This is a genomic window from Shimwellia pseudoproteus (genome assembly GCF_016415625.1).
In the GTDB taxonomy this organism is placed as follows: domain Bacteria; phylum Pseudomonadota; class Gammaproteobacteria; order Enterobacterales; family Enterobacteriaceae; genus Shimwellia; species Shimwellia pseudoproteus.
Genome location: NZ_WBXP01000010.1, coordinates 57,672 through 103,850 on the forward strand (window position 1 = coordinate 57,672; position 46,179 = coordinate 103,850).

The window sequence follows — 46,179 nt, forward strand, 5'->3', positions numbered from 1 at the left end:
CGATGAAGCCACTAACCCCTGGGGGGTCAAAGTCACCCGCGTGGAGATTCGCGATGTTCGCCCTCCGGCGGAGCTTATCGCCTCCATGAACGCCCAGATGAAAGCCGAACGTACCAAGCGCGCCTATATTCTGGAAGCCGAAGGGATCCGCCAGGCGGAAATCCTGAAAGCCGAAGGGGAAAAGCAGTCACAAATCCTCAAGGCCGAGGGGGAACGCCAGTCGGCATTTTTACAGGCAGAGGCCCGGGAGCGGTCTGCCCAGGCAGAAGCCCGGGCGACGCAAATGGTTTCCGAAGCCATTGCCAGCGGGGATATTCAGGCCGTGAACTACTTCGTGGCGCAAAAATATACCGATGCCCTGCAAACTATCGGCGCGGCGGAAAACAGCAAAGTTATCATGATGCCGCTGGAGGCCAGCAGCCTGCTGGGCGCCATTGGCGGGATCAGCGAGCTGGTTAAACAGAGCGCTGACCAGCGGAAACCTTCATGATTGCGCTGATCCTTGCCCACCCCCACGCCTTCTGGCTCAGCCTCGGCGGCCTGCTGCTGGCGGCAGAAATGATGGGCACCAGCGGCTATTTGTTGTGGAGTGGGGTCGCGGCGGTGATCACCGGGCTGCTGGTGTGGCTACTCCCGTTAGGCTGGGAGTGGCAAGGGGTCTGCTTTGCGGTACTGACCGTGGTGTCAGCCTGGCTGTGGTGGCGCTGGCTCTCCCGGCGGCACCGCGACAGCACCGGCGCCCCGAACCTGAACCAGCGCGGTAACCAGTTGATTGGCCAAGTCCTGGTGCTGGAAACGGCGCTGGTCAACGGACACGGAAATATCCGGGTGGGGGACAGTAGCTGGCCGGTGAGCGCCGCGCAAGATTTGCCCGCTGGCTGCCGGGTGCGCGTTATTGCCATCGAGGGGATTACCTTGCGGATACAGGCATTACCGGCTCAGCAATGATGATGCGGGCAGCCGCCGGACAGGGTATCAATTATCGGGCATTCGGCGCTGTCATCACCGGGGCAATCCGCCGCCAGGGACATCAGCCTGTCGCGCATGGCTTGCAGGGCGGTGATATGGGCTTCGATCTCCGCCACTTTTTGCAGGGTATAGGCTTTCACATCCGCGCTATGGCGATCCGGGTTATTGAACAACCCCACCAGTTCCCGGCACTCTTCGAGGGTAAACCCCACCTGGCGCGCCTGGCTGAGCAGTGTTAGTTCTTCAAGGTGTTTTCTGGCGTAGGAACGGTAGCCGTTTTCGCTACGTGCCGGTGGTGTCACCAGCCCTTTTTGTTCATAAAACCGGATAGCTTTACTGGTGAGGCCGGTTTTTTTCGCCACATCGCTGATGTTCATCGTCTCAATGCTCCCGGGGAAATGCGCTGGATAGATAGCTAAGAATAGCTACCGGGAAGGCTATTGTAGCGCCAGCGCCGTACTTGCCAACCCCCGGGGCCCGTTAGCGAATCAATTGCACCACGGTTTTGAGCATCGACGGCTTAACCACCATATTAAAGGTCATGACTGCCAGCCCTTTCGCCACGTTGCGGGTCAACTGGCGCACCGTGGTATCAATGTAGGCCTGATCCTTCTGTACGCTCAGCCAGTTTTGGGATTCAATTTTAGCCAGCAGCGTGGCGCTACTGATTTTATGTTCATCAAAGCGCACCGCAACAGAACCAGCATAACGGCGGTGTACCACTTCCAGCACCCCCGGCATCCTTTCCATCGCCGCAACTTCTCTGGCAACCCGCTCCGGGTTACGCAGGATAAAATCAGAACGTACGCGAATGCGGTTTTGTGTTTGATGCAGATAGGGGCTCATGCATGATTCTCGCGTGATAACAGGAATGAGAATAATTTACGTTATGTTTAGCATAAATGCTATGTTTCTTTGCTCACTTTTTGTGTCAGCTAATACCTACCTGCCGCCCCCCGGCATTATTTGACCTGTCGCAACATTCCGGCAAATAACCCTATTGATGATCAGTCTTTAGTGGGGTTCTGGGTTACAGTAACAACGCTATATAGCGCGCTATATAGTAATGATTATCACGAACATTACGGACAGGTACACGCATGCAGTTAGACGATTTAGACAGTCTGATGACACTTCGCCGCTATGTAGAAATTGCCCACCATATTCCCGGGCGCATTCGTCTGCGGTTTACCAGCAGACTGGTCTCCAGCCTGAGCAAACGCCGGCTTAGCGACCTGGAAAATCTCTGCGCGCCGGATGGTTATCTGCGTGGCTATTCCCTGAACACTGCCACCGGTAGTCTGTTACTGGAATACAACGCCGGGGCGCTTCCTCCTGCCCTGCTGTCACAACTGTTTGGCCCCGACGAGCCCCTGGCCCGCCAGGCGCTGGCCGATATCCACGCCATTCTGTCTCACTGATCGACCAATTCTTAAAGGGAAAACCATGAGCAACGATACTCAGAATCAACTGCCTCCTTACTGGCCACCTTACGGCTATCCGTTGTACCCACAGCCGGGCATGGCAGCCCCGCAAATGCCGCAGCCTAAAGATCAGGCCGCACAGCCTCAGATGCCGCCTCAGGGCTGGCCCCAGCAGCCGGTCTGGCCAGGCATGATGATGCCGGGATATATGCCGATGGGTTACCCCATGCCGCCGCAGATGCCACCACAAATGCCGCCCCAGCCAATGATGCCGCCTCAGGGCTTTGCACACCCCCACCACCATCATCACCACCAGCCGTTACCGGCCGGTTTTGACTGGAGCCATCAGGCCCAGGGGATGGTAGAAGATATGATGGGTGAACAGGCGGGCATGCTGAAAAACATCATCAGCATGATCGGTGCCGACGATAAAGAGTTCTGGAAAGGCGCCATGATTGGCGCGGCGGCAACCTTACTGCTCACCAATGAAAGCGTGCGCAACATGCTGATGCAGACCCTGTCCGGCACCGGCGAGATGCTGAAATCCGGCGGCAACAAAGTGAAAGAGGCGGTGATGAGCGGTGCCGAAAATATCCGCGATACCGCCACCACCAGCAGCACCATTTTCCGGGACACGGTAAGCGCCGGTAAAGAAGGCTTCCAGGAGTCAGTAGCCCGTAACCGTAAAGCCGCGCAGCCTCAGCAACCGGACTTCGGGGACACTGACGATGAGCAACAGCCGTGATGCATTAAGCCCGGTCAACCGCGCCATGATTGCCGGTGCCCTGGTCGGTGCCACCAGCTCCTGCCTGGCGCAGTGGAAAACTTACCAGACCGGCGAGCAGTCCCTGAACCAGACGGCGGCAAATGTTGCCCGTGATGCCACGAAAGCCGGGTTAATTAGCGGCGGCGTAATGGCCGTGGCTAACGCCAGTGCCGGTCGTCCCCTGCTCACCATGCTGGCCATTGTCAGCGCCGGTGTAGCCGGTATGTATCTCCTGGATGAAGTACAGAATAAGAGACAGAACCATGACACAACAGAATAATACCCCGTATCTATACCCTTATATGCTGCCCAACGGCCAGGTGGCCTACAGTCCGTATCCGGTACAGCCCCAGCAGCCGATGATGGCACCCACAGCACCGGCAGCGAATTATCGCCAGTCCAATACCCGTACCCACCTGCTGACCGGGATGGTCGCCGGGGCCGCCATCACCTATCTGCTGACCAATCGTCAGGTACAGAAAGGGATCTCCAATACCGCCGGCAAAGTCTGGGGAACGGTACGCGGCGAAATGGAAGAAATGAAAGAGCGCCTGGCCGATTTGCAGGCGGAACTGGAGTACTACCGCAGCCAGGAGCAGGATAACCAGTGAGCCATACTGCAACGGAAGTGATAAGCGTCGTACACAGCCTGCCCGGCCGTTTGCGGTTGAGGGTTCCTCAACTGGCGCATTATCCGGACGGTGCAATGTGGTTTCGCCAGCAGCTGCTCGCGTTACCGGGGGTAAACGGCGTGCGCCTGCGCCCGGAAGCCCGATCTGCGGTGATCGAGTACAACCCGCGCCAGACCGACCACGCCAGCCTGTATCAGCGTGTGATGCGCATTGACTGGCAACACCACACTGACGGCGACTATGAACCAGAATACTGCATGGCAGATAACCTGGTGAATGTCGGCGGCCTGGCGCTGGCCCAGTTTTTACCTAAAAAATGGGCTGGCCTCTCCACCCTGCTTCTGACGGCCCCCACCCTGCAAGAGGGGCTGCATACGCTCTCCCGGCGCCAGCTGAAAGTGGAAGTCCTCGACGCGCTGGCCCTTGGGGTATCAATGGCCCGGGGCGATCACCGTACCGCGATGATAACCCAGTCCCTGCTCACCCTCGGGGAGTATATGGAGCAGGAAACCAGCCGCCATTCCGATGCGCTGCTGGCCAGCCTGATGCAGCCCCATGAGCACCCGGTATGGGTCGAGCGCGACGGCCACAGCATCGAGATCCCTTCCAGCACGCTGGTAGAAGGGGATGTCATGCTACTGGGCCCCGGCGATAATATTCCTGCGGATGGCAAAGTGTTGCGCGGCGTCGGGCTTATCAATCAGGCCTCCATGACCGGCGAAAGCGTACCGGTGCGCCGCGAACGCGGGGCCTGGCTGTATGCCGGAACCCAGGTGCAGGAAGGCAATATTGCCGTGGTGGCCGAGCGGGTAGGTGATGAATCCTCAACGGCCAATATTCGGCGCTTTATTACCGACTCCCTGAGCCAGCGTAGCGAAACCCAGCAGGTCACCCAACAGATGGCGGATCGCCGGGTCGCTATCACCCTCGGGGTGGGCGCGGCGGTATTTGCCATGACCCGGGATGTGCGCCGCCTGGCGTCGGTGTTCCTGGTGGACTACTCCTGTGCCCTGAAGCTCAGCACCCCGATTGCCTTTAAATCGATCATGTATCGCGCTGCCCGCAGCGGCCTGTTACTGAAAGGTGGCCGGGCCATCGAGCAACTGGCGGCGGTGGACACTGTGGTATTCGATAAAACCGGCACCCTGACCATGGGGGATATGGCGGTCACCGATGTGGTGAGTTTCGATCCGCAAAATACCTGGGCTGAACGCCTGCTGGCGATTGCCGCCTCGGTAGAGGAGCACAGTAATCACCCGCTGGCCCACACGGTTGTTGCCGCAGCGCAACACCACGAGCTGCCGCATATCAACCACGGCGAAGTCGAGTACGTGATTGCTCACGGGCTGATTTGTGAGCTGGACGGGCACCAGATGCAGATCGGTAGCCGCCATTTCCTGAGCGAGCACTACGCCATTGATTTCACGCCTTACCAGGATGACATCAGTGCGCTGGAGCATCAGGGGCGCCATCTGCTGTTTATCGGTCTGGACAACAAGCTGGTCGGCATGATTGGCCTGCAAGATAACGTTCGTCCGGAAGCGGCAGAAATTATCGCGGCGCTGCGCGCTGGCGGTATTCAGCAGGTTATCCTGCTGACTGGCGACAGTGAACACAAGGCACAACAGCTGGCCTGTGAACTGGGGATTGACCACTACTACGCCCAGTCCACGCCGGACAGCAAAGTTGAGGTGGTGCGTCAGCTACAGGAACAGGGCCATCGGGTGCTATTTGTGGGGGACGGCATCAACGATGCCCCGGTACTCACCCAGGCCAATGTCGGCCTGGCCATGAACCAGAGTACCGAGCTGGCCCAGCAGGCGGCGGATGCCGTGCTCTTGCAGGATAATCTGCATGGTGTGACGACCGCCCGCGAGCTGGCGCTTGAGGCGATGAAGCTAGTTAACAGCAACATTAAGATAACCGAGTGGGTAAACAGCTCAATTATGCTGGCCGCCGCGCTGGGATGGTTATCCCCGGGTGCCAGTGCGCTGTTGCATAACGGCACAACCCTCGGGGTATTGTTGCGTTCACTCTCCGCCCGTAAGAAGGCGTAATTCTCTGGCCGGTCAGGGCGTCCCTGCCGGCCTTATTTCTTCTGCTGTATACCTTCTGCTACCGCTACCGTTGCGCGCTACCTCAGATGTTAACCGGTAACATAGATAGCCGTCAGGGTGCTGGCGCTGCGGCAACCATCCCCCCGTCACTGTCATATTTCTTATTAGTTCTCGCGGGTAAATTCCCCGCCGTTATTATTGTTAATTTATTGTAATCAACCTGAGAATTCCCGGATTTCAGGCCAGGCCACGACGCTATTGACGGCAAATAATGACGCCCATCGCAAAATATTACCAAATATTTCATTTTTTATTTACAGCCGGACAGCTCAGCGTTCAGCATGATGTTACGGGTATCACTGAAAAGCGTTATTCGGTTTTCACGCAGGTGATGCCGCACGTAAATACAAGGAGTGGTAAATGAACGAACTGACATATGCCTATGGTGCAGGAACATTATTAGGAATTGCGGCGGGGTCCGTTGCCCTGCTGCTCGTGCTGATAATGCGCTTCAAAATTCATGCATTTTTATCCCTGACGCTGGTCAGTATCGTTGTGGCCCTGCTGACCGGGATTGCCTTTGATAAAATTGTCCCCACCCTGCTCAACGGATTCGGTAGCACCCTCGCGGGGGTGGCCCTGCTGGTCGGACTGGGGGCGATGATCGGCCGTCTGCTGGAAATTTCTGGCGGTGCCAAAGTGCTGGCCGATACCCTGATTAATAAATTTGGTTCCCACCGCGCGCCGTTCGCGCTGGGGGTCGCCTCACTGCTGTTTGGCTTCCCTATCTTCTTCGACGCCGGTCTGGTGGTTATGCTGCCGATTATTTTCAGCGTCGCGAAGCGGTTTGGTGGCTCGACCCTGAAATACGCGCTGCCCGCCGCCGGTGCATTTGCGGTTATGCATGCGCTGGTTCCGCCGCATCCGGGCCCGGTTGCCGCCAGTGAACTGCTGGGTGCCAATATCGGCCTGCTGGTGATTGTCGGGCTGATCATTGCCATCCCGACCTGGTATTTCGGGGCCTATCTGTTTGGCCTGTATGCCGGTAAAAAGTTTGATATCAAACTGCCGTCTTCTTTCCTCGGCGATATTCAGCCAGATGCCAACCATCAGCCGCCATCCTTCGGCATCGTGATGTCGATTTTGCTGCTGCCGCTGGTGCTTATCTTTATGGATACCGGCCTGAACACCGCCGCCGTCATGGGCTGGGTGGACCCGAATAATATGGTGGTCAACTTCCTGCGTATGCTGGGTAAAACCCCGGTAGCCCTGCTGATTACCGTGTTCTTCAGCCTGGCCGTATTCAGCGGCAGACACAGCCGCCAGCACCTGGAAAAAGTCTGTGACGGCGCCCTCGGCCCTATCTGCGGCATTATCCTGGTTACCGGTGCCGGTGGGATGTTTGGTGGGGTACTGCGTGCCAGCGGTATTGGCGATGCGCTGGCCGGTGTACTGGCCGATACCGGCATGCCGCTGATTCTGGCTGCCTTTGTTATCTCCACCGCCCTGCGTGTGGCGCAAGGCTCTGCGACTGTGGCGCTGACCACTACCGCGGCATTGATCTCACCGATGGTGGCCGCTACCCCGGGCCTGAGCCAGTTCGATCTCTGCTTCCTGGTGGTGGCCATTGCCGGTGGCGCAACGGTACTGTCCCACGTTAACGACTCCGGGTTCTGGCTGGTGGGCCGTTTTCTGGAAATGGACGAGAAAACCACGCTGCGTACCTGGACTGTGATGGAAACGCTGCTGGGTACCATTGCCTTCCTGCTGGCCGCAGTGGGCAGCATTATCCTGTAATTCACGCCTGCCAGGGATGTAGGCCGCGCCATCTGTGTCCGCAGGTGGCGTTTTTTTTAGTGCGATGGTGGAGGAACAGAGGTTGCAGGTTATCAGGCGGGAGGAGAGTATCAGCGGGGCCACCGGAAAGGGGGAAGTGGCCCGCTATCAGCTTAGCGCAGCGCTAACTGGAAGATAACCGTTTCAACCTGGTAGGCGAAAGCAAAACTCATATCCAGTTTGTAACCGCCATCGCAGGGCGCAAGTGTGGTTTCGATCTTGCAAGGTTCAGACGCCGTTTCCTGGGCTTTTTTCTCCAGGGCATCACGCTTAGCCGTTGCTTCAGCTTCGCTGGCAAATACCGCGCTGAAAGTGGCTACATTATCGGTGTTATCCAGAATAGTCCCCACGTCCATGCAGCCGCACCCTTCTTTCTCACGGGTGTTAGTGGTATCACAAGAGTTGCTCATCGTTAAATCCTTGTTCTGCAGTGCTACAAGATCTCATGTACTACATGAGCCATTCATGCCCGCCCAGTACGCTATCTGGATTGGCACTTATCTACTGCAGTTATTCTACATCACACAATACCAATATTGATTATTATTTGTGGTAATAAAACAAATAGACTGCGGTGATAATCACGGCAGCCTGAATAATAAACCCATACTTTTCAGTAAATTAAAAATAAGCGCTTTAGTAAACCTGAGGCTTATACAGAAAATTTAAACCTGACGGTGAAATTATTTAGCGTTAAAACAAACATCGCGTTAAATAGATAAAAACACTCAGGCAACATTAGCTGCATTTTATTTACCGCCGGCGCCCCGGCGGAAAGCCATCAGGCGGCGTTAATCATCGCCAGCGGTGTACCGGCGGCCAGCGGGCTCCCGGCGGTTGCCTGCTGGCGGAGGACGCCGCCCTGTTCGGCCAGCACCGGCACTTCCATTTTCATGGCTTCCATCACCGCCAGCACATCGCCTGCCTGTACCACCGCATTCTCCTCCACCAGCCAGCAATGCAGTACGCCGGTCACCGGGGCCAGCACCGCCCCGGGAACATCGGTAATCTCTCCGGTCACCGCCTGTGTCGCGACCGTGCCGCTGGCCAATAACCCCGCCGGAAAGCCAAGGGTGACCCGGCGGCCGTCCAGCTCTATCCAGCTACGGGTCACGGCTGGTGTCGGCGCAGGCAATTGCCGGGGCGCCAGGGTAACCCGCCCGGCAAAGCATGTCTCAATCCAGCGGGTATGGACCTGAAAATCCACCGTGAAGTCAGCTTCGGCCATGACCGCCCGATGGAACGGCAATACCGATGCCACCCCGTCGATAGTAAATTCCGCCAGCGCCCGCCGCGCCCGCTCAATGGCCTGCTCCCGGGTTGCGCCGGTGACAATCAGTTTCGCCATCAGCGAATCAAACTGGCCTATCACCGCATCCCCTTCGGCGACCCCGCTGTCCAGCCGGACGCCCGGGCCGGACGGGGCAACAAAGCGGGTTATCTGCCCTGGGGTGGGTAAAAATCCACGCCCGGCGTCCTCGGCGTTGATGCGAAATTCAAAGGCATGACCCCTGACCGGCGGCGTTGCCGTAAAAGAGAGCGGTAGCCCCTGGGCCACCCGCAATTGCTCCGCCACCAGGTCAACCCCGCTGGTCTCCTCGGTGACCGGATGCTCTACCTGCAAACGCGTATTCACTTCAAGGAATGACAAGCGGCCATCATTGCTGAGCAGGAACTCAACGGTCCCGGCCCCCAGATAATCCGCCTGGCGGCAAATATTGACCGCCGCCTCATGGATGGCCTCACGCTGCTGAGGGCTGATAAACGGGGCCGGGGCTTCCTCCACCAGTTTCTGATTGCGGCGCTGCAGCGAGCAGTCCCGGGTCCCCACCACCACCACATGGCCGTGGCTGTCGGCCATGATCTGCGCTTCAATATGCCGCGGGCTGTCGAGGAACTGCTCAACATAGCACTCACCCCGGCCAAACGCCGCTTCCGCTTCCCGCACTGCCGAGTGATACAGCCCGGGGATCGCGTCCAGGGTGCGGGCAACTTTCAGCCCGCGCCCGCCGCCGCCAAAGGCGGCCTTAATGGCCACCGGCAGGCCGAATTGCCGGGCAAAATCCAGCACCTCAGCCGCTGATGCCACCGGATCGGCGGTTCCCTGAACCAGCGGCGCACCGGCCGCCAGCGCAATCTTGCGCGCCTGGACTTTATCCCCCAGTTGTTCAATGGTGTGCGGGTGCGGACCAATCCAGATAAGCCCCGCCTGCTGTACCGCGCGGGCAAAATCCGCCCGTTCGGATAAAAAACCATATCCCGGGTGGACCATGGTGGCCCCACAGCGCCGGGCCACCGCCAGCAACGCATCACTGTTCAGGTAGGTTTCCCGGGGGGTTACCCCCGGCAGGGCCCAGGCTTCATCAGCCATGCGCACGTGCAGCGCATTACTGTCGGCATCGGCATATACCGCAACAGTCGCAATATCCGCATCGCGACAGGCCCGCACAATACGGACGGCAATCTCACCCCGGTTAGCGATCAACACTTTATGGCGGTTATGGTGGCTATTCATGGTGGTTCTCACTCTCCGGTAACGGGAAAAAAGGGCGAATAAGCGTGAAACGGATCCGGCATCCGGGGGGAATTTGCCCGGCCAGATCCCGGTGATGGGGCGCCACCGCAGCAATGACCGGGTAGCCGCCGGTAAGCGGGTGATCGCGCAGGAACAGCACTGGCTGGCCGCTGGCGGGCACCTGAATCGCCCCCATGCAGGTCCCCTCGCTGGGCAATTCCTGATGCTGGCAGCGGGCCAGAGGCTGCTCGCCGTTTAGCCGCAGACCAATGCGGTTTGACTGTTCCGTCACCGGCCAGAGCTGGCTGGTGAGCAGGTGAAGGGCCTGGTCAGTGAACCAGTCGGTGCGTGGCCCGGCCACAATATCCAGGCTGACAATATCCGTGGGCCCGGGCAGCGTCGCCGCAGGCGCCAGAAAGACCGCCACGGACTGGCAGCCCAGCGCCGGGTCAATATACAGCGCCTCTCCGGCGGCGAGCGGCTGTGGCCCTACCCCGGCAAGAATGTCCCGGGACGCACTCCCCAGCACCGGTTCAGGCTGGCGTACCCCGCGCAGCGCCAGGTAACTGCACACCCCCTGCTGTGCCGGGCCAATATGCAACTCATCCCCGGCCTGCAGCGCAAATGCCTGCTCCATGGCCAGCGGGAAACGCCCCTCCGCCGCCACCAGGGTCAGGGGACAGGGTGCCCCGGTAACCGCCAGCACCACATCTTGCCGGGCCCTGGCCCGAAAACCACCCGCGGTTATCTCCAGCGCCGCCACGTCAGGGTTCCCCACCAGCATATTGGCCCGCCGCCAGGCAGCATTATCCCGGGCACCGGAAATGCCTACCCCCATGGCACCCCGGCCCGGACGTCCGCCGTCCTGCCAACTGGTCAGCAGCCCGGGGGTCATAATGGTCAGCGCGGGTTCCCCGTCAGCCGCCGTGTCTGGTGGTTCTGCCCGGGCAGCAGGCCCGGGCAGTGAAATCGTATTTTTGCGGTCAGCCGCCACAAAACGCACCCCGTCCCCGGGCTGTAGCCGCGCGGGCTGCGGGCGCGCCATGTCCCACATCGCCTCGCCAGTATGGCCAATCAGTTGCCAGCCTCCGGGGCTGGCCTGGGGATAGATCCCACAAAACTCACCGGCCAGCGCCAGTGATCCTGCCGGTATCCGGGTGCGCGGAGTGGCGCGACGGGGGATCGTCCACTGCCAGTCAGGGCTGGCCAGATAGGCAAAACCCGGCGCAAAACCGGTAAATGCCACTTTCCAGCACACCGACTGGTGGTGCGTTATCAGTTGGGTAACCGTCAGGCCGAGACGTTCCGCCAGCGCGGGCAGATCGTCACCGTCGTAACACACCGGCAGCGTGATACTGGCACGCTGGCGCTGGCCATCCCCACCGGGGGGCAGTTGGCGGATGCGATAACACAGGGTCGCCGCATCGGTTAGCCCGGGGGTGAAGCGCACCAGCAAGGTCCTGGCCGCCGGGATCAGTTCTTCAATGCCCACCAGCAGGCCCTGGTGCCTGGCGGCAGTGACGGCGTCATAAAGCGCGAGGGTGTCATCCAGTGACCCGGGCTCAATCAGGAAACTGTCGAGGTTGACGGGCAGAAAGTGCATATCAGCCTCCCAGCCAGGCATTATCCGGGATATCGGTAATCAACATATGCCCGGGGGCATGGCTGACGGCAAACGGCACCCGGGAGCGCATCACCGCCGCCTGGGGGGTGACACCACAGGCCCAGAACACCGGGACTTCGCCGGGTTCAATACGTACCGGGTCGCCAAAATCCGGCCGCGAAATATCCGCGATCCCCAGCAGGGCCGGATCACCAATATGGACCGGCGCCCCGTGCACCGCAGGCAAACGCCCGGTAATCATCACCGCGTCGCTGATCCGGTCAGCGGCTATCGGCCGCATCGATACCACCAGCTCACCGGACAGCCGCCCGGCAGGCCGGCACTGGCGGCTGGTTTTGTACATGGGTACGTTACTGCCGTCCGTAATATGGCGCACCTCAATGCCCGCCGCCATCAGCGGGGCTTCAAAGGTGAAGCTGCAACCAATCAGAAAGGTGACTAAATCAGGCTGTTGTTGCCACAGCCCACGGGCATCGGTGAGTTCATCCACCAGTTCCCCCTGCCGCCAGACGCGATAACGCGGGATATCGCAGCGAATATCCGCCCCTTCGGCCAGCACGGTTTGATAGCCACCGGCCTCAATCACATCCAGCACCGGGCAACTCTGCGGATTACGCTGGGCATACAGCAGAAAATCAAACGCCCAGTCTGCCGGCAGGCTTATCATATTGGCCTGCGTCATCCCGGGGGCGATACCGGCGGTGGGGCCATCAAAACCGGCGCGGATTTTTGCCCTCGCCTGGCGCGCCGCATCAATGGCGGCCGGTGTTGCGTGGTTCAGTCTCATTGCCCCTCCGTAAACGGGGCAATGGTAATGCCGTGCGCGGTTAACAGCTCGCGGGTCTGGCGCGCCATCTCAATGGCGGCCGGGCTGTCACCGTGGACGCAGATAGAGTCCGCCGTTATTGGGGTGAACGCCCCCTCAACGGAGATAACCCCCCCTTCGCGGATCATCTGCAACATACGCTGGGCCACCTGGTGAGGATCGTGCAGTACCGCCCCGGCCTGCCGCCGGGAAACCAGCGTGCCGTCACTGTGGTAGGCCCGGTCGGCAAACGCCTCCGCCACGGTATTGAGCCCCTGCTCCGCCGCGAGGGACAAAATGCGCGACCCGGCCAGCCCCATCAGCGGTAACGCAGGATCAATCGCGCGGATCGCGGCGATCACCGCCAGCCCCTGGGCCTCATTATGGGCAATGGTGTTATACAGCGCCCCGTGGGGCTTAACATAGCTAACCCGGGTGCCTGCTGCCTTCGCCAGCCCCTGGAGGGCGCCAATCTGATAAATCACATCTGCCAGCAGCTCATCATGGGAGAGATCCATATTGCGCCGCCCAAAGCCGACCAGATCCGGGTAAGCGACATGGGCGCCGATAGCCACCCCCCGGGCCGCGGCGGCCTGCACCGTCGCCAGGATAACGTCCGGCGATCCGGCATGAAAACCGCAGGCAACATTGGCGCTGCTGACCAGGGCAAGAATGGCGTTATCATCCCCCAGGGTCCACTGGCCATAGCTTTCCCCTAAATCACTATTCAAATCAATGTGTGGTAGTTCAGACATGTTAAACAATCTCCAGGAAGCTAAAGATAGTGCCCACGGATAACGCCCCCATATACCAGGTGAGCAGGCAGACAGCCAGCCCGCTCCACAGCAGCCAGCGCGGATAGCGGTAGCCCGCCATCAGGTCCGGGCGTTTCCAGCCGACATAGACAAACAGGGTTAACCCCACCGGCAGTACCAGGCCATTAAAGCCCCCGGCGAATACCAGCAGGGCCGCCGGGGCAGTGCCCAGCAGCAGATAAACCGCCAGTGACAGGGTAATAAAAATCAGAGTGGCAATGTTGCGCTGCCGGTCCGTCAGGTGCTTTTTAAACACCGTGATAAAAGAAACCGAGGTGTAGGCCGCACCGATCACGCTGGTCAACGCTGCGGCCCAGAAGATAAAACCAAACAGCCGCACACCGATATCCCCAAGGGCATAATAAAAAGCCTGGGATGCCGGGTTGGCGGCCTGGCCGGACAGGTCGATGGTTACCCCGCTGGCCACCACGCCGAGAATGGCCAGGAACAGCACATAGCGCATGATCCCCACCACCAGAATGCCTTTATTGGCCGCGGAAGAGACCGCATCAATATGTTCCGGGCCGCTCAGCCCTTTATCCAGCAAGCGATGGGCCCCGGCATAACAGATATAACCGCCGACAGTCCCCCCAACAATGGTGGTGATGGTGGCGAAATTAATATGGTCCGGCAACACCGTCTGGTAGAGCGCGTCACCCACCGGGGGCTGGGTAATAAACATCACTCCCACCACCAGCAAGATCATCAATAAACCCAGGATGATCATCAGCCGGTCAATTACGGTGCTGGCCCGGCGGGACGAAAAAATCCACATGGCGAACAGCGCGCTGATAAGCCCGCCTATCTTCGGGTTAAGGCCGAACATGGCATTCATCCCCAGACCGGCCCCGGCGATATTGCCGATATTAAAAATCAACCCGCCGAACAGCACCAGCACCGCCAGCAGATAACCACTGCCCGGCAGGGCGGCGTTCGCGACATCGGCCGCGCGCATCCGGGTCAGGGTGACCACCCGCCAGATATTTTGCTGGACCACAAAATCAATCACGATAGACGCCAGGATGCCGAAGGCAAACGCCGCCCCCATGGTGGCGGTAAATACCGTGGTTTGGGTAATAAATCCGGGGCCAATGGCAGAGGTTGCCATCAGAAATATAGCCGCCACCAGCGATGAGCGACGGTGGCTGATAAACGCCTTTTTATTGGTATCCAGAGCAGACATGCAGGCTCTCCTTCCGGGATAGTGGTTGTGAGCATAACAAGCAATATCCGGACCATTGTTGAGTTGTGTTTGTGTTTTGTTAATCAATCTTATTTGGATTGTTGAACAATACACTAGATAGTGAAGAGAAATTAAACAATCCCCAGAGGTAGCCCGGCTAAAAAAATCAGAGCCAGATCACTGAATAACCGACGCAACACCACAACATGCACGTTGATAGTGCAGCGACTGCGGATCACTGCCCCGCAAGCGTGCAGCACAACGCGCGGCCGGGGTCACCCCTTGTGGGGCTGTAGCAAATATGTGAGTATTATCCGTTCCCAGCCGCACCGGTGGTGATGTAATGACAACTCAGGCGCCCCCCCAGACGCTTATTGACCGTACCGCAGAGAATATTCGGGCGAGAATTATTGCCGGCGATCTCACCCCAGGCACCCGCCTGTCCGAAGCCGCCCTCAGCGAACAATTGTCTATTTCCCGCAATACCCTGCGCGAAGTGTTCCGTTTACTGACCCAGGAAGGATTGCTGCACCATGAGCCAAACCGCGGGGTGAAAGTTGCCCTGCCCGATATGGCATCCATTATTGATATTTACCGGATCCGCCGTCTGCTGGAGTGTGAAGCGCTGCGCCAGGCCTATGCCATGCACCCGGCGATGGCCAGAATGGCTGCCGCCGTGGAGGCCGCCCGCCAGTGGCGGGAGCGTGGCGACTGGCGCCGTGTGGGCACCGAAAATATGGCGTTCCACAGCGCGCTGGTTGAGCTGGCCGACAGCGAGCGCATGAACCGCCTGTATCGCCACATCTCCGCCGAGTTACGGCTGGCCTTTGGCCACCTGAACGATAACCAGATGCTGCACGCGCCGTATATAGAAAAGAATGCCCATATCCTGAGCCTGTTGCAGGCGGGCAATAACAGCGAGGCCGCCAGCACCATGGCGTGCTATTTGCAGTTGTCCGAACGCACCGTGATTGCGGCCCTTGCCCGCCATCAGCAGCAGGCTTCCCCGGCAGCGCGTTAACCCGCGCGCCGCATCGTGCGTTTGAACTGTTTAACACGCGCTTTTAAGGTATTCATCAGCGAAAACGCCGGTACCCAGGGAAGTGCGGTATGCCAGGGGCGCGGCGAGCCGTGGAAGCAGACAATTTTTGCCTCCCCCGGTAGCGAGCCGTCCGCTACGCCATCATGTAATTTAACACTGAACCCCGGCATGCCGGGGGTGGCAATATTCGCCTTATAACTGATGATATGACCGGGGAAAATATCCTGCCAGCGATCGGCATCCGGATAGATCTGGCCGATAAATCCCTGATCGCCGTGGAATGGCGGTGCCTTGTTCTCAGCCATGATAGCCTCGGCATTCTCCGTGAAGGCGTGCCAGGCGCGGTATTTGTCTTTAGCGGGAATAAACATAATACCGGACGCCGCCGGGGCATTAGCCTGCCCCTGCCAGGCAAAATCCGTCAACATGGTCATCCGGCTCAGGCCGTTCAGCCCGCCGAGATCGCCGGTTATCACCGTATCAATATCAATGTAGAGCAGGTCCTGGGCGCCGATGACCGGATGCTGGGGGTTAAACAGCTCCAGTTTTGCCCACCATCCCGGCCAGTTATACAGCAGCGGTGCCGTTTCCACCCCCGGAATATCCCCTGCGTCCGTCAGGCATACTGAACGGGTAGCGCCAAACTGGCGGTGCAGCCACTGGGCGTGCCTGGGGGTGAAGTCTTTACCGCAGCGCAGCACGGAAACAATCAGCATTATTAGGCTCCCTGCCCCTGGTCTGGCTCCAGCGGCATCAACAGGGGGAAACAGTCATTTTGGCGCACAGTTTACGTTAAATGCGCCAGCGAACCCTGCGCAGAATCAAGCCCATTACGCGTCGGTTAAACAAATTTTCCCCGTCGGCGATGTAAATGCTTGACCTTACCCTTGCTGGAAGGTTTACCCTCTATCATTAGTGAATACATTCTCCCCGGAAGGAGGATGCCCAGCCCAATACAGAGGAAGCGAATCATGTCTCAAGTTATTGATCTCAAGCTAGACGGACTCTCCTGCGGACACTGCGTAAAACGCGTCAAAGAGAGCCTTGAACAACGTGCGGATGTCGACAGCGCCGACGTAACAGTCACCAGCGCCCGGGTCACCGGCAGTGCCTCTGCCAGCGACCTGATTGACACCGTAAAACAGGCCGGCTATGACGCCGAACTCGCTGCGGGGTCAAGCCACCCAAAATCTGATCCGCTGGCAGAGTCAACAACTCCGTCGGAAGTGCTGACAGCGGAGCCGCAACCCCTTCCGACAGCCGCAAGCGACAGCAGCACCGGCGATAACAGCCTGCAGTTGCTGATCAACGGGATGAGCTGTGCCAGCTGCGTGGGCCGGGTACAGACTGCATTGCAGAAGGTCCCCGGTGTCAGCCAGGCGCGGGTTAACCTGGCGGAACGCAGTGCCCTGGTGATGGGCACTGCAACCCCTCAAGCCCTGGTCGAGGCGGTGCAAGCCGCCGGATACGGGGCTGAGGCCATCGAAGATGAACAATTGCGCCGCCAGCGCCAGCAGGAAACCGCTCTCGCGGCGGTTAAGCGCTTCCGCTGGCAGGCGATCCTCGCCCTGGCCGTCGGTATCCCGGTGATGGTCTGGGGGATGATCGGTGACAATATGATGCTCACCGACCATAACCGCAGCATATGGCTGGCCATCGGTATTGTTACCCTGGCAGTGATGATAATTGCCGGTGGGCATTTTTACCGCAGCGCCCTGAAAAGCCTGCGTAACGGTACCGCGACCATGGACACCCTGGTGGCGCTGGGTACCGCCGCCGCCTGGCTCTACTCCATCGTGGTAAACCTCTGGCCCCAGCACTTTCCCGCGGAGGCCCGCCACCTGTATTACGAAGCCAGCACCATGATTATTGGTCTGATCAACCTGGGCCATATGCTGGAGCAACGGGCGCGGGCGCGCTCCTCTAAGGCGCTGGAACGCTTGCTGGATCTGGCCCCGGCCACTGCCCGGCTGGTTACCGACGCCGGGGAAAAAACCATCCCCCTGGCAGAGGTTGAACCCGGCATGATCCTGCGCCTGACCACCGGTGATCGCGTGCCGGTGGACGGTAGCATTACTCAGGGTGAAGCGTGGTTTGATGAAGCAATGCTTACCGGTGAGCCGGTACCACAGCAAAAAACCGCCGGGGATACAGTGCACGCCGGGACCGTGGTCCAGGACGGCAGCGTACAGTTTACGGCCCAGGCCGTGGGCCAGCACACCACCCTGTCGCGGATTATCCGCATGGTGCGTGAGGCCCAGAGCAGTAAACCCGAAATTGGCCAGATGGCGGATAAAATCGCCGCGGTATTTGTTCCTGTGGTGGTGGCTATCGCGCTGATCAGCGCCGGGATCTGGTATTTCTTCGGCCCGGCACCACAAATCGTCTACACCATGGTGATTGCCACCACGGTGCTGATTATCGCCTGCCCTTGCGCCCTTGGCCTGGCAACGCCCATGTCGATTATTTCCGGGGTCGGCCGGGCCGCAGAATTTGGCGTGCTGGTGCGGGATGCCGATGCCCTCGAACGCGCCAGCAGCGTCGATACCGTGGTCTTCGATAAAACTGGCACCCTGACCGAAGGCAAACCTGCGGTGGTCGCCATTGACACCGTCGGGGATATCGACAGCGCCGAGGCGCTGCGCCTTGCGGCCGCGCTGGAACAAGGCTCCAGCCACCCGCTGGCCAAAGCCATTGTCGATAACGCCGGGCAGACACAATTGCCCCAGGTGGAGGCATTCCGCACCCTGCGGGGCCTGGGGGTTAGCGGTGTGGCCCAGGGCCGCCCGTTGTTACTGGGCAACCTGGCACTGATGCAGGAACAGCATATCGATACCGCTCCTCTGGATGCCCTGGTAGCGCGCTGGGCCAGTGAAGGGGCCACTCCGGTGCTACTGGCGGTAGACGGGAAACTGGCGGCGCTGTTTGCCATCCGCGACAGCCTGCGTGAAGACAGCGTACCGGCCCTGCAACGCCTGCACCAGGCGGGTTACCGGCTGGCGATGCTGACCGGGGATAATACGGTCACCGCCCAGGCTATTGCCCGGGAAGCGGGTATCGATCAGGTGATTGCCGGTGTCCTGCCAGACGGTAAGGCCGAGGCAATTAAAGCATTGCAACAGCAGGGCCATAAGGTGGCGATGGTGGGTGACGGTATCAACGACGCCCCGGCACTGGCCCAGGCGGAAGTGGGGATTGCCATGGGGGGCGGCAGCGATGTTGCCATCGAAACCGCCGCCATGACCCTGATGCGCCACAGCCTGCACGGTGTTGCCGATGGGCTGGCTATTTCACGGGCCACGCTGCGCAACATGAAGCAGAATCTGGCCGGGGCCTTTGTGTATAACTCGCTGGGTATCCCGATTGCGGCAGGTATCCTGTGGCCCCTGACCGGCACCCTGCTCAACCCGGTGGTGGCCGGGGCGGCAATGGCGCTGTCGTCCATTACTGTGGTCAGTAACGCTAACCGGTTATTGCGCTTTAAACCAAAGGACTAATCCCTCCCCGACGAAAAGGCGCACCTGGGGTGCGCTTTTTTGTTAATCCACACTTTTTTTGTTAGCTCACAAGGATTTGCAGCACCTTCGCGGACGCGCTAGCATGATGTTTTGCTCTCAGGGAACTGCGCGAAATGGGCTTGCTCCGCACAATGACGATGTACCTGAACCACTTACTGGCCGGAGGCTACACCTGGCCGGCACTGGATATCTCGCTGCCCCATAAGCGTCATTTTCATCTGGTCGGCAGCATCCATATGGGTACCCGGGACATGGCCCCCCTTCCTGCCCGGCTGCGGGAAAAACTGCGCCATTGCGATGCGCTGATTGTTGAGGCGGACATCACTCAGGGGGATTCCCCGTTTGGCCCCGAAGCCGCCCGGCCACCGCTGCATGAGCGGCTCAGTGACGATCAGTGGCAGCACCTTAGCCGCCTCACCGACGAGCTAGAGATACCGCTTTACACCATTGATACCCTGCCCGCCTGGCGGGTGGCCTTGATCCTGCAAATCTGGCAAGCCAGACAGCTTGGCCTGCACCCGGAGTACGGGATTGACCATCAGTTGATCACCGCCGCCCATGAGCTGGGGGTGCCGGTACAAGAGCTGGAAGGCGCCGACAGCCAGGTCACACTGCTGACGACCCTGGAGGATGACGGGATGGATCTGCTGGCCGATACCCTGACCCACTGGCATACCAATGCCAGACTGATGCAGCTCATGGTCAGCTGGTGGCTGGAGAGCCCGCCAAAAGAAAACCATGTCGCGCTGCCGAACACCTTCGGCGAAACGCTGTACGACGTGCTGATGCTGCAGCGTAATCAGGCATGGCGGCAGTACCTCACGGCCCTGCCCGCCGGGCGTTATATGGTGGCGGTCGGTGCACTGCATTTGTATGGCGAAGGCAATTTGCCGGGCCTGCTGGCGCGCTAAAAAAAAGAGGCCAATATCGCTATTGGCCCGTCAAAGAGGAATTTCATTATTTTAGTTATCCCGGCAGCATACGCGCCGGTGCCGGGATTGTCGCTCAAGTTATCCATTTCTGCCAGGCAGATATTGCGCAATTTGGTACTATTTTTCTGCGCCCGGCCAGCGGTATGATGCACAGAACGTATAAGTATGATGAAAGAAGGGCTCCATGACTCCCGCGGTAAAATTACTCGAAAAAAACAACATCGCTTTCACGCTCCACAGTTATGACCATGATCCCAGTGAAACCAATTTCGGCGACGAAGTGGTGCGCAAGCTGGGGATTGATCCGCAGCAGACCTATAAAACCCTGCTGGTGGCGCTCAACGGGGATATGAAAACCCTCGCGGTGGCGGTAACCCCGGTTGCCACACAGCTGGATCTGAAAAAGGTGGCTAAAGCACTGGGGGTGAAGAAAGTCGACATGGCCGATCCGCAGGTCGCCCAGCGCAGCACCGGTTACCTGGTGGGGGGGCATTAGCCCGCTGGGCCAGAAAAAGCGCCTGCCAACGGTGATTGATTCCCTGGCCGAAACCTTTAGTACCGTGTATGTGTCCGGCGGCCGGCGGGGCCTGGATATTGAACTGGCCGCCGCCGACCTTGCCGGATTGCTTAATGCCCGCTTTGCGGACATTAAGCGTCGGGACTGATTACTGCCAGATAATCTCCCCTTTGGGGGCAAAGGTTGCCGCGTCCAGAGGGGTGTTCTGCTCGATATACTGCTTTAACACTTCCGCATCAATAAAACCGGTATTCACATAGCCGCTGCGCGTCTCAAGCACCGGATACCCGTCACCGCCGCTGGCATTAAAGCTGGGTACCGCCAGGCGATAGGTACGGTGGGAATTAACCAACTGGCCATTAATTTTCACCATATGCAGCGTGGCGCCGCGCACAATAAAGCTCACCCCGGCAAATTGCGGGTAGGCCCCGGAATCCGGTTTTTTCTGCGCCACCGCGGTTAAATAGTCCACCAGCTCACTACCGTTGAGGTCGATATAAGCCAGCTGGTTAGCGAAGGGCTGCACCTGCAATACATCTTTATAGGTAATGTCCCCGGCGGCGATAGAGTCCCGGATACCGCCGCCGCTCATCACCGCGAGGTCTGCGCCGCTGCGGGCCATTCCGGCGCGTAAAATCAGCTGGGCCAGATTGGTTTGTCCAAATCGCACCTGGTTGCGATCGCCATCCAGGCGCCCATTCACCGTACCGAGCTTGACGTTCAACTGGGCCTGCCCCTTGCGCTGGTAAGGCGAGAGCAAGTTCAGCATCCGCGGATCTTCGGCAATTTTCGGGGTATAGAGCACCCGCTGGGTTTTGCCGTCCGCCCAGGTAATGGTGCGTTTCAGGTTAATCGGGATCAACTGGTAGCGCACCAGTTTCATGTCGCCGTTACGGAACTCGAAGTCTGCCCGCCCGACATATTTTCCCCACTCGTGGGCCTGGACAATCCAGGTTCCGTTCTGGCGATCCGGGGCACAGGGCGTGCCGGGGATATAGTCGCGCTGCATCTCGTTTTCCGCCGCCATACATACCGGTTCCTGAGAGTGCCCGCCAACAATCATGGTCAGCGCCCCGGCAGGTAAACTGCGGGCCAGCGTCACATCCCCCGGGGCGTTAGAGCCGTGCTGCCCATCATCGTAATGGCCCATATGGGTGGCGGCGATAATCACATCGGGTTTTTCCGTTTGCTGCAACTCGTCAATCACCAGTTTGGCTTCCGCGACCGGTGAGCGAAATTCGATATCATTCAGGAAGGCAGGATTACCGATCCGGGCCGTGTCGTCCGTGGTCAGGCCGATGACGGCAATTTTCAGCCCCTGCGGTTTAAACAGCGCCCAGGGTTTAAACAGCCGCTGGCCGCTGCTTTTCTGGTAGATATTGGCGGACAAGAAAGGAAATTTCGCCAGTTTCTCTTGCTGGCGCAGCACGGTCAGCGGGTTATCAAACTCATGGTTGCCGACCGCCATCGCATCGTAGCCAATCAGGTTCATACCGCGGAAATCAGGCTCGGCATCCTGCAAATCAGACGCGGGCACCCCGGTGTTAATATCCCCGCCGGACAGCAACAACACACTGCCCCCTTCAGCGGCGACCTGTTCCCGGATCTGGTCCACCATGGTTTTTTGCGCGGCCAGGCCGTACTCGCCATATTCATTGCGCCAGAAATGACCGTGATGATCGTTGGTGTGCAAAATAGTAATACGGTAGGTTTTATCCTTTTCCCACGCCAGCGCCTGGCCATTAATTACTAAGCTGGCCAGCAACACTAACGCAACTTTTTTCCCCGTGAAAAACATCGAAAATCTCCATGTTGAACATAGATAACAACGAATCATCGCAATAAATAGCAAGGTAATGTTATTTTCCTGAAGGCACTTTCATCATAGCTTACAGACAGGTATGTTAGCCAAGTAACGACCACCTGCAGATCCTTTGCATCCCTTCACAATAATAAAGACAGACACTATGGCTATCAGTGAATCGGGCTCTTCCCTGGCCGGTAATCAGGGTAATCGCAAAAAGGCTGGCACTGCGTTTGGCATTTTAGGCGCCATCAGCGTGTCGCATTTATTGAATGACATGATCCAATCGTTATTGTTGGCTATCTATCCGCTACTGCAATCGGAATTCTCTCTCAGTTTTATGCAGATCGGGGCAATAACGCTGACCTTCCAGCTGGCGTCATCGCTACTCCAGCCGCTGGTCGGGTACTATACCGACAAATACCCAATGCCCTGGTCACTGCCTGTCGGGATGTGTTTTACCCTGTCCGGGCTGGTATTACTGTCACTGGCGGGCAGCTTTGAAATGGTGCTGCTGGCGGCCGCTCTGGTGGGGACCGGCTCCTCAGTCTTTCACCCGGAGTCCTCCCGGGTGGCGCGGATGGCCTCCGGTGGCCGCCACGGCCTGGCCCAATCGCTGTTCCAGGTGGGGGGTAACTTCGGCAGCTCCCTCGGCCCCCTGCTGGCGGCGGTTATCATTGCCCCTTACGGCCAGAAAAATGTCGCCTGGTTTGTCCTGGCGGCGCTGCTGGCCATTATCGTGCTGCTCCAGGTGAGCCGCTGGTATGCCGCCCAACACCGGATAGCGAAATCCCAGCCGAAAAAACCGGTGGTGCAAACTTTACCGCGTAATAAAGTTATTCTGGCGGTGTGTATTTTGCTGGTGCTGATTTTCTCTAAATACTTTTATATGGCGAGCCTTAGCAGCTATTACACCTTTTATCTGATGCACAAATTTGGGCTGACGATACAAAATGCACAATTCCATTTATTCGCCTTTCTCTTTGCTGTCGCGGCCGGGACGATGATCGGCGGTCCCCTGGGGGATAAGATTGGTCGCAAATATGTCATCTGGGGGTCAATTCTCGGCGTAGCCCCCTTTACCCTGCTTCTTCCCCATGCCTCATTGTGGTGGACCGGGGTGTTAACCGTTATCATCGGGTTTATTCTCGCCTCGGCGTTTTCCGCCATTCTGGTTTATGCCCAGGAATTGCTGCCGGGCCGTATCGGCATGGTTTCCGGGCTATTTTTCGGGTTCGCCTTCGGGATGGGCGGCCTGGGTGCGGCGGTGCTGGGCGTGATTGCTGACCATACCAGCATCGAAACGGTGTATCAGATCTGTGCCTTCCTGCCGCTGCTGGGAATAATCACAATATTTCTTCCTGACAACCGGGCCAATCACGGCTAACTCTCTGGAAACCCCGATAATTCGGGGTTTTCTCTTTCTGGCCTGCCCGGCAGGCATCGCTATTTTATAAAAACCCGCCGCTTTGTGATTTTTCACTCCAAAACTAATATTTTTGTAAAAAACCACCCATATGCTCAACCACGAGTGATAAATTTGTCATAAACTGTTAACCAGGATGCCCCATTGTATTGACCACCCCTCTACCTAAGGAGAGCGAATGCACCACGCCACACCGTTAATTACCACCATTGTCGGCGGTCTTGTCCTGGCATTTCTGTTAGGGATGCTGGCCAACAAGTTACGGATCTCGCCACTGGTCGGTTATTTACTGGCGGGTGTGCTGGTTGGGCCTTTTACTCCGGGTTTTGTGGCGGACACCAAACTGGCGCCGGAACTGGCTGAGCTGGGGGTGATTCTGCTGATGTTCGGGGTGGGGCTGCATTTCTCCCTGAAAGATTTGATGGCGGTGAAAACCATTGCTATCCCCGGTGCCATTGCCCAGATAGCCGTGGCCACGCTGCTGGGGATGGGGCTGTCTTCGATGATGGGCTGGTCGCTGATGACCGGGATTGTCTTCGGGCTCTGTTTATCCACCGCCAGTACCGTGGTGTTGCTGCGCTCGCTGGAGGAGCGCCAGCTCATCGACAGCCAGCGCGGGCAAATTGCCATTGGCTGGCTGATTGTGGAAGACCTGGTGATGGTGCTGACCCTGGTTCTGCTGCCGGCAGTTGCCAATATGCTGGATAAAGGCGATGTCGGCCTGGCCACCCTGGCGGTCGATATGGGGATCACCATCGGTAAAGTGGTCGCCTTTATTGCCCTGATGCTGCTGGTAGGCCGCCGCCTGGTGCCGTGGATCCTGGCCCGCAGCGCCGCCACCGGTTCCCGGGAGCTGTTTACCCTCTCGGTACTGGCCATGGCCCTCGGGATTGCCATGGGCGCGGTGGAACTGTTCGATGTCTCTTTTGCCCTCGGGGCGTTCTTTGCCGGGATGGTACTCAACGAATCAGAGCTCAGCCACCGGGCCGCCCACGATACGCTGCCGCTGCGCGATGCTTTCGCCGTACTGTTTTTTGTCTCCGTCGGTATGCTGTTTGACCCGTCCATCCTGGTGGAGCAGCCGCTGGCGGTACTCGGTACTCTGGTGATTATCGTGATTGGTAAATCCGCGGCGGCATTCCTGCTGGTGCGGCTGTTCGGCCACTCCCTGCGCACCTCGCTGACTATCTCAGTAAGCCTGGCGCAGATCGGTGAGTTCGCGTTTATTCTCGCCGGGCTAGGGATAACCATGGGGCTACTGCCCGCTAGCGGGCAAAGCCTGGTGCTGGCCGGCGCTATTTTGTCGATTATGCTCAACCCGATCCTGTTTGCCATTCTGGAACGCTATCTGGCGAAAAACGAAACCCTTGATGAGCAGACCCTGGAAGAGGCCATCGAAGAAGAAGAACAGAACCCGGTGGATATCTGCAATCACGCGCTGCTGGTGGGTTACGGGCGGGTTGGCCGCCTGCTGATTGATAAGCTCACCGAACAAGGTGTGCCGCTGGTGGTGGTCGACACCAACCGCAACCGTATTGAAGAGTTACGCCAGCGCGGGATCCGCACCATTCTGGGGAATGCCGCCCGGGCAGAAATCCTCGACCTCGCCCATCTGGACTGCGCCCGCTGGCTGATCCTGACCATCCCTAACGGTTATGAAGCCGGTGAGATAGTTGCCACCGCCCGGGATAAATGCCCGAATATCGAGATTATCGCCCGGGCCCATTATGATGATGAGGTAGCCTACATTAGCGAGCGTGGCGCTAGCGAAGTGGTGATGGGGGAACGGGAAATTGCCAAGTGCATGTATTCCCTGATGAACCCCCCGGTGGCCGCGCCGGACGATGCGGCCCCCGCCGATATTCCCGCTGCCGACCCGCTAACCACCGGGCCTGCCAGTAGCCGCTAATCCTGACGGCGGGGCAAGCCCCCGCCCGGTATTACCGTTCCCAGTAAGCCTCTTCGAGGCTGTCTTCCCGCTCCGGCAGGCCGCGGCTTAAACGCGGCGCATGCTGGTTCAGTACCTGATAACTCACCCGGTTAGCGTATTTGCACAACTGGGCCAGGGATGAGTACGACAGCCAGTGGTACTGGTGTTTGCTGGAGTTCGGCACGTTGCTGCGGTGAAAGTTATTTGCTGAGATATCATGCAGCAATGCCGCCAGTGCCGCATCACCGGCGCCGTTGGTGTTCATTATCTTATCCGGCCCGCCCATATAGGGGGCGATATGTGAGTATATCCGCAGCGGCTGCTGGCAATCTTTACGGCGCATGGCGCGGCTAAATTCGTACTGATTAAACTCGGCAATGGCCCCGGGTAACAGCGGGTGCTGGGTCTGGCGTTTTGCTGCCGTTTCCGTATAACCGGCCATAAATAGCCCTTCAGATCCGGCGGTGCACAGCACCAGATCAACCCAGTCGAGGGCGTTATTCGCCGCCAGCAGGGGGTCACTCTCGCCGGTAAGGGCGCAGGCCTCTTCTTCGTTCATCGCCAGAATCGAGATATGTTGCTTCAGGAAGTCCTGCCACCACTGGGGATTATCGGCAATCACGTATTTGGTGCCGAGGGTCAGCACAATCGGCACATCGTGCTTTTTGGCATACTGGATCGCGCACATGGCGGCGTCCAGCATCGGCTCCCCGGGTTTACAGCGCACCAGATACGCACTCAGCACCAGCGCCGCCGCACCGGCAATAATCGATTCCGGGATACTGTCCGGCGACAGGTGATTCATCATCCCGGGGCTAATGGCAAAGGTGCGCTCCCCCTGGGCGTTAATCAGGGTGAAGCAGCGGCCAATGGGGCCGTCCACCCCTTGTAGGTAGTTGAGGTCGGTGCGGCTGGAGGTATTACACAAATAGCGGTAGGCATAACTACCAATGGGGATATTGCGACACATGACCCCCAGCAATACCGAGCGATCATCCGCCAGCACCGAATAGTTATGCATGGTATTGCCGATGGTGCCGCCAGCAAACTGATGGGTGATCAGATCCCGCGCCACCAGTTCCTGGTAGAGCGCTTCCGCAACCTCATCCTCAATCACCAGAGAGTGGCCAAGGCTCAGCCCATAGCGCCGGACAAACGCATCATCTACTTGCGCTTCAATATCGACCAGGGTCTGGTCAATCCCCACCACCCAGGCGGTACTGACATCGCTTTCAGGTTGGGCGCGCTGGAGTAGCGGATCGCGCAAGTTAACGGGGAAGTAGTGTTTGGATTTTCGTTTGCCGGGAAATTTCATGGTCATGCTTTGGGGATGGTTACTGGGCTGCTGATAGTAGCATAATCCAGCACCGGCGGGGTATCTGCCCGATGACCGGGCCCCGCCCCTCGGTGCCCCCAGGGGCAAACCTGTGCCCCGGGGGGCACTGACCGCGTGAGATAACCCCAGCGGCGGCTTATGGCCGATCGCCGCTGATCAAGCGGTGCATCATGGCAATATGATCCGGATGATCGTTCAGGGCCGGAATATATTCATAGCGTTCGCCGCCTGCTTCAATGAACACCTCCCGGTTCTGGATAGCTATCTCCTCCAGGGTCTCCAGACAATCGGCGGAAAAGCCCGGACACATCACCTGCACATGTTTGACGCCTTTCTCACCCAGCATTTTCAGGGTCTCATCGGTATAAGGCATCAGCCAGGGTTCACGGCCAAAGCGCGACTGGTAGGTCATCATCACTTTCTCTGGCGGCAGCCCCAGCAGGTTCACCAGTTCCCGGGTGGTGGTGCGGCAACGCTCGGGGTAGTCGTCCCCTTCCCGGGCGTAACGCTGGGGAATGCCGTGATAAGACAGCAGCAGCAGATCCGGTTCCCCGTGTTCGCTGAACGATCGTTTGGCACTGGCGGCCAGCGCGGTAATGTAGGCCGGGTGGTCCGCATAATCGCGAATAAAGGTGATCCCCGGGATAGCCCGTTTGTCCGCCAGACAGCGGGCCAGCTCATCCCATACCGCCGCCACAGTGGAGCATGAGTATTGCGGGTAGAGCGGCAGCACCACCAGGCGATCAACCCCCTGGTCGAGCAGCGAATCCACCGCACTTTGCAGAGACGGCGAACCGTAGCTCATGCCCAGGGCGACAGGGACATGGGGCCCGATGGATGCCGCCAGCGCCTGCTGCTGGCGCAGGCTGTATGCCATCAGCGGTGAACCTTCCTCCATCCAGATAGAGCGGTAGAGCCGCGCTACCCGCCGGGAGCGTAACGGCAGGATCACACCATTCAGTAATGGCCACCAGATTGCCTTTGGGGTATCCACTACCCGCGGATCGCTTAAGAACTGGCGCAGATAGCGCTTGACCGCTGACGGGGTTGGCGCATCGGGTGTGCCAAGGTTTACCAGTAATATACCCAGTTTTTCCGGACGCAAAATTCGCTCCTTTCCACGCTAAGAGGCTGAATAGTGTAGCTGAAAATCCAGGCTGCCGAACCTGTCAGTGAAAGAGGTAATGATGATGGCACAGAGTGACAACATTCTTTTATTATTGGTAATAAAAAACCAGGCATTTGCCTGGTTTTTTGCTGTCCGCCGCTGACGAAAATCAGCCGAGGATTTTTTCCAGCTCAACGCGCACATCAGCCACGGCTTTGGTGCCGTCAACTTTGGCGTATTTGGTGTTGCCGGATTGCGCTTCTTTGCTGTAGTAGCCAATCAGCGGCGCGGTCATCTGATGATATTCCACCAGACGTTTACGCACGGTCTCTTCCTGGTCGTCTTTACGGGTGGTCAGTTCTTCACCGGTGACATCATCTTTACCTTCCACTTTCGGCGGATTGTATTTGATGTGATATACCCGGCCAGAGGCGGCGTGGACCCGACGGCCGATAATACGATCGACAATCAGATCGTCAGGCACATCAAATTCCAGTACGTAATCAACGCTGATACCGGCTTCTTTCATGGCGTCCGCCTGGGGAATGGTGCGCGGGAAGCCGTCCAGCAGGAAACCATTACGGCAGTCTTCCTGAGCAATGCGTTCTTTTACCAGTGCAATAACCAGTTCATCGGTCACCAGTTTGCCGGCGTCCATGATGTCTTTTGCTTTCTTGCCCAGTTCAGAACCGGATTTTACTGCGGCACGCAGCATGTCGCCGGTGGAGATCTGCGGGATACCGTATTTCTCCATGATGAACTGAGCCTGAGTGCCTTTACCCGCGCCCGGAGCGCCAAGCAGAATAATACGCATTGCGAAAATCCCCTTCAATTTTGTTTAATTTTTCAAAATGCGCTAAACCATACCACTACACCGGGTATGGCTCAACAATGAGACGCGGGCTGAAACGGTTAACAGACAATATATTGTTCAGGGTGGGTCTCTGGCGGCCAAATGGGGCAAAAAAAAGGCGGCCCGCAGGCCGCCCGCTTCGCGTTCCGGTTAGCAAATAACCCGGCCGCGATTAGATAAGCAGATCATTTACCCGTTTGATAAACAGGTTCGGATCTTCCAGCGTACCGCGTTCGGCAAACAGTGCCTGATCCAGCAGTACCTCAATCCACTCCCCAAACCGGGCATCGTCCTGGGTATCGGCAGCGCGTTTTACCAGCGGGTGATCCGGGTTCAGTTCGAACAGGTATTTCACCTCAGGAACCTCCTGGCCTGCCGCGGCGAACAGTTTCGCCATCTGGGTGCTCATTTCATCGCTGTCGGTCACCACGATAGCCGGGGTATCCGTCAGGCGGTGGGTCAGGCGCACCTCTTTCACCCGATCGCCAAGCAGGGTTTTGACACGCTCAACAAACGGCTCCAGCGCTTTTTCAGCTTCTTTGGTGCTGTCGTCTACGTCATCCGCCAGTTTATCCAGTGAGGCATCGGCTTTCGCCACGGACTGGAAGGATTTACCGTCGAACTCGGTCAGGTAGCTCATCATCCATTCGTCGATACGATCGGACAACAGCAGCACTTCAATCCCTTTCTTACGCAGCAGTTCCAGATGCGGGCTGCTCTTCGCCGCCGCATAGCTGTCCGCGGTGATGTAGTAGATTTTTTCCTGGCCGTCTTTCATGCGGGCGATATAGTCATCCAGCGAAACGGTCTGGGCAGCACTGTCGTTATGGGTAGAGGCAAAACGCAGCAGTTTGGCAATCGCCTGCTGGTTAGGCTGATCTTCGGCCGGGCCCTCTTTCAGCACCATACCGAACTGTTTCCAGAAGGTCTGGTATTTTTCGCTGTCGTCTTTGGCCAGCCGTTCCAGCATCTGCAACACGCGTTTGGTCAGCGCGCTGCGCAGGCTACGGGTGACACTGCTGTCCTGGAGGATCTCACGGGAGACGTTGAGCGGCAGATCGTTAGAGTCTATCAGCCCGCGCACGAAGCGCAGGTAGTTCGGCATAAACTGTTCGGCGTCGTCCATGATAAACACGCGCTGCACGTACAGTTTCAGGCCGTGTTTATGGTCGCGGTTCCACATATCCCAGGGAGCCTGGGAAGGGATATACAGCAGGCTGGTATATTCCTGTTTCCCCTCTACCCGGTTGTGGCTCCAGGCCAGCGGATCGCTGTAGTCATGGGAAACGTGTTTATAAAACTCGTTGTATTCTTCATCGCTGATGTCCGCTTTGTTGCGGGTCCACAGCGCCTGGGCTTTGTTGATCTTTTCCCAGCCGATGACGGTTTCGCCGTCTTTCTCTTCCCGGGTTTCGATTTCAACCGGCAGGGCGATATGGTCAGAATATTTGCTGATGATCGAACGCACACGCCAGTCGTCGAGGAATTCATCTTCGCCTTCACGCAGGTGCAGGGTGATTTCGGTGCCGCGATCCTGTTTGGTGATATCGGCAACGGTGTATTCCCCTTCCCCGGCGGATTCCCAGAATACCCCCTGGTCAGCCGGAACACCGGCGGCGCGGGTGCGTACCGTCACCTTGTCAGCCACGATAAAGGCAGAATAGAACCCCACCCCGAACTGGCCAATCAGTTGGCTGTCTTTTGCCTGATCGGAACCCATTGATTCCAGGAATGCTTTGGTGCCGGATTTGGCGATGGTCCCGAGGTGATCAATTACCTCATCGCGGGTCATCCCGATGCCGTTATCGGCAATGGTCAGGGTGCGTTTGTCTTTATCAAAAGAGACGCGAACCCGCAGCTCGCCGTCCCCCTCGTAGAGGTCCGCCTGAGACAGTGCGCGAAACCGCAGTTTGTCTGCCGCATCGGAGGCGTTAGAGATCAGTTCACGCAGGAAGATTTCTTTATTTGAATAAAGCGAGTGGATCATCAGGTGCAGAAGCTGTTTTACTTCTGACTGGAAGCCACGCGTCTCTTGTCCTTTCATAGTGTTATACCTCAATAAACTGTCTTAAACAGAAAGTTATCCGCCAGAGTGTGCTTTTCCGGCAACGATAAAAACGATGAGGCAGAGATGGGGATGTTGGCGGGGGAATTCAAGCGGAGCGCATCATGTCACGCTCCGATTGATTAATATTTAACCTTCTGGCGCCCCAACAGCGAATGGGACAAGGTGGTACCATCCACCATTTCCAGTTCGCCGCCTACCGGTACACCGTGGGCAATACGGCTGGCTTCAACGCCATATTCCGCACACAGTCCGGCAATGTAGTTGGCGGTGGCTTCGCCCTCTACCGTGGGGTTGGTGGCGAGGATCACTTCCTGGATCTTTTCACTGCCCAGCCGCTGCTCCAGCCGATCAAGGCCGATATCTTCCGGGCCAATGCCATCCAGCGGCGACAGATGCCCCATCAGGACAAAATAGCGCCCGGAAAACTGGCCGGTCTGCTCAATGGCGTAGATATCTGCCGGGCTCTCCACCACGCAAATCTGGCCGTTTTCCTGGCGGCGGGGATTGGCGCAAATGTGGCAGACTTCCTGTTCCGTGAAGGTGCGGCAATCGGCACAGTGGCCGATTTCCGACATGGCCCGGGTCAGTGCCTGGGCCAGGCGCATTCCCCCGCTACGATCGCGCTGTAGCAGGGCAAACGCCATGCGCTGCGCTGACTTGGGGCCGACCCCAGGCAGGCAGCGCAGTGCTTCCATTAACTGCGTTAACAGTGGGCTGGTTTGCATCAGAACGGCATCTTGAAGCCCGGCGGCAGCTGCATACCAGAAGAGACAGAGGCCATCTTCTCTTTCTGGGTTTCTTCAATACGGCGCGCCGCATCGTTGAAGGCCGCAGCAACCAGATCTTCCAGCATGTCTTTGTCATCTTCCAGCAGGCTCGGGTCAATTTCAACGCGGCGGCAGTTGTGGGCCCCGTTAATGGTCACTTTTACCAGGCCTGCGCCAGACTCACCGGTCACTTCCAGTTTGGCGACTTCTTCCTGCATCTGCTGCATTTTTTCCTGCATCTGCTGGGCTTGCTTCATCAGATTACCCAGACCGCCTTTACCAAACATACGCTTCTCTCTTTTGCTCGGGCCGCCTCATCGCAACAACGCATAGCGGCAGTTAAAGATACCAATGTGCAGCAATGCAACACATCACAGTGGTCGAATACTGTCTTCATCCAGATCCGCATCGAAGAAACGGCGCAGGGTCTGGATATTATTATCCGACAAGATAGACTCGCGCGCCTGCGCCAGCTTCTCTTCATAAATCGCCTGGCGCCACTCCAGTGGCGTCAGAATGGCACGATTATCATCTTCAATGATAGTCAGTTCAATGGGCCGGCCATAATGGGCCGCCATTGCCTCCGCCAGCGTCTTCTGGGCCGACGGGGAGTTAAGATGGCGCTGGGCAGGCCGCAGATGCAAACACACCTGCTGTTCGCCCTGCTGCTCTTTCCAGGCATTCAGCGCCAGCTGCTGGACCAGTTTCGGTACCACCAGTTGCTGGATCTCCGCCGCCCACGGGTCACGCGCCAGGGACTCGTCGGCCAGTTTTGCCGCCAGTTCCGGCGTTTTCTCGTGTTCCAGGGCCTTTTTCAGCGCTTTTGGCGTGGCGACCACTTCCGGGACCTCTTCCACTTTGGCCGTGGAGGTCCAGCGGTAAGCGTCTTTCTTCGCCGGAGGTTGCTCCAGCGCCGACGGTGCCGGGCGGGCGGGAACCCTATCCGCAAACGAGGCCAGTCTTTCCAGCGCGCTGCTGGCTACCGGCCGCGCGGAAGTACCCTGCGCTGCCGGTTCATTCTTTTTTGCCCGGGTTCCCCCCTGGCGATTTAACTGGCTGCGCGCCTGGAGCACCTGACTGGTGGCATCCGGGAGCGGCACCGCGCTGGCCGCCGGGGATGGCGCGGCATACTGCTGCGCCGGGGCCGAAGGTTGCATATCCGGCGCGCTGCGCGTTGTCTGGCTACCTCCCTGAGGAGGTAACGGCTTCCCCACGGGGAGCTCCGGCTCCGGAAGCGGGTTCACCGGGTGAAACGCCAGCGCCCGTAACAGGGTCATTTCGACCCCCATCCGGCGATCCGGCGCCCAGGATAACTCTTTACGCCCCACTAACAGCGTCTGGTAGTAGAGCTGGACATCCGCAGGCGGAACCGAACGCGCCAGTTCGCGCATCCGCTGCTCAATGGTGGCCATATCCTCACCGAGGGCACCCGGCGACAACTGAAGCATCGCCACCCGGTGCAGCAGGCTGAGCATTTCAACCAGCAGCGCTTCCCAGTCAGCCCCGCGGGCGGCGGCGTCATTGACCAGCGCCATGACCTTATCGCCTTCGGCACCGGCAATTGCCTCGACCAGCGAGAGGGCCTGGTCATCATCCAGGGTGCCGAGCATGGTGCTAACCGCACTGGCGGTGACCTGGCCGTCGCCACTGGCAATGGCCTGATCGGTCAGGCTTAGCGCATCGCGCAGGCTGCCTTCCGCAGAGCGGGCCAGCAATTGCAGGGCCCGGGGTTCAAACACCACCTGCTCTGCGGTGAGGATATGCTCCAGCTGTTCGCGGATCTGCCCGACATCCAGGGCCTTGAGATGAAATTGCAGACAGCGGGATAAAATGGTCACCGGCAGTTTTTGCGGGTCCGTGGTGGCCAGCAGAAACTTCACGTGCTCCGGCGGCTCTTCAAGGGTTTTTAACAGCGCATTAAAACTGTGCCGGGACAGCATGTGCACTTCGTCGATCAGATAAACCTTGAAGCGGCCTCGGGCGGGGGCGTACTGGACGTTATCCAGTAATTCCCGGGTATCTTCTACCTTAGTGCGTGAGGCGGCGTCTATCTCGATTAAATCGACAAAGCGGCCTTGTTCTATTTCCCGGCAGTTCTGACAGACCCCACACGGGGTGGCCGTAATACCGGTTTCACAATTCAGCCCCTTCGCCAGCAAACGGGCAATCGAGGTTTTCCCCACCCCACGCGTACCGGAAAACAAGTAAGCATGGTGGATGCGCCCCATGGTTAAACCGTTCGCCAGCGCGGTCAGCACGTGCTGCTGTCCAACCACATCGGCAAATGTTTGCGGGCGCCATTTACGGGCTAAGACCTGGTAGCTCATCAGAGAATTTCTACATTGCGGGAAGGTGAATAACAGGCGGTAATGCTAACACAGCCCCACCAGAACGGCGAGGCTGTACTTCACGGTTATTAAGCCGGGGCTTAGTGGCCGGGGAACGGCACCAGGCTGTAACAATGGATGCCTTGCTGCTCCAGACGCTGTTCGCCGCCCAGATCAAATAAATTAATCACGAAAGCGGCATCCTGTACATCACCGCCCAGCCGACGAATCAGTTTGGCGGTGGCTTCAATAGTGCCGCCGGTGGCCAGCAGATCATCCACCACCAGCACTTTATCGCCGGGTTTAATGGCATCAACGTGAATTTCCAGCTGATCGGTGCCGTATTCCAGCTCGTAGCTCTCGGCGATGGTTTCCCGGGGTAATTTGCCCGGTTTGCGTACCGGAACAAAACCAACGCCCATTGCCAGGGCTACCGGCGCGCCAAACAGAAAACCACGTGCTTCGGTACCAACGACTTTGGTGATCCCGGCGGCCTTATATTTCGCTACCAGCAACTCAATGCTGAGCGCATAAGCGTTAGGATCTTCCAGCAGGCTGGTGACGTCACGGAACAAGATGCCCGGTTTTGGGTAATCCTGAACGCTCTTAATGCTGTTTTTGAGAAATTCAAGCTGTTGCGCAGTCGCGGTCATGGGTATTTGCCTGATAAAAACATGTTACTTACAGGGCGGTTGGCGGCTCCGGCCATATCCGTTGTTCATCCCTTAACCGGACGCACCTGTACTCGAAAACGCTCGAATTTACTGGCTGCGGACAACAAATGCAACCTTCCCGAAAAGCTTTACGATTTTTATTGTTTTCCATCAACAACCGGAATTCGCCATAAAAAGCGTAGCAGCACAATCAGGATAACCACCAGCAGTATTCGCACCCACAGCAGGTTCACCAGCCACAGCGACACCGCAAAGGTCACCAGCGTGAACCCCATGGCCCGGGGCTTTGCGCCAGGCGGCATTGCCCGGTACTGCTGCCAGTAGCGGATATAACTGCCAAACCACGAGCGGTAGAGCAACCAGTGATGAAAACGCGGTGACGAACGGGCGAAACACCAGGCCGCCAACAGCAGGAAAGGCGTGGTCGGCAGCAGCGGTAATACCACACCGAGGGTCGCCAGCCCTACCGCTAGCCAGCCAATAATGAGTAAAATGGTACGATGCATAGCGTATCCGTTGCCCATCTATCTGGTGACATGATGTTAACACAGTGAAACCGACCCACGGAGCACGATGAAAACCCGGCTACTGATAGATCGCCTAACCGAACAATGTGCGGCGCTGAATGCGCAAATCGCGCCGCTGGCCGCCCATAACGCCCTGACTCCCCGCTTTGACCGGCAGCTGTTTCAGTGCCGATCGTCGCGTATGGGAGACTATTTGCAGGAAACAGAGCAAAACCTCAATCATCTGCGCAGTGCTGTTGCGGTCCAGGATAACGCAAAAGTCTCCTGGCTGGCTGAACACCTGGTGAATCAAATCGCCGCCCTGAGCCGGGAAGCCGCCACCTGGCAGCTGCGTGGCCATGACTCTGCCCACCTGTACACTGGCCGGCTGCACCGCCAGTTATTACAGCATCAGGAGTATGAGCGCCGCTTGCTGGCCATGTGCCAGCAGCGCCGTCAGCAGTGGAATGACGCCCGGCAATTTGATGAGCAACAGCGCCTGGCCCGTGAGGTGACGGTGCTGGAAGGCCGCCTCGCCCGCTGCCGGGAAGCGCTGGATAACATCGTGCGTCAGCTGGCGCGGCGTACCCGCTAGCGCGGTACGTAATCCCCCCATTCACTTCACCACAGGTAGAAAATATGGCACTTGAACAGGCACCGGACGAGGTAAAACTGGCCGTCGATTTGATTATGTTACTGGAACAACATCAGATCCCAACAGCGACCGTGCTGGCAGCGCTGGAGATTGTGCGCCAGGATTATTTGCGAAAACAGGAGGCGGATTCCGCCTCCTGTTAGGGGATTGACCGGCTTACGCCGCAGGCAGCTCGCCGGTCTGTTTACCATCCAGATCGCGTTTAACCTCCGTGACCTGCTCTCCGCTGGCATTGTGTAAATGCACTTCAAGCTGGTTGAACGCGATATCAATGCCGTTTTCCCGGCAGAGACGATCAATAGTACGGTTCAGCTCATCAACGGTGTAGCTGCGATCGCGCAGCTCCCGCACATAGAGCCGCAGTTCGTGATCCAGGGTGCTGGCCCCAAAGGTGGTGAAGAACACTGTCGGTTCCGGATCGTGCATCACCCGCGGATGTTCTTTGGCCGCTTTGAGTAAAATCTCCCGCACTTTGTCCAGATCGGAGCCATACGCCACCCCCAGTTGGATAACCACCCGGGTGATGGTATCGGACAGCGACCAGTTGATCAGCCTTTCGGTAACGAACGCCTTATTGGGGATAATGACCTCTTTACGGTCAAAATCGGTAATGGTGGTGGCGCGGATACGGATCTTACTCACCGTCCCGGAGAATGTCCCGATGGTCACGGTATCGCCGATGCGCACCGGGCGTTCAAACAGGATAATCAGGCCGGAGACAAAGTTCCCGAAGATCTCCTGTAAACCAAACCCCAGGCCGACCGATAGTGCCGCCGCCAGCCACTGCAATTTGCCCCAGGAGACCCCGAGGGAGCCAAACACCACCATCGCCCCAATCGCGATAATGGCGTAGTTGAGAATAGTAACAATGGCATAAGACGCCCCCTGGCGCATTTTAAGCCGCGACAGGACCAGCACTTCCAGCAGGCCGGGTAAGTTTTTGATCAGCGCCCAGGAAACCATAAAGGCTATCACCGCAAACAGCAGGCTGCCGAGGGTCACATTACGGGTTACCGCCCCGGTGGCGTCGGTACCGCTGGCGTGCCACAGGGTAATGCTGTCCAGATAGGTAAAGACGGTGATCAAATCCGACCATATTGCCCAGAACAGCAGACCAAACAGCGCGAACATCAGCAGCACGGCAATACGCAACGTTTGCTGGTTGATCTGATCCAGCCCCAGGGGCGGCTCTTCAACCGGCTCGGCCCCTTCGGCCCCTTCTTTTACGGTATTCTGACGGCGCGCCACGGCGCGGCGGTAGGCAATACGCCGGGCGGCAATACTCAACCCGCGCAGCACCGTCTGGTACAGCAGGTTCCAGACAATCACCAGGTAGACCGTTTCAATACAGCGGCCCGCCAGGCGCAGCGTGGTGTAGAAGTAGCCCATTGAGGTCAGCACCAGCAGCGCCACCGGAATTATCGAGAGCAGCGTAATGGTCACCAGCCGCAGGGCGTGGGATTCTTTATCCCGCCAGCTGTCGCGGCACATTGGCCACACCAGTACCGCAATCACCAGCAGGTTAATAAACATCATAAACTGGCCCATGACGTCGTCCATCAGGCTCAACGGGGTCAGCTCGCCAATGACTATCCAGAACAGCAACGGTAACAGCGCCAGGCTAATGCGAACAATCTGGCGCCGCCAGTGGCTGGTGCGCGCGTCCGGCATTGAAAAGTGGCGGATAGCCACGCCGTCTTTTTCCAGAATCCGCCAGCACAACCCAAACACCAGCCAGAACAGCGCCAGTTGTTTGGCAAAACTCCACAGCAATTCGCTGATATTGAGCTCCATCGCGTAGAGGATCAGCCCCACGGCGAGAATAATCAAACACACCGGCAAGGCTTTGAGCAGGTTGATACCTATCGCCTTCGGGGTGTGCAGATGAGAGTCGTGGCGAAACTGCCCCACTTCGCTGTTCAGCCTGGCCAGATACTGGTTCATCCAGACAAAGCGCCAGCGGATCAGCCCGGCGATCAGCAGCAGCGGTAATCCGGCGAGGAAGGCCACAAAGCCAGAGTTCAGCGCTTTATGCCAGTTGGTGGTGACCTTCAGCGACTTCACCTGGGATTTCAGGGCCTGGGGGAAGGCTTTAAACCAGTCCCAGTTCATCGGCTTGTTGGAGTTTACCCAGAAGATCTGCTGGGTCAGCATTTTCCGCAGGGTCTGGCTGACACTCATTAACTGCTGCTGATTGACTTGCAGGTTAATCGACATCATCAACTGGGAGCCAAGCTGTTTATTCAGTTGATCAAGCAGCTCCCGGCGCATATCCATCAGCTGAAGCAGCGCGTCGTGCACTTCGCCGTTCACCTCATCTTTATGCCCCTCTTCCAGTTTGGCGACCACTGCATCGGTCTGGAACAGCTCATCACGCTGCTGGTTCACATTGAACTGTTCGAGGCGTAAATCCGCGATACGATCGCTCATGTCCTCCAGCTCATCGGCAGAGGGCAGCGTTTGCTGCTGCTGGTAGAGAATACGCGACAGCAGCAGGCTGCCTTTGAGCACCGAGATTTGCTCTTTGAGGGTATGTTCCGATTGCTGGGCGCGGTCCAGCCAGTTTTTAACCTGCACATTGCGCGCCACCAGTTCATTACCGCTCTGGGTCGCCGCCAGCAGGCGCTGGCTCAGTTGCTGGTTAACGTCCATTTCCTGGCGCACCAGCGGGTTATTCTGGATCCGCGAAGAATCTTCCGGGGTGACCGCTTCCTGGACCGTGCGCTCCGTTAGCGAGAGGCGTTTATTACTTGCCGCCTGCTGCACCAGTTGCATCTGGCGCTCCAGCAGGTTAATCCGCTCGCTGGAATAGTCTCGCTGTTTTTGCAGCGCGTCCTGAATGGCGGTATTCCCTTCCAGGCTTTTGCGCTGCTGATCGATCTGGGCCTGTAACAGCACTTGCTGGGCCTGTAACTGCACCTGCTGGGAGGGGCGTAGCGCCCCGCCGCCGCTGGTGCCGTTGAGCGCATTGCGCACCTGTTGCAACTGCTGGGAGGCAGACAGCATTGCGGTCTGCGCCCGCTCAGGCTGGGTTTGCATGGTCACCAGTTGGCTGTTATAGGTGGCGAGGTTGTTTTGCTCAGCCTGTAAATCCTCGCTAATAGCGGAGAGTTTCGCCTCCAGCTGGCGCAGTGTCATACCGGCAAAGTTTTTGGCCACCACATCGTCGCTGTCCTGGCCGGCCAGGGCATTGAGATTGTCCGTCGCCTGACGCAGCTGATCCGGTGCTGCTTTGACTTGCGCCTGCAGCTGGCTGGTCTCTTGTTTTACCCGGCTGATTTTTTCCAGCACGTCGAGGGTTTGGGTGAGATCCTGCTCGACCAGTTTATCCTGGGCGGAGAGGTTTTTTTGTTTGGTCAGCGCCTGAAGCTGTGCCTGAATATCATCACTGGTGGGCAAATCCCCACTGGCGGACGGCGCCGCATAACCAGCTGAGGAATAACTGACAAAGCATCCGAACATCAAATACAGAATAAAGACAAAAGCGGACGTCATTTTCCGCGACGGCATGTTGAGCTGCATAATCTATATGTGTTGCGAATAAAAAGGGAATTTTTAGCCCCCGGGTGGGGGATGTAGCCCGGCAGAATAGCATGGCTTCCGGGCACTGAATAGCAGAGGAGATGGCACGAAGTGTAAATATAATAGCGAATCATTTCCCGCCGGAAGTTAGCCGATTTTCTCCGCAGAAGAATCCGCCTGTCGCACCGAAGGGCAGCGCTGTAGCATCTCAATAAAAATATCGACGTATACCGAAGACTCTTCTTTTAAATCAAAAAGATGTGGAGCAAACAGCCAGTTTTCCATCAGGCCGCAGACATAGCTGCGCATCAGCACCGCCGCGCGATGGATATGCAGATCCGCCGGTAACATTCCGGCCTCAGTGCAGCGTTGTATGGCGTTGCCGATACGATCATAGCCTTCCATGCACAGTTTTAATTGGGCATCCCGGGCGGCGGTCATCTCCCCGACGAACTCGCATTTATGAAATAATATCTCCATCATCAGGCGACGCCTTTCTTCTACCACCGTGGCCTGGAGAATATATATTAGAATTTCTCTCATCACTCTGAGTGGATCATCGGGGTATTTTGCCTGATACTCAAGCTCTACGTCGCTGATGCTGACCCCTGAGGATTGCCATATTTCATTAAACAAATCGGATTTGTTACGAAAATGCCAGTAGATTGCACCACGCGTTACGCCTGCCGCTTTAGCGATATCCGCTAAAGAGGTAGCGGAAACACCCTGTTGCGAGAATAATCGTATCGCTACATCAATGATCTGCCTTTTTGTTTCGAGCGCTTGTTGTTTGGTTTTTCGTGCCATAGGAGTGTGGATTTACAGACAGTAGCGTTACATACAGTTATGAATGTATGTACCATAGCGTGACAATAATATAAAGCGACAATGGCTTTTACCCCATCAACCCATTGAACTATTTTCAAATCGGACACTTGAGGTCTACCTATGAACAAAAACAGAGGGTTAACGCCTCTGGCGGTCGTTCTGATGCTCGCGGGTAGCACCGTGTTAACAGGATGTGATAATAAAGATGCTCAGCAGCAGGCGCCGGCAGCGCCGGAAGTCGGTATCGTTACGCTAAAAGCACAAGCGCTGCCGATTACCACGGAATTGCCCGGCCGCACCAACGCATACCGCGTTGCGGAAGTTCGTCCTCAGGTGAGCGGTATTATTCTGAAACGGAACTTCATTGAGGGCAGTGATGTCCAGGCCGGGGTATCCTTATATCAGATTGATCCCGCCACCTATCAGGCCACTTATGAAAGCGCCAAAGGTGACCTGGCCAAAGCGCAGGCTGCGGCAAAAATTGCCCAGCTCACCGTTAACCGCTACAAACCGCTGCTGGGTACTAAATATATCAGTCAGCAGGACTACGACTCTGCGGTGGCAGATTTGCAGCAGGCCAACGCCGCTGTGGTCGCCGCTAAAGCCGCCGTCGAAACCGCACGAATTAACCTCGCCTATACCAAAGTCACCTCCCCGATTACTGGCCGGATTGGTAAATCTGCCGTGACCGAAGGGGCACTGGTGCAAAACGGCCAGGCAACGGCCATGGCAACGGTTCAGCAGTTAGATCCTATTTATGTGGATGTTACCCAGTCCAGTAACGACTTCCTGCGCCTGAAACAGGAAATGGCTGACGGTACCCTGAAACAGGAAAACGGCAAAGCCCGGGTGACCGTTGTGACCTCTGAAGGGGTGGCCTTCCCACAGACCGGGAGTTTGCAGTTCTCGGATGTGACCGTCGATCAAACCACCGGTTCTATTACGCTGCGGGCTATTTTCCCTAACCCGGACCACACCCTGCTGCCAGGCATGTTCGTCAGAGCAAAACTGGAAGAAGGCGTGCGCCAGGATGCACTGCTGGTACCGCAACAGGGGGTTACCCGTACACCGCGCGGTGATGCTTCCGCGATGGTGGTCGGCGCAGATAATAAAGTCGAACTCCGCCAGGTTGTCGCCCCTACCGCTATTGGTGACAAATGGCTGGTAACGGATGGCCTGAAAGACGGCGACCGGGTCATTGTCACCGGTTTGCAGAAGGTAAAACCTGGCGTTCAGGTAAAACCACAAGAAGTGGCTGACGCGGCCCAGGCAAAGACTGAACAAACTAAGTCTTAACTCAAGCAGGAGCCGTTAAGACATGGCTAAGTTTTTTATCGATCGCCCTATTTTTGCATGGGTTATCGCTATCATCATCATGCTGGCAGGGGCGTTGTCCATCCTGAAGTTGCCGGTAGCGCAATATCCAACCATTGCGCCGCCCTCCGTTCAGGTAACCGCCGTCTACCCTGGTGCCGATGCGAAAACCGTGCAGGATACTGTGACGCAGGTTATCGAACAGAATATGAACGGTATCGATGGCCTGCTGTACATGTCATCGACCAGTGACTCTTCTGGTGCGATGACCATCACGCTGACCTTTGATTCCGGTACCGATCCGGATATTGCCCAGGTTCAGGTTCAGAACAAACTGTCACTGGCCACGCCGCTGCTGCCGCAAGAAGTTCAGCAACAGGGGATCGGGGTTAAAAAATCCTCCAGTAGCTTCCTGATGGTATTGGGGATGATAAGCACCGATGGTTCAATGGACCAGAACGATATCGCTGACTATCTCTCTTCCAACCTCAAAGACCCGATCAGCCGTGCGAATGGCGTGGGTGACGTTCAGCTGTTTGGTGCCCAGTATGCGATGCGTATCTGGATGGATCCGAACAAACTGAATAATTACCAGCTGACACCGGTGGATGTGATTGCCGCTATCAAAGCGCAGAACGCCCAGGTTGCCGCAGGGCAATTAGGCGGTGCGCCGGCGGTTAAAGGCCAGCAGCTGAACGCCTCAATCACCGCCCAGACCCGTCTGACCAGTGCTGAAGAGTTCGGGAACATCTTCCTCAAGGTGAATCAGGACGGTTCCCGGGTTCTGCTGAAAGATGTGGCGAAAGTGGAGTTAGGCGGTGAGAGCTATGACGTTGTCGCCAAATTCAACGGTAAACCGGCATCCGGCCTGGGGATTAAACTGGCTACCGGCGCTAACGCCCTGGATACTGCCAATGCGGTACGCGCCACGGTTGAGAAGCTGAAACCTTACTTCCCGCATGGCCTGGAAGTGGTTTACCCCTATGACACCACCCCCTTCATTAAAATCTCGATTTTTGAAGTGGTAAAAACCCTGGCGGAAGCTATCGTGCTGGTGTTTGTGGTGATGTTCCTGTTCCTGCAAAACTTCCGCGCGACGCTTATCCCGACCATTGCAGTGCCGGTGGTATTGCTGGGGACATTCGCCATCCTGGCGGCGTTCGGGTTCTCAATAAATACCCTGACGATGTTCGCCATGGTGCTCGCCATCGGCTTGCTGGTGGATGACGCCATCGTGGTGGTGGAGAACGTGGAACGTGTGATGGTCGAGGAAGGCCTTCCCCCCAAAGAGGCGACCCGTAAGTCAATGGGCCAGATCCAGGGGGCGCTGGTCGGTATCGCCATGGTACTGTCCGCGGTATTCGTGCCGATGGCGTTCTTCGGTGGTTCTACCGGGGCGATTTACCGCCAGTTCTCGATTACTATCGTTTCCGCGATGGTGCTGTCGGTTCTGGTGGCAATGATCCTGACCCCGGCACTGTGTGCCACCATGCTCAAACCGGTCAAAAAAGGTGACCACGGGGAAGGCAAGAAAGGTTTCTTTGGCTGGTTTAACCGCTTGTTCGATAAGAGTACCGATCACTACACCGAGAGCGTAGGCAATATCCTGCGCAGTACCGGTCGTTATCTGGTGCTGTATCTGCTGCTGGTGGTTGCCATGGCGGTGCTGTTTATCCGTCTGCCAAGTTCGTTCCTGCCTGACGAAGACCAGGGGGTACTGCTGAGTATGATCCAGCTACCTGCCGGGGCGACCCAGGAGCGCACCCAGAAGGTCATGGACCAGGTAACGGATTACTACCTGACCCATGAAAAAGACACGGTGAAATCGGTCTTTGCCATCAACGGCTTCGGCTTCTCAGGCCAGGGGCAGAACGTGGGTCTGGCGTTTATCTCCCTGAAAGACTGGTCTGAACGTGAGGGCGAAGAGCACAAAGTACCGGCCATCGCCGCCCGCGCCAGCCAGTATTTTGCCGGGATTAAAGACGCCATGGTGTTTGCCTTTAACCTGCCGGCGATCGTTGAGCTGGGTACCGCTACCGGGTTTGACTTCGAACTGATCGATCAGGGTGGCCTCGGCCACGAAAAACTGACCCAGGCCCGTAACCAGCTGTTTGGTGAAGTGGCCAAACACCCGGATCTGCTGGTGGGTGTTCGCCCGAACGGGATGGAAGATACCCCGCAGTTTAAAATCGATATTGATCAGGAAAAAGCGCAGGCACTGGGTGTCAGCATCAGCGACATCAACACCACCCTGGGGGCCGCCTGGGGGAGTAGCTACGTCAATGACTTCATCGACCGTGGCCGCGTGAAGAAGGTGTATGTGATGTCCGAGGCGCAGTATCGTATGCTGCCGTCTGATGTGAATACCTGGTATGTGCGCGGGACTAATGGCCAGATGGTGCCGTTCTCCGCTTTTGCCAGCACCAAGTGGGAGTATGATTCTCCGCGTCTGGAACGCTATAACGGCTTACCGTCGATGGAAATCCTTGGTCAGTCTGCGCCGGGCAGAAGTACCGGTGAAGCGATGGCGTTGATGGAACAACTGGTTGCTAAATTGCCAACCGGGATCGGTTATGACTGGACCGGTATGTCCTACCAGGAACGGTTGTCCGGCAACCAGGCGCCGTCACTGTATGCTATATCACTGATCGTGGTATTCCTGTGTCTGGCTGCGCTGTATGAGAGCTGGTCGATTCCGTTCTCGGTTATGCTGGTGGTGCCACTGGGGGTTGTCGGTGCCCTGCTGGCGGCCAGTATGCGCGGGATGAATAACGACGTGTACTTCCAGGTGGGCCTGTTGACCACTATTGGTCTGTCGGCGAAGAACGCGATACTTATCGTCGAGTTTGCCAAAGACCTGATGGAGAAAGAAGGCAAAGGCCTGATCGAGGCTACCCTCGATGCGGTACGGATGCGTTTGCGCCCCATTCTGATGACCTCACTGGCCTTTATCCTCGGGGTACTGCCGCTGGTTATCAGCTCTGGTGCCGGTTCCGGTGCGCAGAACGCAGTAGGTACCGGGGTAACAGGTGGTATGGTTACCGCAACCGTGCTGGCGCTGTTCTTTGTACCGGTGTTCTTTGTGGTTGTTCGTCGTCGCTTCGGCCGTAAGGGTGAAGATATTGAACATACACATAAAGTAGAACCTAAGCAGTGATAACCCACTGACCATCCTAAAAGGCCGCATATGCGGCCTTTTTTTACGTCATAATGCAAACCGTGCGCTATATTTTGAATGTACCCCTCATTTCCCAACTAAAACGTGGCACACCAATTGTGTTACTGGTGAATTAGCGCTAGCATAGCAATCTGTTCAGTAAACCTTCCTGTTTCCTGTGTCGTATTTCATGTCGCGGTTATCCGTTTTGATATTTAGCAGGCAAATGTCGTGTTAATACCGATAGAATCAAAAGGTTTTCCGATAAGTCCGAAAAGAATCAGTGTGTTATACTTGTGCTAATCTGATAAACCTTCCGGAAAAGAGGTGTTTAATTACGTCGGTGACGAATACGAGAAACATGTAGTCGTAATTGTAATTTTTCGTAATCGCAGAAGGAAAAAGAACCCGCAGTGATTTATAGTTATCATTGTAAGTATATGGCAAAACAAATTCATCTCCACCAGATGGTGTGTTCACGCTAGCCCGCGGTATTTATCCGAATGTCTGATAATGGGGGATGCAAGATGGACGAGTACTCACCAAAACGGCATGATATAGCCCAGTTACGTTTCCTCTGTGAAAGTCTCTATCATGACTGTTTGGCGAATCTGGGTGAAACTAACCGGGGTTGGGTTAATGATCCGACATCAGCCATAAACCTCCAACTGAACGACTTAATTGAACATATCGCCACTTTCGCACTTAATTATAAGATTAAGTACGATGATGACAGTAAATTGATTGAACAAATCGACGAGTATCTGGACGATACCTTCACTCTTTTTAGCAACTACGGCATTGATGCGAAAGATCTCCAGAAGTGGCATAAGTCAGGTAACCGCCTGTTCCGGTGCTTCGTCAATGCAAGCAGAGCTAACCCCGTTAGCCTCTCTCTCGAAAAATAAAATGATGAATTAAGGCAATACACCATGTGCGATAAACCATTAACAAAAACCGATTATTTAATGCGCCTGCGCCGCTGCCAGACAATTGATACTCTTGAGCGTGTTATTGAAAAGAATAAATACGAACTGTCCGATACAGAATTGGCGGTGTTTTACTCAGCTGCGGATCACCGCCTCGCCGAGTTAACAATGAATAAACTTTATGACAAAATCCCATCCTCTGTGTGGAAATTTGTCCGCTGATTTGACTCGCTACAGGTAATTAGGGAAGGTGCGAACAAGTTCCTGATATGAGATCATCATATTCATCCGGAGCGCATCCCAGAGGGACATCATGAGCCATCAACTCACCTTCGCCGAT

40 protein-coding genes, 1 pseudogene and 1 other annotated feature (1 of these 42 cut by a window edge) are annotated in these 46,179 nt (G+C 57.2%); of the genes and pseudogenes, 20 read left to right on the forward strand and 21 right to left on the reverse strand.

Annotated elements, in window-relative coordinates:
• Positions 1-490: the 3' portion of an SPFH domain-containing protein gene (locus F9C28_RS06610; protein WP_199014448.1), read on the forward strand. Its footprint begins 428 nt before the window's first position; only the last 490 of its 918 coding nucleotides appear in the window; the start codon falls outside the window, past its left edge; the stop codon is at positions 488-490.
• Positions 487-948, forward strand: coding sequence for an NfeD family protein (locus F9C28_RS06615; protein WP_199014449.1), 462 nt, complete (start codon positions 487-489; stop codon positions 946-948). The genes F9C28_RS06610 and F9C28_RS06615 overlap by 4 nt, the downstream gene beginning before the upstream one ends.
• On the opposite strand, the gene cueR is transcribed toward F9C28_RS06615, so the two are convergent.
• On the reverse strand, positions 939-1,346 hold the full coding sequence (gene cueR / locus F9C28_RS06620; protein WP_199014450.1) for a Cu(I)-responsive transcriptional regulator: 408 nt from the start codon (positions 1,344-1,346) through the stop codon (positions 939-941). The two genes, F9C28_RS06615 and cueR, sit on opposite strands and share 10 nt — an antisense overlap.
• A gap of 103 nt (positions 1,347-1,449) precedes the next feature.
• Entirely contained in the window at positions 1,450-1,815 is a 366-nt protein-coding gene (locus F9C28_RS06625) for a hypothetical protein (protein WP_199014451.1), read from the reverse strand.
• A 254-nt stretch (positions 1,816-2,069) separates the two neighbouring features.
• Here F9C28_RS06625 and F9C28_RS06630 point away from each other — a divergent pair, with 254 nt between their 5' ends.
• The 6 genes from F9C28_RS06630 to F9C28_RS06655 all read left to right on the forward strand — a co-directional run bounded on the left by F9C28_RS06630 (position 2,070) and on the right by F9C28_RS06655 (position 7,645).
• Complete coding sequence (locus F9C28_RS06630; protein ID WP_199014452.1) at positions 2,070-2,390, forward strand: hypothetical protein; 321 nt, start codon at positions 2,070-2,072, stop codon at positions 2,388-2,390.
• Between the two features lie 25 nt (positions 2,391-2,415).
• The gene (locus F9C28_RS06635; RefSeq protein WP_199014453.1) at positions 2,416-3,138 is read left to right on the forward strand and encodes a YtxH domain-containing protein; all 723 of its coding nucleotides are present in this window, start codon (positions 2,416-2,418) and stop codon (positions 3,136-3,138) included.
• Positions 3,122-3,439: a hypothetical protein gene (locus F9C28_RS06640; protein WP_199014454.1), complete on the forward strand. Its 318-nt coding sequence runs from the start codon at positions 3,122-3,124 to the stop codon at positions 3,437-3,439. The genes F9C28_RS06635 and F9C28_RS06640 overlap by 17 nt, the downstream gene beginning before the upstream one ends.
• A complete protein-coding gene (locus F9C28_RS06645; RefSeq protein ID WP_199014455.1) occupies positions 3,423-3,770 on the forward strand; it encodes a YtxH domain-containing protein in 348 nt (115 codons plus the stop codon). The genes F9C28_RS06640 and F9C28_RS06645 overlap by 17 nt, the downstream gene beginning before the upstream one ends.
• Positions 3,767-5,848 carry a heavy metal translocating P-type ATPase gene (locus tag F9C28_RS06650; protein ID WP_199014456.1) on the forward strand — a complete coding sequence of 694 codons (2,082 nt, stop codon included), beginning with the start codon at positions 3,767-3,769 and terminating at the stop codon, positions 5,846-5,848. Before F9C28_RS06645 ends, F9C28_RS06650 begins: the two co-directional genes overlap by 4 nt.
• 420 nt (positions 5,849-6,268) lie before the next feature.
• The gene (locus F9C28_RS06655) at positions 6,269-7,645 is read left to right on the forward strand and encodes a GntP family permease (protein WP_199014457.1); all 1,377 of its coding nucleotides are present in this window, start codon (positions 6,269-6,271) and stop codon (positions 7,643-7,645) included.
• 152 nt (positions 7,646-7,797) lie between these two features.
• Here F9C28_RS06655 and F9C28_RS06660 read toward each other — a convergent pair whose 3' ends face one another.
• The 6 genes from F9C28_RS06660 to F9C28_RS06685 all read right to left on the reverse strand — a co-directional run bounded on the left by F9C28_RS06660 (position 7,798) and on the right by F9C28_RS06685 (position 14,626).
• On the reverse strand, positions 7,798-8,094 hold the full coding sequence (locus F9C28_RS06660) for a YfcZ/YiiS family protein (protein WP_199014458.1): 297 nt from the start codon (positions 8,092-8,094) through the stop codon (positions 7,798-7,800).
• A gap of 371 nt (positions 8,095-8,465) precedes the next feature.
• Complete coding sequence (locus tag F9C28_RS06665; protein ID WP_199014459.1) at positions 8,466-10,199, reverse strand: acetyl/propionyl/methylcrotonyl-CoA carboxylase subunit alpha; 1,734 nt, start codon at positions 10,197-10,199, stop codon at positions 8,466-8,468.
• Complete coding sequence (locus F9C28_RS06670) at positions 10,192-11,802, reverse strand: 5-oxoprolinase subunit B/C family protein (protein WP_199014460.1); 1,611 nt, start codon at positions 11,800-11,802, stop codon at positions 10,192-10,194. The genes F9C28_RS06665 and F9C28_RS06670 overlap by 8 nt, the downstream gene beginning before the upstream one ends.
• Position 11,803: 1 nt before the next feature.
• Positions 11,804-12,610: a putative hydro-lyase gene (locus F9C28_RS06675; RefSeq protein WP_199014461.1), complete on the reverse strand. Its 807-nt coding sequence runs from the start codon at positions 12,608-12,610 to the stop codon at positions 11,804-11,806.
• Positions 12,607-13,383, reverse strand: coding sequence for a LamB/YcsF family protein (locus tag F9C28_RS06680; RefSeq protein ID WP_199014462.1), 777 nt, complete (start codon positions 13,381-13,383; stop codon positions 12,607-12,609). The genes F9C28_RS06675 and F9C28_RS06680 overlap by 4 nt, the downstream gene beginning before the upstream one ends.
• A 1-nt stretch (position 13,384) precedes the next feature.
• Positions 13,385-14,626, reverse strand: a complete 1,242-nt coding sequence (locus F9C28_RS06685) for an NRAMP family divalent metal transporter (protein ID WP_199014463.1) — start codon at positions 14,624-14,626, stop codon at positions 13,385-13,387.
• 343 nt (positions 14,627-14,969) lie between these two features.
• Between F9C28_RS06685 and F9C28_RS06690 the strand changes: the two genes are divergently transcribed.
• A complete protein-coding gene (locus F9C28_RS06690; protein WP_199014464.1) occupies positions 14,970-15,647 on the forward strand; it encodes a GntR family transcriptional regulator in 678 nt (225 codons plus the stop codon).
• Here the strand turns inward: F9C28_RS06690 and F9C28_RS06695 are convergent.
• The gene (locus tag F9C28_RS06695; RefSeq protein WP_199014465.1) at positions 15,644-16,384 is read right to left on the reverse strand and encodes a hypothetical protein; all 741 of its coding nucleotides are present in this window, start codon (positions 16,382-16,384) and stop codon (positions 15,644-15,646) included. The genes F9C28_RS06690 and F9C28_RS06695 overlap by 4 nt on opposite strands.
• A 255-nt stretch (positions 16,385-16,639) precedes the next feature.
• Here F9C28_RS06695 and copA point away from each other — a divergent pair, with 255 nt between their 5' ends.
• The 3 genes and pseudogenes from copA to ybaK all read left to right on the forward strand — a co-directional run bounded on the left by copA (position 16,640) and on the right by ybaK (position 20,783).
• A complete protein-coding gene (gene copA, locus F9C28_RS06700; RefSeq protein ID WP_199014466.1) occupies positions 16,640-19,165 on the forward strand; it encodes a copper-exporting P-type ATPase CopA in 2,526 nt (841 codons plus the stop codon).
• A 134-nt stretch (positions 19,166-19,299) separates the two neighbouring features.
• On the forward strand, positions 19,300-20,097 hold the full coding sequence (locus F9C28_RS06705; protein ID WP_199014467.1) for a TraB/GumN family protein: 798 nt from the start codon (positions 19,300-19,302) through the stop codon (positions 20,095-20,097).
• A gap of 205 nt (positions 20,098-20,302) precedes the next feature.
• A pseudogene (ybaK, locus tag F9C28_RS06710) lies at positions 20,303-20,783 on the forward strand (Cys-tRNA(Pro)/Cys-tRNA(Cys) deacylase YbaK).
• On the opposite strand, the gene ushA reads toward ybaK, so the two are convergent.
• Positions 20,784-22,433 (reverse strand): bifunctional UDP-sugar hydrolase/5'-nucleotidase UshA, encoded by a 1,650-nt coding sequence (gene ushA / locus F9C28_RS06715; protein ID WP_199014468.1) that lies wholly within the window; start codon positions 22,431-22,433, stop codon positions 20,784-20,786. It abuts the pseudogene before it with no gap.
• Between the two features lie 169 nt (positions 22,434-22,602).
• Here ushA and F9C28_RS06720 point away from each other — a divergent pair, with 169 nt between their 5' ends.
• Both F9C28_RS06720 and ybaL read left to right on the forward strand, forming a co-directional pair.
• Positions 22,603-23,826, forward strand: a complete 1,224-nt coding sequence (locus tag F9C28_RS06720; RefSeq protein WP_199014469.1) for an MFS transporter — start codon at positions 22,603-22,605, stop codon at positions 23,824-23,826.
• Positions 23,827-24,043: 217 nt separating this feature from the next.
• The gene (gene ybaL, locus F9C28_RS06725) at positions 24,044-25,774 is read left to right on the forward strand and encodes a YbaL family putative K(+) efflux transporter (RefSeq protein ID WP_233148952.1); all 1,731 of its coding nucleotides are present in this window, start codon (positions 24,044-24,046) and stop codon (positions 25,772-25,774) included.
• A gap of 31 nt (positions 25,775-25,805) precedes the next feature.
• Here ybaL and F9C28_RS06730 read toward each other — a convergent pair whose 3' ends face one another.
• From F9C28_RS06730 to F9C28_RS06770, 9 genes are all read right to left on the reverse strand, one after another.
• Positions 25,806-27,110 carry an inosine/guanosine kinase gene (locus F9C28_RS06730; protein ID WP_199014470.1) on the reverse strand — a complete coding sequence of 435 codons (1,305 nt, stop codon included), beginning with the start codon at positions 27,108-27,110 and terminating at the stop codon, positions 25,806-25,808.
• A gap of 157 nt (positions 27,111-27,267) precedes the next feature.
• Positions 27,268-28,236: a ferrochelatase gene (hemH, locus tag F9C28_RS06735; protein ID WP_199014471.1), complete on the reverse strand. Its 969-nt coding sequence runs from the start codon at positions 28,234-28,236 to the stop codon at positions 27,268-27,270.
• 172 nt (positions 28,237-28,408) lie between these two features.
• Positions 28,409-29,053: an adenylate kinase gene (gene adk / locus F9C28_RS06740; RefSeq protein WP_199014472.1), complete on the reverse strand. Its 645-nt coding sequence runs from the start codon at positions 29,051-29,053 to the stop codon at positions 28,409-28,411.
• A gap of 211 nt (positions 29,054-29,264) precedes the next feature.
• Positions 29,265-31,136 (reverse strand): molecular chaperone HtpG, encoded by a 1,872-nt coding sequence (gene htpG / locus F9C28_RS06745; RefSeq protein WP_199014473.1) that lies wholly within the window; start codon positions 31,134-31,136, stop codon positions 29,265-29,267.
• A gap of 143 nt (positions 31,137-31,279) precedes the next feature.
• Positions 31,280-31,885: a recombination mediator RecR gene (gene recR, locus F9C28_RS06750; RefSeq protein WP_199014474.1), complete on the reverse strand. Its 606-nt coding sequence runs from the start codon at positions 31,883-31,885 to the stop codon at positions 31,280-31,282.
• Positions 31,885-32,214 carry a YbaB/EbfC family nucleoid-associated protein gene (locus F9C28_RS06755; RefSeq protein WP_046276079.1) on the reverse strand — a complete coding sequence of 110 codons (330 nt, stop codon included), beginning with the start codon at positions 32,212-32,214 and terminating at the stop codon, positions 31,885-31,887. The genes recR and F9C28_RS06755 overlap by 1 nt, the downstream gene beginning before the upstream one ends.
• A gap of 84 nt (positions 32,215-32,298) precedes the next feature.
• Entirely contained in the window at positions 32,299-34,254 is a 1,956-nt protein-coding gene (gene dnaX, locus F9C28_RS06760; RefSeq protein WP_199014475.1) for a DNA polymerase III subunit gamma/tau, read from the reverse strand.
• Positions 32,905-32,972, reverse strand: a sequence feature (DnaX frameshifting element). Its footprint overlaps the gene before it by 68 nt.
• Positions 34,255-34,355: 101 nt before the next feature.
• On the reverse strand, positions 34,356-34,907 hold the full coding sequence (apt, locus tag F9C28_RS06765) for an adenine phosphoribosyltransferase (RefSeq protein WP_199014476.1): 552 nt from the start codon (positions 34,905-34,907) through the stop codon (positions 34,356-34,358).
• A gap of 158 nt (positions 34,908-35,065) precedes the next feature.
• A complete protein-coding gene (locus F9C28_RS06770; protein WP_199014477.1) occupies positions 35,066-35,434 on the reverse strand; it encodes a DUF454 family protein in 369 nt (122 codons plus the stop codon).
• 67 nt (positions 35,435-35,501) lie between these two features.
• Between F9C28_RS06770 and priC the strand changes: the two genes are divergently transcribed.
• Together priC and rsmS are read left to right on the forward strand one after the other, a co-directional pair.
• Positions 35,502-36,029 carry a primosomal replication protein PriC gene (gene priC / locus F9C28_RS06775; protein WP_199014478.1) on the forward strand — a complete coding sequence of 176 codons (528 nt, stop codon included), beginning with the start codon at positions 35,502-35,504 and terminating at the stop codon, positions 36,027-36,029.
• 44 nt (positions 36,030-36,073) lie between these two features.
• Positions 36,074-36,232: a pleiotropic regulatory protein RsmS gene (rsmS, locus tag F9C28_RS06780; RefSeq protein ID WP_199014479.1), complete on the forward strand. Its 159-nt coding sequence runs from the start codon at positions 36,074-36,076 to the stop codon at positions 36,230-36,232.
• Positions 36,233-36,245: 13 nt separating this feature from the next.
• On the opposite strand, the gene mscK is transcribed toward rsmS, so the two are convergent.
• On the reverse strand, positions 36,246-39,599 hold the full coding sequence (gene mscK / locus F9C28_RS06785; protein ID WP_269846416.1) for a mechanosensitive channel MscK: 3,354 nt from the start codon (positions 39,597-39,599) through the stop codon (positions 36,246-36,248).
• Between the two features lie 159 nt (positions 39,600-39,758).
• Positions 39,759-40,418, reverse strand: a complete 660-nt coding sequence (acrR, locus tag F9C28_RS06790; RefSeq protein WP_199014481.1) for a multidrug efflux transporter transcriptional repressor AcrR — start codon at positions 40,416-40,418, stop codon at positions 39,759-39,761.
• Between the two features lie 141 nt (positions 40,419-40,559).
• On the opposite strand from acrR, the gene F9C28_RS06795 reads away from it, so the two are divergent.
• From F9C28_RS06795 to F9C28_RS06810, 4 genes are all read left to right on the forward strand, one after another.
• Positions 40,560-41,735 carry an efflux RND transporter periplasmic adaptor subunit gene (locus tag F9C28_RS06795; protein WP_199014482.1) on the forward strand — a complete coding sequence of 392 codons (1,176 nt, stop codon included), beginning with the start codon at positions 40,560-40,562 and terminating at the stop codon, positions 41,733-41,735.
• A 22-nt stretch (positions 41,736-41,757) separates the two neighbouring features.
• Positions 41,758-44,910 carry a multidrug efflux RND transporter permease subunit AcrB gene (gene acrB, locus F9C28_RS06800; RefSeq protein WP_199014483.1) on the forward strand — a complete coding sequence of 1,051 codons (3,153 nt, stop codon included), beginning with the start codon at positions 41,758-41,760 and terminating at the stop codon, positions 44,908-44,910.
• A gap of 527 nt (positions 44,911-45,437) precedes the next feature.
• Positions 45,438-45,818, forward strand: a complete 381-nt coding sequence (tomB, locus tag F9C28_RS06805) for an Hha toxicity modulator TomB (protein WP_199014484.1) — start codon at positions 45,438-45,440, stop codon at positions 45,816-45,818.
• Positions 45,819-45,842: 24 nt separating this feature from the next.
• Positions 45,843-46,061 carry an HHA domain-containing protein gene (locus F9C28_RS06810; protein WP_199014485.1) on the forward strand — a complete coding sequence of 73 codons (219 nt, stop codon included), beginning with the start codon at positions 45,843-45,845 and terminating at the stop codon, positions 46,059-46,061.
• Positions 46,062-46,179 lie beyond the last annotated feature (118 nt).

What these genes read in the sequence shown, in the direction of transcription:
- tomB (WP_199014484.1), top strand. Translation starts at nt 45,438, where the DNA reads ATGGACGAGTACTCACCAAAACGGCATGATATAGCCCAGTTACGTTTC.
- F9C28_RS06630 (WP_199014452.1), top strand. Translation starts at nt 2,070, where the DNA reads ATGCAGTTAGACGATTTAGACAGTCTGATGACACTTCGCCGCTATGTA.
- adk (WP_199014472.1), bottom strand. Translation starts at nt 29,053, where the DNA reads ATGCGTATTATTCTGCTTGGCGCTCCGGGCGCGGGTAAAGGCACTCAG.
- F9C28_RS06660 (WP_199014458.1), bottom strand. Translation starts at nt 8,094, where the DNA reads ATGAGCAACTCTTGTGATACCACTAACACCCGTGAGAAAGAAGGGTGC.
- F9C28_RS06625 (WP_199014451.1), bottom strand. Translation starts at nt 1,815, where the DNA reads ATGAGCCCCTATCTGCATCAAACACAAAACCGCATTCGCGTACGTTCT.
- F9C28_RS06690 (WP_199014464.1), top strand. Translation starts at nt 14,970, where the DNA reads ATGACAACTCAGGCGCCCCCCCAGACGCTTATTGACCGTACCGCAGAG.
- F9C28_RS06685 (WP_199014463.1), bottom strand. Translation starts at nt 14,626, where the DNA reads ATGTCTGCTCTGGATACCAATAAAAAGGCGTTTATCAGCCACCGTCGC.
- F9C28_RS06635 (WP_199014453.1), top strand. Translation starts at nt 2,416, where the DNA reads ATGAGCAACGATACTCAGAATCAACTGCCTCCTTACTGGCCACCTTAC.
- F9C28_RS06615 (WP_199014449.1), top strand. Translation starts at nt 487, where the DNA reads ATGATTGCGCTGATCCTTGCCCACCCCCACGCCTTCTGGCTCAGCCTC.
- recR (WP_199014474.1), bottom strand. Translation starts at nt 31,885, where the DNA reads ATGCAAACCAGCCCACTGTTAACGCAGTTAATGGAAGCACTGCGCTGC.
- ushA (WP_199014468.1), bottom strand. Translation starts at nt 22,433, where the DNA reads ATGTTTTTCACGGGGAAAAAAGTTGCGTTAGTGTTGCTGGCCAGCTTA.
- F9C28_RS06645 (WP_199014455.1), top strand. Translation starts at nt 3,423, where the DNA reads ATGACACAACAGAATAATACCCCGTATCTATACCCTTATATGCTGCCC.
- F9C28_RS06670 (WP_199014460.1), bottom strand. Translation starts at nt 11,802, where the DNA reads ATGCACTTTCTGCCCGTCAACCTCGACAGTTTCCTGATTGAGCCCGGG.
- F9C28_RS06640 (WP_199014454.1), top strand. Translation starts at nt 3,122, where the DNA reads ATGAGCAACAGCCGTGATGCATTAAGCCCGGTCAACCGCGCCATGATT.
- rsmS (WP_199014479.1), top strand. Translation starts at nt 36,074, where the DNA reads ATGGCACTTGAACAGGCACCGGACGAGGTAAAACTGGCCGTCGATTTG.
- F9C28_RS06770 (WP_199014477.1), bottom strand. Translation starts at nt 35,434, where the DNA reads ATGCATCGTACCATTTTACTCATTATTGGCTGGCTAGCGGTAGGGCTG.
- copA (WP_199014466.1), top strand. Translation starts at nt 16,640, where the DNA reads ATGTCTCAAGTTATTGATCTCAAGCTAGACGGACTCTCCTGCGGACAC.
- F9C28_RS06665 (WP_199014459.1), bottom strand. Translation starts at nt 10,199, where the DNA reads ATGAATAGCCACCATAACCGCCATAAAGTGTTGATCGCTAACCGGGGT.
- cueR (WP_199014450.1), bottom strand. Translation starts at nt 1,346, where the DNA reads ATGAACATCAGCGATGTGGCGAAAAAAACCGGCCTCACCAGTAAAGCT.
- F9C28_RS06675 (WP_199014461.1), bottom strand. Translation starts at nt 12,610, where the DNA reads ATGAGACTGAACCACGCAACACCGGCCGCCATTGATGCGGCGCGCCAG.
- acrB (WP_199014483.1), top strand. Translation starts at nt 41,758, where the DNA reads ATGGCTAAGTTTTTTATCGATCGCCCTATTTTTGCATGGGTTATCGCT.
- priC (WP_199014478.1), top strand. Translation starts at nt 35,502, where the DNA reads ATGAAAACCCGGCTACTGATAGATCGCCTAACCGAACAATGTGCGGCG.
- F9C28_RS06795 (WP_199014482.1), top strand. Translation starts at nt 40,560, where the DNA reads ATGAACAAAAACAGAGGGTTAACGCCTCTGGCGGTCGTTCTGATGCTC.
- F9C28_RS06810 (WP_199014485.1), top strand. Translation starts at nt 45,843, where the DNA reads ATGTGCGATAAACCATTAACAAAAACCGATTATTTAATGCGCCTGCGC.
- F9C28_RS06655 (WP_199014457.1), top strand. Translation starts at nt 6,269, where the DNA reads ATGAACGAACTGACATATGCCTATGGTGCAGGAACATTATTAGGAATT.
- F9C28_RS06720 (WP_199014469.1), top strand. Translation starts at nt 22,603, where the DNA reads ATGGCTATCAGTGAATCGGGCTCTTCCCTGGCCGGTAATCAGGGTAAT.
- F9C28_RS06705 (WP_199014467.1), top strand. Translation starts at nt 19,300, where the DNA reads ATGGGCTTGCTCCGCACAATGACGATGTACCTGAACCACTTACTGGCC.
- acrR (WP_199014481.1), bottom strand. Translation starts at nt 40,418, where the DNA reads ATGGCACGAAAAACCAAACAACAAGCGCTCGAAACAAAAAGGCAGATC.
- htpG (WP_199014473.1), bottom strand. Translation starts at nt 31,136, where the DNA reads ATGAAAGGACAAGAGACGCGTGGCTTCCAGTCAGAAGTAAAACAGCTT.
- mscK (WP_269846416.1), bottom strand. Translation starts at nt 39,599, where the DNA reads ATGCCGTCGCGGAAAATGACGTCCGCTTTTGTCTTTATTCTGTATTTG.
- F9C28_RS06755 (WP_046276079.1), bottom strand. Translation starts at nt 32,214, where the DNA reads ATGTTTGGTAAAGGCGGTCTGGGTAATCTGATGAAGCAAGCCCAGCAG.
- F9C28_RS06695 (WP_199014465.1), bottom strand. Translation starts at nt 16,384, where the DNA reads ATGCTGATTGTTTCCGTGCTGCGCTGCGGTAAAGACTTCACCCCCAGG.
- apt (WP_199014476.1), bottom strand. Translation starts at nt 34,907, where the DNA reads ATGACCGCGACTGCGCAACAGCTTGAATTTCTCAAAAACAGCATTAAG.
- F9C28_RS06730 (WP_199014470.1), bottom strand. Translation starts at nt 27,110, where the DNA reads ATGAAATTTCCCGGCAAACGAAAATCCAAACACTACTTCCCCGTTAAC.
- dnaX (WP_199014475.1), bottom strand. Translation starts at nt 34,254, where the DNA reads ATGAGCTACCAGGTCTTAGCCCGTAAATGGCGCCCGCAAACATTTGCC.
- ybaL (WP_233148952.1), top strand. Translation starts at nt 24,044, where the DNA reads ATGCACCACGCCACACCGTTAATTACCACCATTGTCGGCGGTCTTGTC.
- F9C28_RS06680 (WP_199014462.1), bottom strand. Translation starts at nt 13,383, where the DNA reads ATGTCTGAACTACCACACATTGATTTGAATAGTGATTTAGGGGAAAGC.